45 protein-coding genes and 1 pseudogene (1 of these 46 only partly in view) are annotated in these 57,671 nt (G+C 60.3%); 21 read left to right on the forward strand and 25 right to left on the reverse strand.

All coding sequences use genetic code 11. The annotated features are described in order from the left end of the window. On the forward strand, positions 1-653 hold the 3' portion of the coding sequence (locus QRN38_RS22990) for a metal ABC transporter substrate-binding protein (RefSeq protein WP_054089741.1). Its footprint begins 277 nt before the window's first position; the window shows 653 of its 930 coding nt (coding positions 278-930); its start codon lies beyond the left edge, outside the window; it ends in the stop codon at positions 651-653. A 122-nt stretch (positions 654-775) separates the two neighbouring features. Here QRN38_RS22990 and QRN38_RS22995 read toward each other — a convergent pair whose 3' ends face one another. The 4 genes from QRN38_RS22995 to QRN38_RS23010 form a co-directional block, all read right to left on the reverse strand. Further along, on the reverse strand, positions 776-1,003 hold the full coding sequence (locus QRN38_RS22995; RefSeq protein WP_010204644.1) for an MbtH family protein: 228 nt from the start codon (positions 1,001-1,003) through the stop codon (positions 776-778). An 81-nt stretch (positions 1,004-1,084) separates the two neighbouring features. Next, entirely contained in the window at positions 1,085-2,497 is a 1,413-nt protein-coding gene (locus tag QRN38_RS23000; protein WP_005770701.1) for an aspartate aminotransferase family protein, read from the reverse strand. A 163-nt stretch (positions 2,498-2,660) separates the two neighbouring features. Beyond that, positions 2,661-15,671: a non-ribosomal peptide synthetase gene (locus tag QRN38_RS23005; RefSeq protein WP_057417980.1), complete on the reverse strand. Its 13,011-nt coding sequence runs from the start codon at positions 15,669-15,671 to the stop codon at positions 2,661-2,663. A gap of 102 nt (positions 15,672-15,773) precedes the next feature. After that, the gene (locus tag QRN38_RS23010; RefSeq protein WP_122247865.1) at positions 15,774-16,532 is read right to left on the reverse strand and encodes a thioesterase II family protein; all 759 of its coding nucleotides are present in this window, start codon (positions 16,530-16,532) and stop codon (positions 15,774-15,776) included. A gap of 320 nt (positions 16,533-16,852) precedes the next feature. Here QRN38_RS23010 and QRN38_RS23015 point away from each other — a divergent pair, with 320 nt between their 5' ends. Further along, positions 16,853-17,389, forward strand: coding sequence for an RNA polymerase factor sigma-70 (locus QRN38_RS23015; protein ID WP_007246342.1), 537 nt, complete (start codon positions 16,853-16,855; stop codon positions 17,387-17,389). A 74-nt stretch (positions 17,390-17,463) separates the two neighbouring features. On the opposite strand, the gene QRN38_RS23020 is transcribed toward QRN38_RS23015, so the two are convergent. Further along, a complete protein-coding gene (locus QRN38_RS23020) occupies positions 17,464-17,988 on the reverse strand; it encodes an SgcJ/EcaC family oxidoreductase (protein ID WP_005617103.1) in 525 nt (174 codons plus the stop codon). Positions 17,989-18,211: 223 nt separating this feature from the next. On the opposite strand from QRN38_RS23020, the gene QRN38_RS23025 reads away from it, so the two are divergent. From QRN38_RS23025 to QRN38_RS23040, 4 genes are read left to right on the forward strand one after another with little or no spacing between them, the layout of a single operon-like run. Next, complete coding sequence (locus QRN38_RS23025; RefSeq protein ID WP_057417636.1) at positions 18,212-19,396, forward strand: sensor histidine kinase; 1,185 nt, start codon at positions 18,212-18,214, stop codon at positions 19,394-19,396. Beyond that, positions 19,393-20,061: a response regulator gene (locus QRN38_RS23030; protein WP_005617102.1), complete on the forward strand. Its 669-nt coding sequence runs from the start codon at positions 19,393-19,395 to the stop codon at positions 20,059-20,061. The genes QRN38_RS23025 and QRN38_RS23030 overlap by 4 nt, the downstream gene beginning before the upstream one ends. Continuing rightward, positions 20,058-22,385 (forward strand): ATP-binding protein, encoded by a 2,328-nt coding sequence (locus tag QRN38_RS23035; RefSeq protein ID WP_057429443.1) that lies wholly within the window; start codon positions 20,058-20,060, stop codon positions 22,383-22,385. Before QRN38_RS23030 ends, QRN38_RS23035 begins: the two co-directional genes overlap by 4 nt. Continuing rightward, on the forward strand, positions 22,382-22,846 hold the full coding sequence (locus QRN38_RS23040; RefSeq protein ID WP_003382984.1) for a response regulator: 465 nt from the start codon (positions 22,382-22,384) through the stop codon (positions 22,844-22,846). The genes QRN38_RS23035 and QRN38_RS23040 overlap by 4 nt, the downstream gene beginning before the upstream one ends. Before the next feature lie 26 nt (positions 22,847-22,872). Here the strand turns inward: QRN38_RS23040 and QRN38_RS23045 are convergent, their stop codons facing one another. After that, the gene (locus tag QRN38_RS23045) at positions 22,873-23,304 is read right to left on the reverse strand and encodes a universal stress protein (protein WP_005770721.1); all 432 of its coding nucleotides are present in this window, start codon (positions 23,302-23,304) and stop codon (positions 22,873-22,875) included. Between the two features lie 114 nt (positions 23,305-23,418). Next, positions 23,419-24,438 (reverse strand): tRNA dihydrouridine(20/20a) synthase DusA, encoded by a 1,020-nt coding sequence (gene dusA, locus QRN38_RS23050; protein WP_057417634.1) that lies wholly within the window; start codon positions 24,436-24,438, stop codon positions 23,419-23,421. An 86-nt stretch (positions 24,439-24,524) separates the two neighbouring features. Between dusA and QRN38_RS23055 the strand changes: the two are divergent. From QRN38_RS23055 to QRN38_RS23070, 4 genes and pseudogenes are all read left to right on the forward strand, one after another. Continuing rightward, positions 24,525-24,824 (forward strand): annotated as a pseudogene (locus QRN38_RS23055) (site-specific integrase); the annotation flags it as partial. A 176-nt stretch (positions 24,825-25,000) separates the two neighbouring features. After that, complete coding sequence (locus QRN38_RS23060; protein ID WP_057417633.1) at positions 25,001-25,243, forward strand: AbrB/MazE/SpoVT family DNA-binding domain-containing protein; 243 nt, start codon at positions 25,001-25,003, stop codon at positions 25,241-25,243. Continuing rightward, positions 25,240-25,635 carry a type II toxin-antitoxin system VapC family toxin gene (locus QRN38_RS23065; protein ID WP_057417632.1) on the forward strand — a complete coding sequence of 132 codons (396 nt, stop codon included), beginning with the start codon at positions 25,240-25,242 and terminating at the stop codon, positions 25,633-25,635. Before QRN38_RS23060 ends, QRN38_RS23065 begins: the two co-directional genes overlap by 4 nt. Before the next feature lie 111 nt (positions 25,636-25,746). Further along, positions 25,747-26,076 (forward strand): DUF2388 domain-containing protein, encoded by a 330-nt coding sequence (locus QRN38_RS23070; protein WP_057417631.1) that lies wholly within the window; start codon positions 25,747-25,749, stop codon positions 26,074-26,076. A gap of 35 nt (positions 26,077-26,111) precedes the next feature. Here the strand turns inward: QRN38_RS23070 and QRN38_RS23075 are convergent, their stop codons facing one another. From QRN38_RS23075 to QRN38_RS23100, 6 genes are all read right to left on the reverse strand, one after another. Next, the gene (locus tag QRN38_RS23075; RefSeq protein ID WP_005617091.1) at positions 26,112-26,369 is read right to left on the reverse strand and encodes a DUF1652 domain-containing protein; all 258 of its coding nucleotides are present in this window, start codon (positions 26,367-26,369) and stop codon (positions 26,112-26,114) included. A gap of 236 nt (positions 26,370-26,605) precedes the next feature. Continuing rightward, positions 26,606-26,884: a hypothetical protein gene (locus QRN38_RS23080; protein WP_057417630.1), complete on the reverse strand. Its 279-nt coding sequence runs from the start codon at positions 26,882-26,884 to the stop codon at positions 26,606-26,608. Positions 26,885-27,001: 117 nt separating this feature from the next. Beyond that, the gene (locus QRN38_RS23085) at positions 27,002-28,129 is read right to left on the reverse strand and encodes a sensor histidine kinase (protein WP_005771356.1); all 1,128 of its coding nucleotides are present in this window, start codon (positions 28,127-28,129) and stop codon (positions 27,002-27,004) included. Positions 28,130-28,210: 81 nt separating this feature from the next. Beyond that, positions 28,211-28,462 (reverse strand): hypothetical protein, encoded by a 252-nt coding sequence (locus QRN38_RS23090; RefSeq protein ID WP_005771354.1) that lies wholly within the window; start codon positions 28,460-28,462, stop codon positions 28,211-28,213. Between the two features lie 75 nt (positions 28,463-28,537). Then, positions 28,538-28,981, reverse strand: coding sequence for a S24 family peptidase (locus QRN38_RS23095; protein ID WP_005771353.1), 444 nt, complete (start codon positions 28,979-28,981; stop codon positions 28,538-28,540). A 109-nt stretch (positions 28,982-29,090) separates the two neighbouring features. Beyond that, on the reverse strand, positions 29,091-30,338 hold the full coding sequence (locus QRN38_RS23100; protein ID WP_057417629.1) for a M20/M25/M40 family metallo-hydrolase: 1,248 nt from the start codon (positions 30,336-30,338) through the stop codon (positions 29,091-29,093). A 288-nt stretch (positions 30,339-30,626) separates the two neighbouring features. Here QRN38_RS23100 and tal point away from each other — a divergent pair, with 288 nt between their 5' ends. Continuing rightward, positions 30,627-31,556: a transaldolase gene (tal, locus tag QRN38_RS23105; protein ID WP_057417628.1), complete on the forward strand. Its 930-nt coding sequence runs from the start codon at positions 30,627-30,629 to the stop codon at positions 31,554-31,556. 74 nt (positions 31,557-31,630) lie between these two features. Here the strand turns inward: tal and rssC are convergent, their stop codons facing one another. Both rssC and rssB read right to left on the reverse strand, forming a co-directional pair. Next, positions 31,631-32,116, reverse strand: coding sequence for an anti-sigma factor antagonist RssC (gene rssC / locus QRN38_RS23110; RefSeq protein ID WP_003315067.1), 486 nt, complete (start codon positions 32,114-32,116; stop codon positions 31,631-31,633). Further along, positions 32,113-33,297 carry a two-component system response regulator RssB gene (gene rssB / locus QRN38_RS23115; protein ID WP_007244208.1) on the reverse strand — a complete coding sequence of 395 codons (1,185 nt, stop codon included), beginning with the start codon at positions 33,295-33,297 and terminating at the stop codon, positions 32,113-32,115. The genes rssC and rssB overlap by 4 nt, the downstream gene beginning before the upstream one ends. A 268-nt stretch (positions 33,298-33,565) precedes the next feature. Between rssB and QRN38_RS23120 the strand changes: the two genes are divergently transcribed. After that, positions 33,566-33,865: a PilZ domain-containing protein gene (locus QRN38_RS23120; protein WP_003382960.1), complete on the forward strand. Its 300-nt coding sequence runs from the start codon at positions 33,566-33,568 to the stop codon at positions 33,863-33,865. 87 nt (positions 33,866-33,952) lie between these two features. Here QRN38_RS23120 and QRN38_RS23125 read toward each other — a convergent pair whose 3' ends face one another. Next, the gene (locus QRN38_RS23125) at positions 33,953-34,654 is read right to left on the reverse strand and encodes an MlaA family lipoprotein (protein ID WP_003382959.1); all 702 of its coding nucleotides are present in this window, start codon (positions 34,652-34,654) and stop codon (positions 33,953-33,955) included. Between the two features lie 199 nt (positions 34,655-34,853). Here QRN38_RS23125 and pcrP point away from each other — a divergent pair, with 199 nt between their 5' ends. Continuing rightward, a complete protein-coding gene (pcrP, locus tag QRN38_RS23130) occupies positions 34,854-35,462 on the forward strand; it encodes an HAD superfamily inactivated hydrolase PcrP (protein WP_054089733.1) in 609 nt (202 codons plus the stop codon). Between the two features lie 101 nt (positions 35,463-35,563). Beyond that, positions 35,564-35,833, forward strand: a complete 270-nt coding sequence (locus tag QRN38_RS23135; protein ID WP_024667433.1) for a DUF4404 family protein — start codon at positions 35,564-35,566, stop codon at positions 35,831-35,833. A 339-nt stretch (positions 35,834-36,172) separates the two neighbouring features. Here QRN38_RS23135 and queF read toward each other — a convergent pair whose 3' ends face one another. The 4 genes from queF to QRN38_RS23155 form a co-directional block, all read right to left on the reverse strand. After that, positions 36,173-37,003 carry an NADPH-dependent 7-cyano-7-deazaguanine reductase QueF gene (gene queF / locus QRN38_RS23140; protein WP_057417627.1) on the reverse strand — a complete coding sequence of 277 codons (831 nt, stop codon included), beginning with the start codon at positions 37,001-37,003 and terminating at the stop codon, positions 36,173-36,175. Positions 37,004-37,112: 109 nt separating this feature from the next. Beyond that, positions 37,113-38,357, reverse strand: coding sequence for a lipoprotein-releasing ABC transporter permease subunit (locus tag QRN38_RS23145; RefSeq protein ID WP_057417626.1), 1,245 nt, complete (start codon positions 38,355-38,357; stop codon positions 37,113-37,115). Positions 38,358-38,431: 74 nt separating this feature from the next. Beyond that, positions 38,432-39,115: a lipoprotein-releasing ABC transporter ATP-binding protein LolD gene (lolD, locus tag QRN38_RS23150; protein ID WP_007244212.1), complete on the reverse strand. Its 684-nt coding sequence runs from the start codon at positions 39,113-39,115 to the stop codon at positions 38,432-38,434. Between the two features lie 7 nt (positions 39,116-39,122). After that, a complete protein-coding gene (locus tag QRN38_RS23155) occupies positions 39,123-40,373 on the reverse strand; it encodes a lipoprotein-releasing ABC transporter permease subunit (RefSeq protein ID WP_007244213.1) in 1,251 nt (416 codons plus the stop codon). 102 nt (positions 40,374-40,475) lie between these two features. Here QRN38_RS23155 and QRN38_RS23160 point away from each other — a divergent pair, with 102 nt between their 5' ends. Beyond that, a complete protein-coding gene (locus tag QRN38_RS23160) occupies positions 40,476-41,063 on the forward strand; it encodes a PilZ domain-containing protein (protein WP_005771334.1) in 588 nt (195 codons plus the stop codon). 59 nt (positions 41,064-41,122) lie between these two features. Beyond that, positions 41,123-41,845, forward strand: coding sequence for a glycerophosphodiester phosphodiesterase (locus QRN38_RS23165; protein WP_003383089.1), 723 nt, complete (start codon positions 41,123-41,125; stop codon positions 41,843-41,845). Between the two features lie 42 nt (positions 41,846-41,887). Here the strand turns inward: QRN38_RS23165 and sthA are convergent, their stop codons facing one another. Beyond that, positions 41,888-43,282, reverse strand: a complete 1,395-nt coding sequence (sthA, locus tag QRN38_RS23170; protein WP_005771330.1) for a Si-specific NAD(P)(+) transhydrogenase — start codon at positions 43,280-43,282, stop codon at positions 41,888-41,890. A gap of 142 nt (positions 43,283-43,424) precedes the next feature. Beyond that, positions 43,425-44,408, reverse strand: coding sequence for an FAD:protein FMN transferase (locus tag QRN38_RS23175; protein WP_005771329.1), 984 nt, complete (start codon positions 44,406-44,408; stop codon positions 43,425-43,427). 435 nt (positions 44,409-44,843) lie between these two features. On the opposite strand from QRN38_RS23175, the gene QRN38_RS23180 reads away from it, so the two are divergent. Further along, positions 44,844-46,142, forward strand: a complete 1,299-nt coding sequence (locus QRN38_RS23180; RefSeq protein WP_007244216.1) for an MFS transporter — start codon at positions 44,844-44,846, stop codon at positions 46,140-46,142. Positions 46,143-46,220: 78 nt separating this feature from the next. Here QRN38_RS23180 and QRN38_RS23185 read toward each other — a convergent pair whose 3' ends face one another. Further along, complete coding sequence (locus tag QRN38_RS23185; RefSeq protein ID WP_044390127.1) at positions 46,221-47,483, reverse strand: MFS transporter; 1,263 nt, start codon at positions 47,481-47,483, stop codon at positions 46,221-46,223. A gap of 159 nt (positions 47,484-47,642) precedes the next feature. Continuing rightward, a complete protein-coding gene (locus QRN38_RS23190) occupies positions 47,643-49,106 on the reverse strand; it encodes a glyceraldehyde-3-phosphate dehydrogenase (protein ID WP_007244218.1) in 1,464 nt (487 codons plus the stop codon). 189 nt (positions 49,107-49,295) lie between these two features. Between QRN38_RS23190 and mfd the strand changes: the two genes are divergently transcribed. The 3 genes from mfd to QRN38_RS23205 all read left to right on the forward strand — a co-directional run bounded on the left by mfd (position 49,296) and on the right by QRN38_RS23205 (position 56,115). Beyond that, positions 49,296-52,748 carry a transcription-repair coupling factor gene (mfd, locus tag QRN38_RS23195; RefSeq protein WP_011103850.1) on the forward strand — a complete coding sequence of 1,151 codons (3,453 nt, stop codon included), beginning with the start codon at positions 49,296-49,298 and terminating at the stop codon, positions 52,746-52,748. 11 nt (positions 52,749-52,759) lie between these two features. Then, on the forward strand, positions 52,760-53,284 hold the full coding sequence (locus QRN38_RS23200) for a CsiV family protein (protein ID WP_044390124.1): 525 nt from the start codon (positions 52,760-52,762) through the stop codon (positions 53,282-53,284). Between the two features lie 74 nt (positions 53,285-53,358). Then, positions 53,359-56,115: a DEAD/DEAH box helicase gene (locus QRN38_RS23205; protein WP_007244220.1), complete on the forward strand. Its 2,757-nt coding sequence runs from the start codon at positions 53,359-53,361 to the stop codon at positions 56,113-56,115. A gap of 7 nt (positions 56,116-56,122) precedes the next feature. On the opposite strand, the gene QRN38_RS23210 is transcribed toward QRN38_RS23205, so the two are convergent. Continuing rightward, positions 56,123-56,689 (reverse strand): cysteine hydrolase family protein, encoded by a 567-nt coding sequence (locus QRN38_RS23210; protein WP_057418473.1) that lies wholly within the window; start codon positions 56,687-56,689, stop codon positions 56,123-56,125. Positions 56,690-56,800: 111 nt separating this feature from the next. On the opposite strand from QRN38_RS23210, the gene QRN38_RS23215 reads away from it, so the two are divergent. Further along, positions 56,801-57,550: a 3-oxoacyl-ACP reductase family protein gene (locus tag QRN38_RS23215; RefSeq protein ID WP_057415646.1), complete on the forward strand. Its 750-nt coding sequence runs from the start codon at positions 56,801-56,803 to the stop codon at positions 57,548-57,550. Positions 57,551-57,671: the final 121 nt, after the last annotated feature.

A 57,671-nucleotide genomic window follows, 5' to 3' on the forward strand; every position in this document is an offset into this window, starting at 1 on the left:
TAATCGGCTTGCGTTCGATCTGGGCGGATGACCCGCTCTACCCCAACGCCCGGCGCAGCAATATTCGTATCGTCGAGATTGATGCGGCGCGGCCGGTGGACGGTGGTTTGCCGGGGATCGCCGTGCAGCCGGGGTCGGGCACTGACGGGCTGAACAGCCAGCCGTGGCTGGCGAGCAACAACATGGGGCGCATGGCGGACGTACTGGCGGCGGACCTGGTGCGTCTGGCACCGGCGGCCAAGCCGAAGATCGAGGCCAACCTGGCGGCGTTCAAGCAGCGGTTGCTCAAGCTGAGTGCCAGCAGTGAGGCGGCGCTGGCCGGTGCCGACAATTTAAGTGTGGTGAGTTTGTCGGACCGTTTTGGTTACTTGATCAGCGGGCTGAACCTGGAGCTGATCGACAGCCAGGTTCTGACTGATGAACAGTGGACGCCCGAGGCGTTGGGCAAGCTGAGCGCGACCCTCAAGGACAACGACGTGGCGCTGGTGCTCGATCATCGTCAGCCGCCAGAACCGGTGAAGGCTGCGATTGAAGCGGCAGGCAGCAGGTTGCTGGTGCTGGGGATTGATGGCGCTGATCCGCTGATTGAGTTGCAGGGGGATATTCAGGGGATTGTAAAGGCACTGGGTGAGAGCGGGAGCGTCGCACGATAGTTGGGTTATCGTTCCGCACGCTCCAGCGTAGGAATGCAGGTCACGACGCTCTGCGTCGCAAAGAGGACGCAGATAATGTCCGGAACGGCATGGCGACGCGGAGCGTCGCACGATAGGTCAAATCAGTGACTTAACGTCGTCTGCGCTTCCATTTTCTGGCGCAGGCTCAGGGGGCGCATGTCGGTCCAGACTTCTTCGATGTAAGCCAGGCATTCTTTCTTGAAGCCGCTTTTGCCGACCGTGCGCCAGCCGTTGGGGATGGCTTTGTAGTCGGGCCAGATCGAGTACTGTTCTTCGTGGTTGACTACAACTTGAAAGACGATGTCTTCCCGATCGAATACTGAAGTCATTGCTGCTCTCCGTGGTAGTTCAGTGCCGCCATGCCAATTCATGGCAGCTATAGGGATTGAACGTATCGCTACGTCGAAAAATTAAAGCTGTGCAACGGCGGCGTTAAGCGCGCGGCCAAAAATTTCTGCCACTTCGTCGATCTGCTCGGCGGTGATCACCAGTGGCGGCAGGAAACGCACCACGCTGCCATGCCGACCGCCCAGTTCCAGAATCAGCCCGCGCTTGAGGCATTCGCGCTGGATCAGCGGGGCCAGACGGGCAAACACCGGTGGATGACCTTGCGCATCGCGCGCACCCGCCGGGTCGACCAGTTCGACACCCAGCATCAGCCCGCGACCGCGAATGTCGCCCAACTGCGGGAAGTCGCGCTGCAGCGCTTGCAAATGACCGACCAGCCGCGCGCCCATCGCCGTCGCGTGCTCACAGACATTGTGTTCCTGGAGATAGCGCATCACCGCCGAACCGGTGGCCATCGCCATCTGATTGCCACGGAATGTCCCGGCATGCGCGCCCGGCAGCCAGGTGTCGAGCCAGGAACGGTAAACCACCACCGCCAGCGGCAGGCTGCCGCCGATGGCTTTGGACAGGACCACCACATCGGGAATGATCCCGGCGTGCTCAAAGGCAAACATTTTGCCGGTGCGCGCAAAGCCGCTCTGAATTTCGTCGACGATCAGCGCCACACCGGCCTTTTCCGTGATCCGTCGCACACCGCGCAGCCAGTCCAGATCAGCCGGGATCACCCCGCCCTCGCCCTGCACCACTTCAAGAATGACCGCGGCAGGCAATTGCACACCCGCTTCCGGGTCATTCAGCAGGTTTTCCAGGTAGTGCAGGTTGGCGCGCACGCCCTGTTCGCCACCCAGCCCGAACGGGCAGCGGTAATCGTACGGATACGGCAGAAACTGCACGCCGCTGCTGAGCAAGGCACCCAACGGCTTTTTCGGCCCAAGACTGCCCATCAGGCTCAACGCGCCCTGGCTCATGCCGTGATAACCGCCCTGAAACGACAACACGGTGCTGCGCCCGGTGGCAGTGCGCACCAGTTTCAACGCAGCTTCCACCGCATCGGTACCGGTCGGGCCGCAGAACTGGATCTTCGCCTCATTGGCCAGCGCTGGCGGCAGCAGGCCGAACAGGTCCTGCACGAACTGGTCTTTGACCGGCGTGGTGAGGTCCAGGGTGTGCAGCGGCAATTCATCGCTGATCACCTGCTGAATCGCGTCGATGATCACCGGATGGTTATGCCCCAGCGCCAGCGTGCCCGCGCCTGCCAGGCAATCGATGAAGCGCCGCCCTTCGACGTCCTCGACATGAATGCCCTTGGCGCGCTTGAGCGCCAGCGGGATGCGCCGTGGGTAACTGCGCGCGTTGGACTCCTGGCGACTCTGCCGGGCCAGCAATGGCGACTCGTCGAACTGGTAGAGCGTCTCGGCCGCTGCCGGAGTTATCCGGGTCAACTGATCATCGATAAACCTAGTAGCGACTGACATCTGTGCAACCCTCAATACGCTGGTTGAATGACCTGATGCATGACGGTGGGCCATGCCGGTTCAGGCGTTTATTCCATCCCTTGAAAACGCGCCAGCGCGCTGCGGATTTACACCCGGTAACGAGTTTTTTATCCGCAGCGCCGGCGCGCCGACCGAAGGCCGATCAGAACCCTTCCAGTTCCGCCATCAAGTCCGCCAGGCGGTCGAATTTCTGCTCGTCGACCTGCGCCCCGCCAAGGCTTTCAAGATGCTCGGCCAACGCCTGAACGGTGTTGAATTCGAACATCGCCCGCAACGGCACGTTACGTTGCAGCAGCTTCTGCGCACGGGTGACCACTTGCGTGGCCAACAGTGAATGCCCGCCCAGCTCGAAGAAGTTGTCAGTGATGCCCACCCGCTCGACCTTGAGCACATCGGCCCAGATGGTCGCCAGTTGTTGCTCCATTTCGGTCTGCGGCGCGAGGTATTCCTGCTGCGCCTGGCTGACGTCCGGCGCGGGCAGAGCCTTGCGGTCGAGTTTGCCGTTCGGCGTCAGTGGCATCGCGTCCAGAATCACCAGATGCGCAGGCACCATGTAGTCCGGCAGGCTGGCCTTGAGGTGGCTTTTCAGCGCGTCTCGCAGCGCATCGTGATCCTGCGTGGCAACGCTTGGCACCAGATACGCCGCCAGCACTTTGCCCAGCGGACCGTCGATGTCCAGCACCACCGATTCACGGATTGCCGGATGCTCCAGCAGACGGGTTTCGATTTCGCCCAGCTCGATGCGGTAGCCGCGAATCTTCACCTGATGATCGACCCGGCCGACGTACTCCAGCACGCCGTCCTTGCGCCGCCGCGCCAGGTCGCCGGTGCGGTACAGACGCTCGCCCGGCGCACCGAACGGATGCGGCACGAACACCGGCACCGTACGCGACGGATCCGCGACATAACCGCGACCGACCCCGGCCCCGGCGACGCACAACTCGCCCACTGCGCCCAGCGGCACAAGGTCCAGCGCGTCGTCGAGCAGGTACAGGCGATTGTTGTCAGTCGGCGAACCGATCGGCAGGTACGCGCTGCGTGTGGAGTCTGCGTCAACGCGGAAGAACGCCACGTCGTCGGAACATTCAGCCGGACCATAGGCATTCACCAGCCCGATAGCCGGGTAGCGTTGCAGCCACTGGCTGGCCAGCTCCGGCGGCATGGCTTCGCCGGTCGGCAGCAGCCAGCGCAGGCTGTCGAGGGTGGCGTGCTGTTCGGCAAGCAGGCCGGTAATCAGCGACGGCACGCTTTCCAGCACGCTGATGCGCTGCGCCTGCACATGCGCCAACAGGGCCTGCGGGTCGCGGGCGATATCGTTCGGCACGATGTCCACCCGCGCGCCAAACAGCGGCGCGGCGAGGAACTGCCAGACCGAGATGTCGAAACTTTGCGAAGCGGTCTGGGCGATCACATCGCTGTCGCGCAGGTTCAGGTAGGGCACCTTGCTCAACTGGTTATTGAGCATGCCGCGCTGCTCAACCATCACGCCCTTCGGCAGCCCGGTGGAGCCGGAAGTGAAAATCACGTAAGCCAGGTTATCCGCCGCGCTGTAGCGACCCGGATTGTGCTGCGCTGATTCGCTCTGCTGCACGTCTTCCCAGACCCTCAACTGCGGACGATGGGACTCAGGCAGCACCTCAAGCAGCGCCCTGCCCTGATCCAGACATTGCGCACTGCACACCAGCACCGGCGTGCGGCTCTGGGCGATGATGCCGCTCAGTCGCACATTCGGCAGCGCCGGGTCCAGCGGCAGGTAACCGGCACCGGCCTTGAAGCTGCCGATGATCATGCCGAGCAATTCAGGCCCGCGCTCGGCCAGCAAAGCCACCGGTTGATCGAAGCCAACCCCGGCCTCGATCAGCGCATGGCCCAGTCGATTGCTGGCGATATTCAGCTCGGCGTAGCCAAGCTGGCGATCCAGACAACTGACCGCAATACGCTCTGGATGCGCTTCAACCTGCGCTTCAAACAGTTCGACGTAGCTCTTATCCAGCGGGTAAGCGTGATCGCTCTGGTTGCAGCCCTCGATCAGGAACGTGCGCTCCTGCTCGCTGACCAGCGCCAGCCCGGCCATGTCGCCATGGAAACCTTCGATCAGCGCCAGCAGCAGGCGCTTGAACTCGTCGAGCATGCTCTGCACGGTGGACTCGTCGAAATAACGCTGGTCGTAGGACAGGTGCAGCCCCAGGTCATCGCCCGGATAGCAGACCGCCGTCAGCGGGTAATTGGTGTGGGTGCGGCCGGAATCCGAGGTGGCGTTGAGGTTTTGCGCACGGTCGAGCACCGAGACTTCCACCGGCGCGTTTTCAAACACGAACAGGCTGTCGAACAGCGGTTGACCCTTGGGCAGCTCGCTGTTTTCCTGAATGGTCACCAGCGGCAGGTATTCGTACTCGCGCAGTTGCATGTTGCTGTCCAGCAACTGGCTTAGCCAGTCACGAACCGTGCAGCGCTGTTCGTCGCCCGGCATGCCCACGCGCAGGGCGATGGTGTTGATGAACAGGCCGACGGTGCGATGCATCTGCGGTAATTCCACCGGCCGCCCGGCCACGGTAACGCCGAACACTACGTCGCGATCACCGCTCATGCGCCGCAAGGTCAAGGCCCACGCCGCCTGGGCGAAGGTGTTGACGGTCAGTTGATGCTGCTGGGCCAGTTCACGCAGTTGTGCGCCGTCGCGTTCATCAAGGCGGGTGTAGCAATCGCCCACCACCATGCCGCCGCTGTCACCGGCATGTTCACGCAGGAACGGACGGTCGCTGGGGATCGGCGTCGGCCGTTCAAAGCCGCGCAGGTTGTGCTGCCACCAGTCGCGCGCCTGCACCAGGCCACGGCGTTGCAGCCAGCCGATGTAATCGCGATAGCGCGGCGCAGGCGTCAGTTGTGCTTCACGCCCTTCACCCAACGCGGTGTAAATGTCGAAGAAGTCGTTCATCAGCAGCGAACGGCACCAGGCATCGATGAGGATGTGGTGGTTGCTCATCATGAACCAGTAGCGCGCTTCATCGACGCGGATCAGGCGCAGGTGGAACGGCGGCTGATTGAGCAGATCGAAACCAGCCTCGCGCTCGGACTTGAGCAAGGCCTGCAAGCGCGGTTCCTGTTCGTCCGAAGGCACATCACGCCAGTCCAGATAATCAATCGGCGTGCTGCCTGGCTTGTGAATGACCTGCAGCATGGTTTCGCCAATGTCCCAGCAGAACGAGGCACGCAGCGCTTCGTGACGGGCAATCACCGCCTGCCAGGCCTGGGCGAAACGCTCCGGGTCGAGCGCGCTGTTGATGCGGTAGCGGTCCTGCATGTAATACAGGCCGGTGCCGGGTTCCAGCAGGGTGTGCAGCAGCATGCCCTCCTGCATCGGCGTCAGCGGGTAGACGTCCTCAATGTGCGTCGCAGGGACCGGCAGCGCGTCGAGTTGCGTCTGATCCAGATCGGCCAGCGGGAAGTCCGAAGGCGTCAGACCACCGCTGCCATCGCTCAGGCAATGGGCAATCAGCGCCTGCAACTGATTCAGATAAGCCTGCGCCAACGCTTCGATGGCGGCGGGCTGATAACGCTCGGCGCTGAAGGTCCAGCGCAGCAACAGTTCGCCGCCATACACCTGGCTGTCGAAGCTCAGCTCATTGGGCAGCGGCGCGTGCGGATCATGGGCCTCACCCGCCGACTCTTCCAGCGGACGGAACAGCGCATCGTCGGCGAAGCTCTGGTCGAACTGGCCAAGGTAATTGAAGGTGATCGGCGCCACTGGCAGCGCCTGCATGGCGGCCTTGCTGGCAGCATCGGCCAGATAGCGCAGCACGCCATAGCCAAGGCCTTTGTGCGGCACCTGGCGCAGTTGCTCCTTGATCGCCTTGATCGAGTCGCCCGGCGCTGCGTCGGCAGCCAGTGCTGGCGTGAGGCGCAGCGGATAGGCGCTGGTGAACCAGCCCACGGTGCGGGTCAGGTCGATGTCGTCAAACAGGGTTTCGCGACCGTGCCCTTCCAGCTGGATCAGGGCCGATGGCTGCCCGCTCCAACGGCAGACCACTTGCGCCAGTGCCGTCAGCAGAAGGTCGTTGACCTGAGTGCGGTAGGCGCTGGGGGCCTGTTGCAGCAGTTGCCGGGTACGTTCGGCATCCAGCCGCACGCTGACCGTTTGCGCGTGACGATTCTGCTGGCCGCCCTGCGAGTTATGGCACGGCAGATTGGTCGCAGGACCGCCCAGTTGACGCTGCCAGACATGCAACTCTTCACGTAACGATTCATTACCCGCATAGGCCTGCAAGCGCGCGGCCCAGTCGCGGAACGCACTGGTCTTGGCGGCGAAACGCACTGGCGTAACGTCGCTCAACTGGCGATAAGCCGTTTGAAAATCGTCGAGCAGCACACGCCACGAAACGCCATCAACCACCAGGTGGTGAATAACCATCAACAGGCGTTGCTGGCCCTGCGCCCCGTCAACCAGCAAGGCACGCAGCAGCGGGCCGTTTTGCAGGTCGAGGCTGCGCTGGGTGTCGGCGTACAAGGCTGCACATTCGGCCATGTCGGCAACCCGCGCCTGGATCAGCAGGGTTTCAGCGGTGACGGCGCGGTGCTCGGCCTGCCACTTGCCGTTCTGCTCGGTGAAACTCAGGCGCAAGGCGTCGTGCTGTTCAAGCACGGCCCGTAACGCCTGCTCCAGAATACGTGGATCAAGGGCGCTGACCGGCTCCAGCACCAGCGACTGATTCCAGTGCTGGCGCTGCGGGATCGGCGTGTCGAAGAACCAGTGCTGAATCGGCGTCAGCGCGGACGCACCTTCAAGCAGCCCCTGTTCGGCCTGAATCAGTTCACGGGTGGTCGCCACCGCGGCCAGGGTCTGCACGGTCTGATGCTGAAACAGATCACGCGGGCTGAAATGAATACCCGCCTGACGCGCGCGGCTGACCACTTGAATCGACAGGATCGAATCACCGCCCAGCTCGAAGAAGTTGTCGTTGAGGCCGACTTTCTCGACGTTCAGCACCGCGCACCAGATCGCCGCCAGTTGCTGCTCCAGCTCGCTGGCGGGCGCGATGTAATGCTGACGATTGAGCTCCGGGTCCGGTGCAGGCAAGGCGCGGCGATCCAGCTTGCCGTTGGCGGTCAGCGGCATGCTGGCGAGCAGCATCAGGTGGGTTGGCACCATGTAATCCGGCAACTGCGCCTTGAGGTGCGCTTTCAGCGATTCACGCAGTTGCGCCTGCTGTTCATCGCCCTGACCGGCCATCTCACTGACCAGATAGCCTGCCAGTTGCTTGCCCGACGGCGTGTCCAGCGCCAGCACCACGGCTTCGCGAATCGACTCATGCTCAAGCAATCGGCTTTCGATTTCGCCCAGTTCGATGCGGAAACCACGAATCTTCACTTGATGGTCGATACGCCCCAGGTACTCCACCAGACCGTCAGTGCGCTGGCGCACCAGGTCGCCGGTGCGGTACAGACGCCCGCCATTGCTGGCGAACGGATCAGCCACGAAACGCTCGGCGGTCATGCCGGGGCGCTGATGATAGCCCTGAGCCAGACCGGCACCGCCGATGTACAACTCGCCACTGGCGCCCTGTGGCACCAGCGCCAGATCGGCGTCGAGAATATAGGCCACGCGCGCGCCGACGATGCGCCCAATCGGCACGCTGGCTTCGCCTTCCTCCAGTTGCTGCGGCGCCAGGCTGGCCAGCGGCATGACCACGGTTTCGGTCGGGCCGTAGGCATTGAAAAACAGCTCGGGCTGGAACACCGCGCGAATGCGCTGCAAGTGTTCGCCGGTCAGCGCTTCACCGCCGGTGATGCACATGCGCACCGGCAAAGTCTGCCCCTGAGTCGCCAGCCATTGCGCCAACTGGCTGCCGTAGCTGGGGGTGAAACCGAGAATATTGACCTGCTGCTCACGAATCAGCGTGCAGATTTCTTCGGCGTCCCACTGGCCTTGCGCGCGCAATACCACGCGTGCGCCGCTGAGCAACGGCACCAACAGACGCTCGGTGGCGGCATCGAAGTTGATCGAATAGAAATGCAGTTCGCAGTCGTCCGGCTGCATGTCGAAGCGACGCATCACCGCCTGGCAATGCATGGCGATTTCACCATGGGACACCACCACGCCCTTGGGCTTACCGGTCGAACCGGAGGTGTAAATCAGGTACGCCTGATGCTGCGGCAGGCTGATAAACGGCAGTTCATCGGACGAGAAAGACGCCAGCAGAGGCTGATCGTCTTCCAGGCACCAGCGGGCCACACCGGCAGGCAACTCGCCCAACGCGGCAAACAACGCTCGATCGCTCAACAACAGACCGACGCCGCTGTCTTCGATCATGTAGTGCAGGCGTTCCAGCGGGTATTCCGGGTCGAGCGGCACGTAGGCGCCACCGGCCTTGAGGATTGCCAGCAGGCCGACAACCATGTCCAGCGAGCGCGGCAGCGCCAGACCAACCCGCACCTGCGGGCCGACGCCGCGCTGGCGCAGCATTCCAGCCAGTTGGTTGGCACGGGCGTTCAGCTCGGCGTAACTCAGGGTTTCGCCGGCAAAGGTCAACGCCGCCGCCTGTGGGCGCAATCGGGCCTGTTCGGCAAACAGGCTGTGAATGCACTGATCGAGACGCTGCTCGCCCGCTTCAACACCGAGGCTGTCGAGCAACTGCTGGCGCTCGGCGTTCTGCAACAGCGGCAGCTCACTCAAACGCTGCTGCGGATCGACGAGCAACGCCTGCAGCAGGTTCAGCCAGTGTTCGGCCATCTGTGCGATGCGCGGTTCGTCGAACAGATCGGTGCTGTAGGTCAGGCAGCAACCCAGGCGGTGATCCAGCTCGGTGACTTCCAGGTTGAGGTCGAATTTGGTAGCCCGCGCATCGTTGACCAGGTAGTCGACAGTCATGCCCGCCAGATCGCGGCTTTGCTGGAATTCCCAGCGCTGCACGTTGCACATCACCTGGAACAGCGGGTTGTAGGCCGCGCTGCGTGGCGGTTGCAGGGCTTCGACCAGATGATCGAACGGCAAGTCCTGATGCGACTGACCTTCAATTACCGTGTGGCGCACCTGTTCAAATAACTGCGCGACGCTCATCTGCCCGTCGAGCTGCACGCGCAGCACCTGGGTGTTGAGGAACGCGCCGATCAACCCTTCGCTTTCCGGACGAATGCGGTTGGCCACCGGTGCACCGATGCGCAGGTCATTCTGGCCGCTGTAGCGATAGAGCAGCACCGCCAGCGTGGCGGTCATGGTCATGAACAGGGTCAAACCGTTGCGGGCATTGAAAGCGCGGACTTTGGCGGCCAGCTCGGGGTCCAGATCGAAGCGGTACAGCTCACCCTGATGGCTTTGCACGGGCGGACGCGGCCGGTCGCAAGGCAGTTCCAGCAGCGGATGCTCGTTGCCCAGTTGCGCGGTCCAGTAATCCAGTTGGCGCTGACGCTCGCCGGCTTCCATCCACTGACGCTGCCAGACGCTGTAATCGAGGTACTGCACCGCAAGCGGCTCCAGCGGCGACGGCTTGCCGTCCAGAAACGCTTCGTAAAGCAGGCCCAGTTCGCGGGCGAAGATATCCATCGCCCAGCCTTCGGTGACGATGTGGTGCAGGGTCAGGACGAAGTAATGTTCAAGCTCCGCCGCCCTGACCAGACAGGCACGCAGCAACGGCCCGGTTTCCAGATCGAAGGGTTGATGCGCCTCGCTGTCGGCCAGCGCCTGAATGCGCTGCTGACGAACCTCGGCAGGCAGCGCAGAGTAGTCCTGCCACTGCACGCTCAGGCCGGTCTGCCCGGAAACTTTCTGGCAGGCCACGCCGTTGACGCTCGGGAAGGTAGTACGCAGGGTTTCGTGGCGCAGGATCAAGGCTTGCAGCGCGGCCTCGAAACACTCGATATCAAACACGCCGTTCAAGCGTGCCATGCCGCCGACGTTGTACGCCGGGCTGTCGGGTTCCATCTGCCAGAGGAACCACATGCGCTGCTGCGAATAGGACAGCGGCACCGGTTGGCTGCGATCGACGCGAGCAATAGGTTGCAGGCTGTTGCGTGCGCCAGACTGCTGAAGGGTTTGAACCTGTTCAGCGAATGCGCCCAGCTCGCTGGCCTCGAACAACGCGCGCAACGGCAGGTCGATGTCGCAAGCCTGACGCACACGGGAAATGATCTGCGTGGCCAGCAACGAGTGCCCGCCCAGCTCGAAAAAGTCATCGCGCAGGCCGACACGCGGCACGCCCAGCACTTGTCGCCAGACAGCGGCGATCTGCTTTTGCAGGTCGCTGTGCGGCTCGACATGTTCGCGGGTTTGCCATTGCGGCTCGGGCAAGGCGCGGCGATCCAGCTTGCCGCTCGGGCTCAGCGGCATGCTGTCGAGGCGCACCAGTTGCGCCGGGACCATGTAGTCCGGCAGTTCCAGCGCCAGGGCCGACTTGATGCGTTCGGCCTGAACGTCCTGCCCGGCTTCAGCAGTGTAATAACCGATCAGTTGCGGGCCAGCGGCGGTTTCGCGCACCAGCACGGCGGCGTGACCAACGCCCGGTTGAGCCAACAGGCGGGCTTCGATTTCCTGCGGCTCGACGCGGAAGCCACGCAGTTTGACCTGCTGATCGAGACGCCCCAGATACTCCAGCGCACCATCAACCGCCCAGCGCACCAGGTCACCCGTGCGGTACAGGCGTTCGCCCGGCTGGCCCAGCGGATCGGCGATAAAGCGTTCGGCAGTCAGGCCCGGACGGTTCAGATAACCACGCGCCAGGCCGATGCCACCGACGCACAGCTCACCGGCGACTCCGCGTGGCAGCGGGTTCAGCTCGCTGTCCAGCACCCGGCACAGCACGTTACCCAGCGGACGACCGATGGGCGAACGCAGGCCATCGGCACGCAGGCACTGCCAATGAGTGACGTTGATCGCGGTTTCGGTCGGGCCATAACGGTTGTGCAACTGCACGTTCGGCAGTTGCTCCAGCACCCGGTTGCGCAGTTCACTCGGCAGCGCTTCGCCGCCGGAGAACAGGCGACGCAGGCTACTGCACTGCTGCGTCAGCGGTTCGTCGATGAACAGTTGCAGCAGAGGCGGCACGAAATGCAGCGTGGTCACGCCATATTCGTTGACCAGTTGCGCGATGCGGTGCGGGTCGCGGTGTTCGCCGGGGCCTGCCAGCAGCAGGCGGCTGCCGGTGATCAGCGGCCAGAAACATTCCCACACCGACACGTCGAAGCTGATCGGTGCCTTTTGCATCAGCACGTCGGTTTCGTCCAGCGCGTACGTGGCCTGCATCCATTGCAGGCGCTCGGCCAAGGCCGCGTGGGTGTTGCCGACGCCTTTGGGCTGACCGGTGGAACCCGAGGTGTAAATCACGTAGGCCAGATTGTCGCCGTGCAGGTGCAGGCCCGGCGCGCTGACCGGCCAGTTGTCCAGGTGCAGCATGTCCATCGCCAGCGTGCAAACGCCCTCGGCACTCGGCAGGTCGCCGAGCAGATGGCTCTGGGTCAGCAGCAGTTCGACGCCGCTGTCTTGCAGCATGTAGGCCAGTCGATCCGTCGGGTAATCCGGGTCCAGCGGCACGTAAGCGCCACCGGCCTTGATGATCGCCAACAGACCAATCAAGAGCTGTGGCGAACGCTCGGCGGCAATCGCCACCTTGATGTCCGGGCCGACGCCTTTGTCACGCAAGTAATGCGCCAGACGATTGGCCTGGGCATGCAGGCCGGCGAAATCGAGGCTGCCGCCCTCCCACACCAGCGCAATACGCTCAGGGGTTTGCAGCGCCTGACGCTCCAGTAATTCAGGCAACCAGTTTTGCGCAGGCGTGCAGGCCGCGGCGCTCCATTGCGCCTGTTCGGCCAGCTCGTCAGCGTTGAGTAATTGCAGGTCGCCCAGCGCGACCTGTGCCTGCTGGCTGACCTGGGTCAGTAACTGAACATAGTGCCGGGCCAGACGCACGATAGTGTCGCGCTCGAACAACTCGTCGGCGTAGTCGAAGGACAGGTTGAGGCGACCGTTACGGTCCTCTTCGCTGTGCAGTTGCAGGTCGAACTTGGCCTCGCGGCTGTGCCACGGCAGCTCTTCGGCGAGCAGCCCCGGCAGCCGGCGCAAGGCGCTGAGGTCGCGTTGCTGGTGGTTGAACATGACTTGAAACAAACCATGCTCACGCGCCTGCGGGAAGGCTTCGACCAGTTGCTCGAACGGCACGTCCTGATGCGCTTGGGCGTCGAGTGCGGCTTGGCGGGTCTGGCTCAGCAGGGTCGAAAACGGCAGGCGTGGGTCCAGTTGCGCACGCAGCACCAGGGTGTTGATGAAGAAGCCGATCAGGCCCTGAGTTTCATGGCGCGGGCGGTTGGCACCGGGCACGCCGATGCGAATATCGGTCTGCCCGCTGTAGCGATGCAACAGGGTCTGGAAGCCGGCCAGCAAGAGCATGAACGGTGTCGATTGCCAGGCCTGCGCCGTATTGCTCAGCGCCGCGCTCAGTTCGGCGCTCAGGCGCAGGCTGTAACGCGAAGCGCTGTGCTGCTTGCGCAGCGAACGCGGGTGATCGGTGCTCAGCGTCAGGGTTGGCTGCTCATCACCCAGTTGCTGCTTCCAGTAGTCGAGCTGGCGCTCGGCCTCGCCTTGCGCCAGCCATTCACGTTGCCATTGGCCGTAGTCGGCGTAGCGCAGCGGCAAAGGCGTCAGTTCCAGGGTCTGACCTTGAACAGCCGATGCATAGAGGCGCGAGAACTCGTCGATCAGCACATTCAGCGACCAGCCATCAGCAATGATGTGGTGCAGCGTGACCAGCAACTGATGCTCTTCTTCGTCCAGTTGCAGCAGCGTCACGCGCAGCAACGGGCCGTTTTGCAGATCGAACGGCAGACGCGCCTGCTCTTCACGGATCGCACGCGCACGCGCCTGGCGCTCCTCGCCGGGCAGCTCGCTGATGTCGATGCTGTGCAACTGAAATTCGCCCGCTGCGTCGATGCGTTGCAGGGCCACACCGTCCTGTTCGTAAAACCGCGTACGCAGTGATTCATGCCGTTCAATCAGGCGCTGGAAGCTGCTGCGCAATGCATTGATATCCAGCTCGCCACGCAGGTGCAGCCCACCAGGAATGTTGTAGGCGCTGCTTTGCGGATCAAGCTGCCAAAGGAACCACAAACGGTTCTGCGCCAGCGATTGCGGCAGATGCTCGTTGCCCGGCAGGCGAACGATAGCGTTCTGCGCCTGACTGTTGCCTTGCGATGCAGCGATCTGAAGCGCTTCTATCTGCGCAGCAAAGGCTGACAGCGTTGGCGCTTCAAACAGCAGCCGCAGGTTCAGGTCGATGCCCAGCGTCTCGCGCAACCTGGCCACCACCTGGGTCGCCACAATCGAGTTGCCGCCGAGCAGGAAAAAATGATCGTCGGCGCTGACCTGTTCGCACTGCAACTGCTCGCACCAGACGCTGGCGATCTGCGCTTGCAGTTCCGAGCCGGTGCTTGAAGTGTGGTTTTGAATGGTCGTACCGGATGCAGGAAATACGGCATAGCTGTCGAGGCTGCCATCGGCCAGACGGGTGCGGCAGGCCGAACGCTGCAATTTGCCGCTGGAAGTCTTGGGCAACGCGCCCGGATTGAGCAGCACCACAACACTCGGCGCTTCCTGAAAGGCCTCGGCCACGGTTTGCCGGATGAGTTTGATCAGCGCTTCGGGCGGCAGGATTTTCTGCACGCTGCGGCTGATTTCGGCGGCAATGCCGATGCCTTCACTGCCGTCCTGATTGACGGCAAATGCTGCAATGCGACCTTTGCGCACCACATCGACTTCGCGCTCGATCACTTTCTCGATGTCTTGCGGATACAGGTTGTGCCCGCGCACGATCAGCATGTCTTTCAAACGGCCGGTGATGTACAGCTCGCCGTGGCGCTGAAAGCCCAGATCGCCGGTGCGCAGCCAGGTCTGGCCGTCATGCTGGACGAAGGTTTTGGCGCTGGCTTCAGGGTTGCGCCAGTAACCGTGGGCGATGCTCGGCCCACTGGCCCAGACTTCGCCAATGCTGTTTTCAGCCAGCACGTGCAGGGTGACAGGGTCGGCAATCAACACGCCGTGCCCCGGCTGGCCGGTGCCGCAGCTCATGACCGGTTGACCGTCGCCCGGTTCGGCCACGTTGCGCGCCAGCGCCTGCGTATCCAGACGCAGCGAAGGAATGCCCTTGCCGCGCTTGCCGCCGGCCACATAAAGCGTGGCTTCGGCCAGGCCGTAGGACGCCATGAAGCTGTCCGGCGTGAAGCCACAACTGGCAAATTTCTCGGCGAACGCATTCAGGCTGTCTTCGCGGATCGGCTCGGAGCCGGAATACGCCACGCGCCAGCGACTCAGGTCCAGCCGCTCCAGCGCCGAATCGCTGACCCGTGCGCTGCACAGTTGGTAGGCAAAATCAGGCCCGCCGCTGATGGTGCCGCCGTATTCACTGATTGCCTCCAGCCAGCGTAACGGCCGCGTGAGGAAATAGGCCGGGGCCATGAGGATGCACGGCACGCCGCTGAAAATCGGTTGCAACAAGCCGCCGATCAGGCCCATGTCGTGGTACAGCGGCAGCCAGCTGACGATCACGTCGTCCGGGTTGACGTCGATGCCAAAGCCATGCCGAATCAACAGCTCGTTGGCGACCAGATTGCCATGACTGACCTGCACACCTTTTGGCAAGGCCGTCGAGCCCGAGGTGTATTGCAGAAACGCGATGTCGTCGGCTTGCAACTGCGGCCCCTGCCAACCATCGGCCAAAGCGCTGTCCAGCGTATCGACACACAGCAGTGGCGGCGCATCGGCAGCGGCCAGCTCTTCCATCTGCAATAGGGCAGGCTGCACGTCGGAAGCGGTCAGCACCAGACGTGGCTCGGCATCAGCAATGATCGACAGCAGCCGCTCCTGATGATGACGGCGGTTGGATTCCGGCGGGTAAGCCGGCACCGCGATCACACCGGCGTACAGGCAGCCGAAAAACGCAGCGACATAATCCGGCCCGCTGTGGAACAGCAGAATCGCCCGATCCCCCGGTACGGTCTGACGCTGAAGCGCGGCGGCGATGGTGCGTGCGCGCAGGTCCAGATCACGGTAGGTCAACACCAGCCCTTGGGTTTTCTCGTCGGTGAGAAAACGCAGGGCCAGCCGATCCGGCGTCTGCGAGGCGCGACGCTGAAGGGCCTGAGCCAGGGTGTCGGGGAGTTCAAACGCATCCATGATGGGGTTCCTGCTAGATTCGGCGTGCCAGATAAGATCTGAATGTCAAGAAAAACGCGCGCCCTGGGGTGGGGCCGCGCGAGGCAAAAGAGCCAGAAACGCTTAACCGGCGGCCCGGCTCAACTGCCGTGAAACGCTATTGCGCCAACGGGCCAGGTGCTGCTCGCAGTACCGCCGCAGATGGCGAAGCAATTGCGCTTGCTCATCGACCAGATAGAAGTGGTGCCCTTCGAACATGTCCAGCGAAAAGCCAGTGCAGGTTTCCTCCTGCCAGTCGAGCAGTTGCTCGACGCTAACGCTGTCCTGCTTGCCGCCAAACACGTGAATCGGCACGCTCAACGGCTCGCGCCGGCCGTACACAAAGCTGCCGCAGAGCAAAAAGTCGGCGCGCAGGATCGGCAGCATCAACTGCATCAGCTCTTGGTTGGCGATGACGTTTTCGCTGGTGCCCTTAAGCGTGCGCAGTCGCGCGATCAGTTGCTCGTCGGTCTTGGCGACCGCGTATTCGCTGACGTCGCGGCGCACCGGGCCCGCAGTGGCCGAGGCAAACAACGCCAGCGGCGCGGGCAGACCTCGCTCACGCAATGCATGCGCCAGTTCGAAGGCCAGCAGCCCGCCCAGGCTGTGACCAAACAGCGCATAGGGTTTGTCCAGTTCGGCGCTGATCTCGTCAGCCAGGTGGTTGGCCAGTCGCACGATGTCGGCCTGCAACGGTTCGTCCATACGCATCCCGCGACCGGGAAGCTCCAGCGGGCGCACGTTCAGCCACTCGGGCAATTTGCGCCGCCAGGGGCTGTAGAACATCGCGCTGGCGCCAGAGAACGGCAGGCAGAACAGCGTCAGGCTCACAGGCGTGCTCATATCGAAACCGTCCGGTGGTGGGCGCGGGTGTAAAAGCGGCGAGGCGCGTGATCGAAACGCATGGGGTTCTCCTGAGGTATTCCCTGGCCGCAACCGTGGTCGGGCCTGTCACCAATGAGAACGGATGGCGTCTGCAAATAATTAGGCGTGAATGCCCGCCGCGAGCGCGTGGCCAACCGAGTCGCACTTTTAAAGTGCGCTGATTGGCTTTCGCATTTGACAATAATTATCATTAAGGCTAATTTGTTGCCCCATGTGACGGCGCTGCTTCTCGTGCAGCCCTCCCCCCCCCCCATTGGCTTTGCAGCAAGGTGAATTCCATGACGGAACACGTAATCACAAGTAAGTGCGAGTCACCGCTACTCCAGGCATTCGTTGACAACTATCTGCTGCTGGTCAAGATTGCCGCGCGAATCGTGGGCTGCCGGTCTCGCGCCGAGGACGTTGTGCAGGATGCGTTCTTCAGGTTGCGCTCCGCGCCTCAGGCCACGCTGACCTTCAAGGCACAGCTCAGCTATCTCTTTCAGATCGTGCGCAATCTGGCCATTGATCACTACCGCAAGCAGGCACTGGAACAGAAATACACCGGCCCTGAGGCCGAGGGGCTGAATGTGGTGATTCAGGGTGCATCGCCAGAAATCTCGCACATCAATTTCACAAGCCTGGAGAAAATCGCCGACGCCCTGAGCGAGTTGCCGCCCCGCACCCGTTACGCGTTCGAGATGTATCGCCTGCACGGCGTGCCGCAGAAGGACATCGCCAAGGAACTGGGCGTATCGCCGACGCTGGTCAATTTCATGATCCGCGATGCGCTGATTCATTGCCGCAAGGTCAACGGCACCACTGCCGAAGCCTGACCCTTCAGACAGACGAAAAAAATCCGGGGCCATGGCTCCGGATTTTTTTGTTTCAGCTGACTATCGGTTGTCGATCAGCGGCTGACCTGGTACTCAGGCTGTATTTCCGGCATGGCCGAAGAGTGGTGGTTGAGAATCTTCCACTCGTTGCCGATGCGGTGGTAAAGGAACGAATAACGTGCCTGCACCTTGGTTTTTTTGCCGTCTGCCGCTGTCAGGGTGAAGGTGTAGACACCGTTGTCCGCTGCTGCATCAGGCCCCAGGCGACGGATCTCCCGGTAGTTGATCTCGCCAACCGGCTTGAGCACCAGAAAGTGATCAAAGTAGTCGGTGATCTCCGCCGGGGTAGCACGTACCTTGTTGGAGACCGTAGGCTGCAAGACTGCATCCTGTGCATACAACGAGGCGACTGTCTTCGGGTTACCGGTCTGCAAGGCTTTGTTCCAGCGATCAAACAGACCGGCAATTTCCTTGTCATTCACGCTGCTTGGCGCCTCGGCGACCATGCGGTAGGTGTAGCCGGACGGCTCGGCAGCAGCCTGAACCATCGGTGCACTCACAGCCAGCAACAGGGCCAGGGCGGTCAATTTCGTTTTCATCGCTATTCTCCTACGGGGATCTGTTCAGGGATTCAGTGAGAGCTACTTTGCCTTCCCCGCCCCGGCTAGCCATCGGCCAACCGGGGTTATCTTTGTATGCCGATCGGCAGATGGGCTTTACCTCCTGTTACAGTTCTAATAGCGTCACTTCTCTATATGCCAACGCTGGCGTGGCGTCTCGCCGACGCAGCCCTCGTTGACATAGCCCTTCGCTGGAGACCCCATGCAAAGCCCACCCCACGACCCGGCAAGCGCGCTGGCCATCCGCAACCATTATCGCCAGTCGCAAAGCCGTGCCGCACGCCTTCGTCTGCTGGTCGATACGGGTCAGGAACTGATCCAGTTGCCCCCCGACGCCATGCGCAAATGCGTGTTGCAGCGCGCGTGCGCGTTTGTGGCGATGGACCACGGCCTGCTGCTGGAATGGGGCGCCGACAACGGCGTGCAGACCACCGCCCGTCATGGCAGCAAAGAACGCCTGAGCACCCTCGAAACGGCTGCCGACCCACTGGCCATCGGTCCGCAATGGCTGGAGCGGCCGGGCACTCACCTGCCCTGCGTACTGCTACTGCCTTTGCGCGGCGCCGATGAGGGCTCTTTCGGTACGCTGGTGCTGGCCAACAGCGTCGCCATCAGCGCACCCGATGGTGAAGACATCGAGTCTCTGCAACTGCTCGCCACCCTGCTCGCGGCGCATCTGGAGAACAATCGCCTGCTCGAAGCGCTGGTTGCACGCGACCGAACCATGTCACAACTGGTTCGTCAGCTGTTCACAGCGCAGGAAGACGAACGCAAACGCGTGGCCTACGACCTGCATGACGGGCTGGCCCAGACTCTGGCTGGCCTGCACCAGCGCTTGCAGGGGTTTGCCGGTCGCTGCCCGGAACTGCCAGCGCAACTGGACGCCGATCTGCAGGCCATCCTGAAACTGGCGCAGCATTGCGTTGGTGAGGGTCGGCAATTGATCAGCGGCCTGCGACCGGCCGTGCTGGACGATTTCGGGCTGTGGCAGGCCGTCGACAAGGAAGCCGATCGGCTGCGTGAAGCGGGCATCATCGTGCAGTGGACGTCGCAGTCTCTGGAGCGCCTGCCCAGCCACCTGGAAATCGCACTGTTCCGCATCGCTCAGGAAGGCATCAATAACGTGCTCAAGCACGCCAATGCCAGTTGCGTGGAACTGGCGCTGGAACTGAGTGACGGCAACGTTTCACTAAGGCTGCAGGACAACGGCCGTGGTTTCATCACCGAAAAACCAATCAACGGCACGGGCGTGCAGAAGCTGGGCCTGGTGGCCATGCAGGAACGCGCCAGCCTGCTGGGTGGCCGACTGACCTGCGTCAGCCGCCCCGGGCGTGGCACCCGGCTACGCACCATCGTCCCTTTTACTGCAGACAAGGCAATAACATGACTGACACTGTGCGACTGGTTCTGGCGGACGATCATGAGGTGACCCGCACCGGGTTCGTCTCGTTACTGGCGGGCCATCCGGAATTCGAAGTGGTTGGCCAGGCTGCCGACGGCCAGCAGGCGATCGACCTGTGCCAGGCGCTGCAACCGGACATCGCGATTCTCGATATCCGCATGCCGGTGCTCAACGGGCTGGGAGCGGCGCGTATTCTTCAACAACGCATGCCCGGTCTGAAAGTGGTGATTTTCACCATGGACGATAGCACCGACCATCTGGAAGCAGCCATCAGCGCGGGCGCGGTGGGCTATCTGCTCAAGGATGCCAGCCGCGACGAAGTGATCGACGGCCTGCAACGCGTGGCACGTGGCGAAGAGGCATTGAACAGCGCCGTCAGTGCGCGCCTGCTGCGACGCATGACCGAACGCAACACCAGTGGCGCGAGCGTGCCGGAAGCGCTGACGCCCCGTGAACGCCAGGTGCTGGGGCTGGTTGCAGGCGGCTTCAGCAATCGGGAGATCGGCGAAAAACTCGGCATCACCACCGGCACCGCCAAGGCGCACGTGGAAAAGGTCATTGGCAAGCTGGGCGCTTCGGATCGCACCCAGGCGGCGGTACGCGGCGTGGCACTGGGGCTGGTGAGCCAGTCGGCGAGCGACTGGCGATGACGGCAACCGGCAGCAGCCGCTGGGAAGACCTGCCGTTACGCGGCAAGGCGCTGGTTGCGATTTCCCTGCCGCTGGCAATGCTCATGTTTTCGCTGGTGCTCATCTACATCGCCGAACGCCAGACCGCGCAAGCCGAGGAAGATGTGCGCCGGGTGCTGCTGGTACAGGGCGACATTCAGACGCTTCATACCCAAATCGCAGAAGGTGCGGCCAGTGTGCGTGGCTATCTGCTCACCCATCAGGAAGACTTCCTGCCCGGCTACATCAATGCGCAACCGCTGATCAACGCGGCGCTGGTGCGGCTCGATGCCAATATCCGTGATCAGCAGATGCGCGAGCACCTCAAATCCATCGAACCGCTGATCCGCACCAAGGTGGACGGCCTGGAAAGGCTGCGTTCGATGGGCAGGGAAGACCACGAAAACGTTGCCTCTATTCTGGTCGAAAACAAGTACGTTCTCGACCAGTTGCGCGAACGGATCGGCGTGATGCGCGAGCGCGAGGACGCCCTGCTGGCGGAGCGTACAGAAGCGGCGGCGGCGACCCGTGAGCGCTTGTTGTGGTCTACCCTGCTGGCGGCGGCCTGCGGGATTTTCGGTGCCATTCTTGCGGTACTGATGCTGTCCAAGGGCATCGTCGCCAGGGTGCATCAGGTGCAACGCAATGCTCAGCGTCTGGCGCTCGGGCACCCGTTGCTGCCCCAGCCACCCGAAAAAGACGAGATCGGTCAACTCGGCACGCGCCTGGTCGAAGCTGGCCAGTTGCTGGCCGAACGCGAACGGGCGCTGCGCGACAACGAGGAGCGCTTGCGGCTGATTATCGAAGGCGTGAAGGATTACGGCATTTTTGCGCTGGACCGCAATGGCTATGTCACCACCTGGAACGCAGGCGCCGAACGCATCAAGGGCTACACCGAGCAGGAAATCATCGGCCAGCATTTCTCGGTTTTCTATCTGCCGCAAGAGTGCCCGCAACACCCTGACATGGCGCTGCACGAAGCCACCGTCAACGGACGCTACACAGAAGAGAGCTGGCGACGGCGCAAGGATGGCAGCCGTTTCTGGGCCAGCGTGGTGATCACCGCGCAATACGACAGCAACGATGAGCTACGTGGTTTTTCCAAGATCACCCGCGACATCAGCGATCGTCGCGTTGCCGAAATTGCCCTGGGTACTGCGCGTGAAGAAGCCGAGCGCGCCAGCCGGGCGAAGAGTGAATTTCTCTCGCGCATGAGCCATGAACTGCGCACGCCCCTGAACTCCATTCTGGGCTTCGCCCAGTTGCTGGACATGGATTCGCCCGCCAGCCAGAGGCCGCAAGTAGGCCATATCCTGCGCGCGGGTCAGCATTTGCTGAAGTTGATCAATGAAGTGCTCGACATCGCCAGAATCGAAGCCGGGCATGTGTCCCTGAGCCTCGAACCGGTCTCGCTGTCGAGCGTCCTCAAGGAAACGCTGGTGCTGGTTTCGCCGATGGCTGCGGATGGCAACATCGAGCTCAAGGAGTTGCCGCACCTGCCTGACGAACTCGGCGTTATCGCTGACCGCCAGCGTCTGGTTCAGGTGCTGCTGAACCTGCTGTCCAACGCCATCAAGTACAACCGCCCCGACGGTCAGGTGCGCATTGAGGTCGACAGGTCGGCTGAGCACGTCACCGTGAGCGTGGTAGACACCGGCTATGGCATTGCGCCGGAGCGCCTCGGTCAGTTGTTCAAGCCGTTTGAGCGGCTGGATGCCAACCCGAGCGTCGAAGGCACAGGGCTGGGGCTGGCGCTGAGCAAGAGCATGCTGGAGATGATGAAAGGCACGCTGTCAGTGCAAACCACACAGAACGAAGGTTGCCGTTTCACCCTTGCACTGCCTTTTGTTGCCGTGCACGCGCCGACCGTTGCGACGCCGCGTCCGGCCGATGCCGTACCAATACCCCGCCCCGCTGCTCGTCCGGCTTATCATGGCAAGCTGCTGTGTATCGAAGACAACCTGTCGAGCATGGCGCTGATCGAAACGCTGTTGCAGCGCAGGCCCGGCATCCAGTTGTTGTCGAGCATGCAGGGGCAGCTGGGGCTGGACCTGGCACGCCAACACGCGCCCCAGCTGATTCTGCTGGACCTCAACCTGCCGGACATCAAAGGGCTGGAGGTGCTGCAACGCCTGAGGCGCCTGCCCGCAACCGCCAACACGCCGGTGCTGATGATTACCGCCGACGCCAGCGTCAACGCCCAACGCGAACTGAAAGAGGCCGGAGCAACGGCCATTCTGATCAAACCCATCCAGGTGCCGGTGTTCCTCGCCCTCCTGGACCAGTACTTGCCGGAGCCCGTATGAGCGGAGACTTTCGTATCCTGATCATTGACGACCAGCGGCCCAACCTCGATCTGATGGAGCAGTTGCTTGCCCGCGAGGGGTTGACCAATGTGCTGAGCAGCACCGAACCCTTGCGCACGCTGGACCTGTTCAACAGCTTCGAGCCCGACCTTGTGGTGCTGGATCTGCACATGCCCGATTTTGATGGCTTCGCGGTGCTGGAACAGCTAAACCGACGCATCCCGGCCAATGACTACCTGCCGATCATGGTGCTGACTGCCGACGCGACACGGGATACGCGTCTGCGCGCACTTGCATTGGGCGCGCGGGACTTCATCAGCAAACCGCTGGATGCACTGGAAACCATGTTGCGCATCTGGAACCTGCTGGAAACCCGTGCGCTGTATAAATCGCTGCGCAAGCTGGTGCCGCCGGAAAACATCGAGTTGCTGCGCCAGACACGTGTGCCCGCGCAGCCGTGAGGCGCAGTTTTTAGCGGATAAACGTGCTACTTGATGAGCGTCACGGGCACCGACACTTCATGGATCACTCGCGTGGCCACCGAGCCCAGCAACAGACCGCCAAAGTTGCCAAGCCCGCGAGTGCCCATGACCACGGCATCGCAACCCAGCCGCTGAACTTCGGCCTCAACCTGCTCGGCAACGTTGCCCAGATCGACGTGGGCCTGGAACGGCACGCCCGCGGCCGCCAGCAGCGCAATCGCATCATCGAGCACCCGCTTGCCTTCATTTTTCAGCCCGGCCTTCACGCCATCAATCATGTCCGGGGCCAGATAAAGGCTGTAATCGATAGGGCTGGCCTGCACGTTCAGCACATGCACTTCCAGCGGCTTGTTGAGGTCGCCAGACAGCTCGATGACATAGCCCAGGGCACGCATGGCGTGCTCGGAGCCGTCGAAAGGAACCAGGACTTTGTGCATGTGCGTTTTCCTTGTTGGGGTATGCCGACAACATAGCCCGAGCCCGGCAACGCCGCCACTGGAATAAGCGCCTCTTTTGACCCGGAACAACCAGATTGCACGGTGCGCGCGAGATCAATGCCCTTCGAGAAACTTCGCCGCCTGATCCAGCAACAGCAGCGGATTTTCCGCTTTGTGGATATCCACCGACAACAACTGCCGAAAACGCCGCGCGCCGGGGAACCCCAGGCCAAGCCCGAGCATATGCCGGGTCACGTGGTGCATGTTGCCGCCGCTGGCAATGTGCGCGGCGATATAAGGCCGCATCGACTCCAGTGCCGCGTGACGACTTATGACCGGCGCAACACTGCCGAACAATTGCTGATCCACCTGCGCCAGCAGATACGGGTTGTGATACGCCTCACGACCCAGCATGACGCCATCAAACGTCTGCAGATGCTCACTGCACTGCTCCAGCGTCTTGATGCCGCCGTTAAGGACGATCTCCAGTTCAGGAAAATCAGTCTTCAGTTGCGCAACCACGTCATAACGCAGTGGCGGAATATCGCGGTTCTCCTTGGGAGACAGCCCCTCAAGAATCGCGATGCGCGCATGAACCGTAAAACTCTGGCAACCCGCCTCATGAACAGTGCCGACGAAATCGCACAACTCGGCATAACTGTCGCGGCCGTTGATGCCGATGCGATGCTTTACCGTGACCGGAATGCCCACCGCATCGCGCATGGCCTTCACGCAATCAGCCACCAACTGCGGGTGCGCCATCAGGCACGCGCCGATCATGTTGTTCTGCACCCGATCACTCGGACACCCGACGTTCAGATTGACCTCGTCATACCCCGCCTCCTCGGCTAGCCGCGCACACGCCGCCAGGTCCGCCGCCGTGCTACCGCCCAGTTGCAATGCCAACGGGTGCTCGGTTTCGTCGTGACGCAGGAAACGCTCACGGTCGCCATGGAGCAAGGCACCGGTAGTGACCATCTCGGTGTAGAGCAACGCCTGGCTGGAGAGCAGCCGCATGAAATAGCGACAATGGTGATCGGTCCAGTCCATCATCGGCGCAACGGAGAAGCGGCGGGATAGCGCCGGGCATGATTCCCCGGTATTTGCTGGGCTTTGTGTTTTTTCGATACTCATCAGCACTGATCTTTTATACAGCAGTTTATGGCCATTTTTGCTTGTTTCCCGAGAGCGGTTGGTACATTTACCAACTCAAATCAGCGATGTACCAACTCGAAACGGATACGATCAGACCACGCTAGCGCAGGGACAGCACTACTGGGCACTGCACACAGATATGGGTCTATCGAGACGGTCAGAGAGTTTATCAGGAAACGTAAACCTTCGACCGCAAGCAGGTAGCTCAAGCGTGGATGAAACGACGTGAGGCGGAGCTAGCCGTACCAGGAGCGATTGAGCGCATGAACCGCAAGACCGTCAGCGTCAAACAGATGATTGATCGACACCTTCACGAGTACGAGAAGGTTCGCCTTCTGGGCAAGACCAAGCGGGCAACTGTTTCAGTACGGGTTTGCTCATGCATTTCATACCAGGAACGCTCAAATCAGGCCACCGAACAGCAAGGGATTCGGGCATCAAGCATCCATACGTACAAAATATGTCCGGAAGGCGAAAGGATTGATTAACGTCACTCCTTACATTAAGGTAAGGATAACCCATTGATAGAGGAGCGAAGCTCATGGCCACTGCCACACTCACATCCAAAGGGCAGGTAACAATCCCTGCCCAAGTCCGCGTATCACTTGGCCTGGATACGGGTGACCGGATCGAGTTCGTCGAGCTGCCAGACGGCAAGTTCGCTATCATGGCGGCCACCCATTCGGTCCGGGACCTGAGAGGTCTGGTTCGTAAACCAGCCAAAAAAGTCAGTATCGAGAACATGAATAACGCCATCGCTGCACAAGGATCCAAAGCCATATGATCGGTCTGGATACCAATGTGCTGGTGCGTTACGTTGCTCAGGATGATCCGAAGCAATCGCCGAAAGCGTCAGCACTGATCGAGTCGTTTTCGATAAGCAGCCCGGGGTTTATAACCGCCGTGTCCGTGGTTGAACTGGTGTGGGTGCTCCAGTCCTGCTACGAATGTGCCAAGGGCGAAATCATACTGGTGCTGGAAACGTTGCTGCGGACCCGCGAACTCAAGATCGAGAACGCAGATGTGGTCTGGCAGGCGCTTCGCCTATTTTCGGATTCCAAAGCCGACTTCGCCGACTGCCTGATAGAGCGGAGCGCCATAGCTGCCGGATGCGACCATGTGGTGTCATTCGATAGCAAAGCGATCAAGACGACTGGCATGCGAGCAGTAGGCTGATGAGCGCATCGGGCCTTCATCAGTAAGCCCACTCCAGCCCCCCGACTAATACACCAACCACCCAACTCTGCTACCGTGCCCGCTCGCAACATGCACTGGACGTATCGAACAATGAACTCACGGAAGACACTGGCTATCGCGCTGACAGCCTGCATCAGCATTCAGCTGGCGCCTGATGGTTTTGCAAACGAACGCAACGGTTATGGGCCAAACACAGTTGTTTTGAGCATAGTAGCATCGGGTTTGTTAACCACGATGGCTGCCGACAAAGTTGCCGATTTTTTCCGGCCCGCGCGGGACGATGCGTTGGCGTTCATAGGCTCGGATGGCGAGATACGTGGCGCACAATTTGAGCAGGCTGTTCAGCACTATCGTTCTATTTCCGCAAAACCCCGGATGTCCGAGCTGCAACTGGCTCAGGCCATCGCAGCGATTTACTGACGGCGCTGGACAAACACCGGGCTGTTCATCCAGTCCTACGCCAGTCGCCTCATGGACAAATCCATCTGCCCCATCAGGTCTCTCTGCTCTTTCAGGGAGAGCACCAGCCGTGCGATGGATCGGCTGGTGGATAGCTCAGACAGAGGCATACCCGCCACAGATAGCTGGATATCACCAGATACGGGGTCGAAAAGCTTCACGGAGAAGCTTTCGTTGGCCGCGATGACGCACTCGCACCTGGAGGGCAAAAAAGCCGTTTCAAGAACTCGCTGAAGATCGGGTTTTGAATACATGGTGCGTCCTCTGCTGGTCTAATTGTTTGACCCAGTGTAGACAAGTTTCACACACATTTGTTGCAGACCTGCGCCAGGCGCTGCGCAGCGCTTTTGCGCTCCTGCTCCCCTTCCAAACGCCTGGCTTGCGTACGATGCGAAGGCCTGCGGCGGTCGCCACCAGCTTGCCAAGGCTTTGACCATCGATCATGGCGACCTCGGCGCTGGGCGTTGACTGAGGAATATCACGCCGTCAACTACCGAAAAAAGACGATTATCAAGCCAAACAGAACAACGGTAGATATCGCTTCTTTTCTGGAAAAAAAGAACGCTATGACAACCTGCAAGATCACGGCAACAAAAACAAGCAGGCCTCGAAATTCTTCTCGATTACCGGAATTTTCAGCGGATATTGCGGGCCTGTACTGAGGTTCCATCCAGTCATATTCCGAGCCTTGAAACAACGCGAAAAGTAACAAGCACCAAAAATACGCAGAATACAAAGCAAGCCGAAAAAGGATCTTTGCTACTTTCATACTTTTCACATAATCAAATTATCAAGACGACGCCACCCATCCAAAATAAAATCCCGGCACCTGGCATCTTTTCATCTCATTAAGGAACAGTTCGTACCGCGACTATAACCAGCACCCTCACCCTGCCTTCAACGGAATAAACACCGCAAACGTAGTGCCCTGCTCTGCTTTCGATGTTACCTCGATGCGCCCACCATGAGCGTCCACTATCCTCGCAACGATAAACAAGCCAAGCCCGAGGCTGGAATACGGGCCGTTGTCGGTCATCTGTTCGGGCGAGTAGCGTCCCATCGGATTGAAAATGAATGGCAGTACGTCTGCCGGGATTGGAGTACCGGTGTTGTGGACGGTGAATTGGAGTGTGCCGTCGGAGGCTGCCAAGGTGACTTCGACAGGATCGCGGCTGTTGCCGTGCTGGACGGCGTTGCCGATGAGGTTTGAAAAGACCTGCTCCAGCCGGTCACCATCGAAATCACCGACTACCGGTTCGCTCGACGTCAGGCGAATGTCTGCCTCGGGGTTGACTGTGCGCGACTCGTCGACGATACGGGCGCAAACGGGCTGAATGTCTATTTCGGTCTTTTTCATCGGTATGCCGGGGCCGATCTGTGAGCGAGTGAAGTCCAGAAGATCACCGACGATCTGGCTGGCTCGTTTCACGCTGGAATAGATTCTCGAGGCAACCTTGGTAGATCTCGGCCCCAGATCACTGGTGCGCAAAAGTACGTCTGCACCCAGCAAGATGGCGCTTAGCGGGGTTCGCAAGTCATGCCCGAGGATGCCCAGGAAGATATTGCGCGAGGCCTGAACCGCGCCGGTATAGCTGGAAATGGACTCTGCGAGCGCCTGATCGATTGCTTCGTTGAAGCGGATCATGTCGCCCAGTTGCGACTGCGTGTTGCCTATTTCCTGAGCCATCCACAGCTTGATGACGCTGGCCCGCAAGGCGCGAAATTCCGAGACCACCTGGTCGATGGTAAAGCCCGACATGAGCCGCGTCATGGCATGGGTTTTCGCCGCGGTTTTTTCTTCCGACACAACTTGCCCCTGCGACTTGTCAACCTGCTCCTGCGAAGATTGCCTGGTCAGAAGATCTGCAGCAATGACTTGAAGCATTTGCTCGGCATGATCTCTGAGCGCAGTGATGTCGAGAGGCTCGCCGGGCGTGGCCATGGTGTGCGCAAAATCTGCCCACTCTGTCACGATCGGTTCGATGTTCTCAAGAATGAAGCCCGATAACCGCATAGCAATTCATACCCGAAATAAACCGCGCAAATTGCTGGTTCAGGGGCGCAGTTAAGCATCAATACAGAGTAAAGACGCGGTTTATCCGGCGAGCGCCTGCAACCGCGCCTGAACGGCGTCGTCAAAAATGATGTAAAGCTTCTCGGCATCGGCAGGGCGAAGTTTTCCGCCTTTGCCCTTGGTGGTTTCCAGGCGATGGATGTATTCGATTTGCAGCGCGCCCTCGGCTTCTACATCGGCGCGGGTGCTGGCGGCGTCAAGCGCTCTCACCAGATCACTTATTTCTGCCTGAATGGCCTTGGGCAGCCGTAACTGGTCAATTTGTTCCTGCATGCTCGATGTCCGGTTCAGTACTGTAGGGCGGCAGGAGATCACGCGATGCTGTGCAATGCAAGGCCGTGAGGCTGCTCATCGAGCGGAAGAGCATGCCGCGCGCCCTTCAAGAAGGCTTTTGAGGCTATAGGTCACGACCCCCAGAATGATCAGGTCGTCGTTGTCGGTCACGTGCAGCGGCGGGTAGTCTGCGTTTTCGGACTGCAGAATCACGACGTGACCACGCATGTGCAACCGTCGGCATATCTGCCGGGTATTAAGCGAAGCGACGACGATATCACCGTGCTCTGCGTACTGACTGCGATCGACTACCAGCATGTCGCCGCGGGACATGCCGCACCCTTGCATGCCCTCATCCTCGACCCTGGCCAGGTAGACATGCGGCTCGCGAACGCCACACAACTCCGCAATCGAGACGTGCCTCTCGATCACGGGTGACTGGGAGCCAACCGCTGACATGGATATGAACGGGAGCTTGATGCCCCCTGCCGAAAGCGGGCCGAGGAATGTGACACTCATGAGGTGAGCCTTTTTTGATTAACTGTATGCATATACAGTTAATCGTTTATCGCGCGCCAGGTCAATCTCGAATGCCCGGTGCGTCGACGAAAGGCCTTGGCTCAAGCTGTCAGGGCGCGGCAACAGCCTGCGACAATTGCGTGATCAACGCGACCGTCAAATAAAGCCTTGGCGCAATGCTCGACAGCTCGATGTATTCATCATCCGCGTGCAAACCGGCCCCGACCACGCCCATGGTTTCCAGCACCGCTGGCTTGGCGCTGTCCGGCACATAGGCGTAGCCCGCATCCGTGCCGAAACGCATGGCAATCGGCTCGATGCTGCGACCGATTTTGGCGTAAAGCGTCTGCGCAGTTTTTGCCAGTTGCTCGGAGCCAGGGTTTTTGGCCAGCGGTGGACGGCCTTTTTCCATGCGCAAGGTCACTTCGGTGCCATCCACGAGGGTTTTCCTGACAAGACGCTGGCCGTCAGCCATTACCCGGTCGCTCTCGCTTGGATCGGAGTAGCGCATGTCCGCTTCGGCCGAGGCGCTGGAGGGAATGATGTTGCGCTTCTCCCCGCCCTTGATCAGCGTCCAGTTAACAGTGGTGCCTTTGCCTGGGTCGCCAAGGTCCTTGAGTTGCAGCATCTGATGCGCCAGCTCAATGGCTGCATTGCGCCCGGCTTCGGGGGCGGAACCTGCGTGCGAAGACTTGCCCTTGACGTCGAGCAGCAGGCCATTGATGCCATTGGTGGCTACCGTCACAGCGTCCTTGTCCGGCGGCTCGTAAGAGAAAACGTAATCGTTCTGGCGAGCCAGTTCAGCGATGACTTTTTTCGAACCGCTGGAACCGGTTTCTTCGTCAGGGTTAAACAGCACGGTCAGTGTGCCGAAGTCTTTGAACTGCTGGTCCTGCAACAGTTTCAGCGAATGCAGGATCATCGCTACACCGCCTTTGGCGTCTGCAACTCCCGGGCCGTAGGCACGCTCGCTGTCGAGCCGAAACGGACGCCTGGCGGCGGTGCCAGGGCCGAACACGGTGTCGTAATGGACCATCAGCAAAAAGGATCGGGGGCCGTTGCCCTTGAACGTGCCGACAATGTTGTCACCGGCGGAGGGGTTCGCAGGCGTCGTTGTGACCTCGGCGCCCAGCGCCTTGAGGCGTTCGACCAGTAGCGCGCTGACGGTTTTCAGGCCCGGTGCCTGGCCGGTGCCCGTGTCGACGTCCACCAGCTCCTTGACCGTGGCCAGATAGGCTTTTTGTTCAGCCTGGGCTTTGTTCAGCAGTTGATCAGGTGACAGATCGGCGGCCAATGCGCCCAGAGACAGCAGGGAAAAACCGAGGGCGGCGACAGTAGGGAAAGATCGTGAGTGCATGCTGGTTCCTTCAGATCAGTGCAGTGAGATGCAACATCTTTAACCCAACACAGCGCTCAACACCAGACTGCCTGTAATGAACGCTTCTGGCGGCCGGCTTATTGGGGTTAAATTCAGAATGAGGGAACAAGCAGTCTGTGGGAGGCTCAAAAACAGTCTCGACACGGTATTCACGGCAGTGCCGCTTCTTAACGTCCACCCTCCATCCGCAAGCGATATGCCCTGCGGCCTTGAGTGGGCGGCATTGCTCGGGTAATGTCATCCAACCGCACAGGACAGAGCACGCTCATGACTTCCAAGCTGGATCAACTCAAGAAATTCACCACTGTTGTTGCCGATACCGGCGATTTCGGCGCCATCAAAAGCCTCAAGCCTCAGGACGCCACGACCAACCCTTCCCTACTGCTCAAGGCCGCTTCGAGCGAAAGCAACGATCAGATGCTTGCCGACGCGTTCAGCGGTGCCAAGGACGACATCGGTCTGGCCTGCGACCGCTTTGCAGTTGCCATCGGCCAGGAGATTCTCAAGGTTGTACCGGGTCGCGTGTCTACTGAAGTAGACGCACGCCTGTCGTTCGACACCGACGCGCTGATCGAGCGCAGTGAGCGCATTATCGGCCTCTACGATACTGCGGGCATCAGTAGTGATCGGGTACTGATCAAGCTGGCGGCGACCTGGGAAGGTATTCGTGCTGCCGAGAAGCTCGAGAAGGACGGTATTCAGACCAACCTGACGTTGCTGTTTTCCTTCGCCCAGGCCGTTGCTTGCGCTGAAGCGGGCGTGTTTCTGATCTCGCCGTTCGTGGGCCGCATTTACGACTGGTACAAGAAGTCGTCGGGCACCGATTATGTCGGCGCAGACGATCCCGGCGTGCAGTCCGTGACGCGCATCTACAACTACTACAAGGCCAATGACTTCAAGACCGTGGTGATGGGTGCCAGCTTCCGCAATCTGAACCAGATCGAACAACTGGCGGGCTGTGATCGCCTGACCATCAGCACCGAGTTGCTCAAGCAACTGGCTGAAGACACTGGCACGCTGGAGCAGAAACTTGCGCCGGGCAATGCAGGTGAAGCGCGTCAGAGCCTGACCGAGAGCCAGTTCCGCTGGGCGTCCAACGAAGATGCCATGGCCACTGAAAAACTGGCTGAAGGTATTCGTCAGTTCGCCCTCGATCAGGAAAAACTGGAAGCGTTGCTGTCTGCCAAAAAGTCCTGACAATATAAAAGGGCGGCACCCTCGCGGGTGTCGCCCTTTTTATCGCCTGCCATTCGAGCCCGTAAGTGAATTGCCTAGCGCTGACCTTCCAGCGCGTTGACCAGATCGTGGAATGCTTCACGATTCGAGTCGTTCAGGCCCATCAGTATCTTGTGCGCTTCAAGCACCTTGGCTTTGACCACTTCTTCGCACTGATCCTGTGACGGCAGGTCAGTCAGGCACTCAGGACGCGGCAGAGGCCGGTCAACGATATTGAACACCTGATCGAAGCCCATCGACTGCAACAGGCGCGTGATGTCTTCGTGAGTGGTGACCAGCGTCGGCAGCAGGCCTACCTTCTGGCGCGACAGAATCGACAGCTTGGCCAGCAAGCCAAGCGTGGTGCTGTCGATGCTGCGCGTCTCGGTGAGGTCGATCACCACTGCGGAAAAATTCAACGCAGTGAAGATACGCTCGATGGTCGCATCCAGGGCCGAACACAGCGTCAACCGCACTTCACCCACGAACTTGAGAACGAAGGTGCCTTCCTGCTCGGCGAACTGGATTCTACCGGTACTCATTCAAGATTCCTGCTTAACACTAACAAGGCGATATCATCCGGCATCTCCCCAAGTGTTGCCAATTCAAAAACCCGCTGCAAGCCATCCAGGCTGCCGCCAGCCTTCTTCACCAACTCCGGAAGAATGGCTTCTTTCTCTTTGAGTGTATCACCGGGCAACAGATCCAGTATGCCATCAGACAACATGGTCAGACTGAAGGACGCTGGCAGGTCGATTTCATGATCCTGATACGTCGCTTCATTGAACAGCCCGACCGGAAGCCCACGGCCGTCCAGATAACGCGCCTGCCCCTCGGAATACAAGACCGGCAGCGGCAAGTGGCCGCCGACGGCATACGTCAGTTTACCCGACTCTTCGTCAATGACACCGCCGACCATCGTCACATGCTTGCCCAGCTTGCAACTGATGAGCCCGCGATTGATGTGCCCCAGTACGTCCGACGGCTTGAATTCGGGCAACGTGCCACCGCGCTTGGACTCGAACAGCAAACGCGTGGTCATGAATTTCAGCAGCACGGTAATGAACGCCGAAGATGCACCATGGCCAGAAACATCCGCCAGATAGAACGCTACACGCCGTTCGTCGACCCGGAAGTAGTCCACGAAGTCGCCGGACAGGTACAGGGACGGGATGATCTGATGCGCAAACTTGAACTCGGCAATTGACCAAGGGGTGATGGGCAGCATGTTGATCTGTACTTGCCGGCCTGCGTCCTGGTCTTCCTGCAAAAGATGAAGGCTGGCTTCGAGCTCGCGATTGGCCTTCTCCAGCTGTTCACGATAGACCTGATTTTCATTGAGCAGGCGTGACCGATCCAGTGCGCGGCGCACCGAATGCTCGAGGACCGCGAGGTCTTCAAGCGGCTTGATCAGATAATCGGCGGCGCCCAGGCGCAGGGCTTCAACCGCATCGCTCATCACGCCCGCACCGGAAACCACGATGACAGGGGTCTGAGGCGCGATAGCGGTGACCTGACGGATCAGCTCAAGACCGCCCATCTGTGGCATGCGCAGATCGCAGACCACAAGATCGGGGTTCTCTTGCTCGAATATCTGAATTCCCTGCAAGCCGTTGCTGGCCTGCAGAACGCTGAAGCCACTGTCTTCCAGGTAGGCGGCAAGGCTTGCGCGCACTACGTCGTCGTCATCGATAATCAGCAGCTTGGCACTGGTTTTTGGCATGGGGGCAAACGGCGCCAGATCAGGTTGGCGTAGGCGGTCCGGTATTACCGGAACCCGCTTACTGGATTCGCTTCTAGCCTCTCCGTAATAACACGCGCACAACTGGATGTGCCTTTCGTGTTTCAGAGGTGCCCTTCAAGGCGCAGACGGTACTCCCATCCGACGGGTGTTTCAAGCATGCTCCTGCCCTCACTTTGCGCTCTTTACATCGCAAATCACCCAGAGTTATAAGAACTGACACATCAGCAACTAAATCGAAGGACTGTACATGAGTCGAAATGATCGAGACTACGAGGAAAAGCGGGATTACATCCGTATGCGCGTCGATGCAGACGTCAACCTGATTCACGCGGGTCAGGTGATTCCCGCCGTGTGCATTGACCTTTCCAGCTCGGGCATGCAGGTACAGGCGCCCCGCGCATTCCAGATCGGCGACAAGCTCAGCGTGCGCATCGACTCCGATCATGCTGCGCTCAAGGGGCTTGAGGCAGAAACCGAGGTGGTGTGGGTCAACGATGAAGAAGGCGGCGGACAGAAACTGGGGCTTTCAATCGTGTCCATGAGCTGACTGCGAGCGGAACCGGTTCACACTTTCAAAAAAAACAAAGGCGACCCGAGGTCGCCTTTATTGATTTACGCAGATACAAATTGACGATTAAAAATCGTCTTCGACCTGCCCGTCCTTGACCTTGAATTCGCGGTTCTGCAAGTAAGCGTTGCGGATGAAGGTGTAGCGATCACCACTGACCAGGCGCTCGGCGGACAGCAGGCTGGCACGCGTGTCGACCAGATTGACGCCCAACGCCGTGTTGCGGGTGGGTACGTGATCAATATAGCGGTACGGGGAGGTGTAGGTGTCCGGGTACTTGGCAATGGCGTCACGCACCGTGCTTGGGCCCAGCAGCGGAATCACCACGAACGGGCCGCTTGGCACACCCCAGTAGCCCAGTGTCTGGCCGAAGTCTTCATCACTGCGTTGCAGGCCCATGCGGGTGCCAACGTCAATGAAGCCCAGCAGACCGAACGTGGTGTTGACGATAAGGCGTGCGGTATCTACACCGGCCGCTTCAGGTTTGGCCTGCAAGACGTTGTTCGCCAGATTGCCAACATCGCCGATATTGCTGAAGAAATTATGAATACCGTCTTCGACAAACTGCGGAGCGATGTACTGATACCCCTTTGCCAACGGCTTGAGCGTGTAAGCGTCAAGGGTATCGTTGAAGCTGAAAATGGAACGGTTGATGCCTTCCCAAGGATCGCTTTCGGCTGCCTGTACGGCCACCGGGACCAGCGCCATGCCGGCGCAGAGGGACAATTGCGTCAAACGCTTGATAAAGCCTGCACCAGTGACGGGCATAGCTGACACTCCTGATCGAGATATCGAAATAATGACGCGGGTGCTACGCCCCACACGCTAAGGTGAGGGAGTATAAAGCCTTCTGTCATGAATAAGGCAGGTCTGTCAGTCATGAGGGACGGATAAACTTCGTCATCGCAGATTCATTGAAGTGTCACAAAAGGTCGGTAGCGTTTTTGAATATTTCAGAGAGACATTCATGCTCGCGCCGCGCCTTACGCCTTTACCAACCTTTCCCGCCCTGCTGTTCGGCCTTAGTGGCTGCCTGGTGGACTTCGGTGCGCAGGCCGCGACGTCAGACACGCCCGACGATGAGCACGCGCAGCTTACGCCTGGCGCGCATAACGCATTGAAGGCATTGCGTGATCAGGGAATGCCTTGCGCGTGGATCGACGAGCTGCCTGAAGCCCTCAGCACTCCTCTTGCAGCCCCCGTGAACGACTGGATGATTGCTGCACCACGCCCGACTGCCGGCTGGCCTCAGCCTGATGCCTGCTGGATGGCCCTGATGGCATTGAACGTCAGCCAGTTGGAGGGTTGCGTGCTGATCAGCGGCGACCCGCGTCTGCTGCAATCCGGCCTGAACGCCGGGTTGTGGACGATCGGCCTGGCGTCGTGCGGCCCACTGTGCGGGCTGTCTCCGTCGCAATGGCAGGCGCTGAACAACGCCGAGCGAGAGCAGCGGCGTGCGCAGGCCACGCTCAAGCTTTATTCGCTGGGCGTGCATTCGGTCATCGACCACCTCGGTGAGCTGGAGTCATGCCTGGCCGACATTGCGCTGCGACGTAGCAAAGGTGAAAAACCCTGATACGTGCACAGGCGAGCTTACTGGATTAGTCTTGAGTCACTACGGACCTTTAGCCGTTCGGCGAAGTCCATGAGACAGACTTATCAATCAAGGAGCACGTCATGCCCGCCCGCGAACTTCAAGAACAACTCGATACCCTGCGCGAGCAACTTGAGTACAATCCGCCGATGTCAGAATCCGAGCGGGACAACCTGAACGAGCTGATGCAACAAATTGAAATGAAAATTCAGCTGGAACAAGCAACTCATGAGCAGGACAGCAGCCTGGCAGATGGCGTGAACCTGGCCGTGGAGCGTTTTGAGCTGGAGCATCCGACCATTGCCGGAACGCTGCGCAATATTGTGCAGACATTGGGCAATATCGGGGTTTGATTGAGTTGGGTTAGTACGTTGGTTCGTTCCGCGCATTAAAGTCCTATGAGCGCGGAAAACGAGCTTCTGCCCGGAGGGCGTAGGAGTGGACTTGTCCACGAAGGGTTGCGAAGCGGCCCTGAAACCGGTGACCTCGGTTGTGTCCGATGTACCGTATGTATAGATTTTGCTGCCGGTTCCCGGCAGTTCGCGGACAAGTCCGCTCCTACAAAACCGAGATATAGCGAACGAGCGAAGCGTAGCCCGGTCCGATCCCACAAGGGGAGCGCCCAGCTCTGCGTCATACAGCGGTTTTGCGATGTCAGTGGTGTTTGTTTACGGTTCAAGGCACGGACGAAGCTACTGCCGAGCCAGCCTGCGATTGGCCACGTCGAGCACTTCGGTGCTGCGGTAAGGGTTGATGTCCAGGCCGCCGCGGCGCACGTAGCGGGCGTAGACGGTAAGCTTTTCCGGTTTGAGCAGACGCTGCAGGTCGAGAAAGATTCTTTCCACGCACTGCTCGTGAAAATCCGAATGCTGGCGGAAGCTGACGATGTAGGCCAGCAGGCTCGCATGATCCAGCGCTGCGCCACGGTATTCGACCACCACGCTGCCCCAGTCGGGCTGGCTGGTGACCGGGCAGTTGGATTTGAGCAGGTGGCTGTGTACGGCTTCCTCGATGACCTGCGAATCATCACAGCGCAACAGCTCGGGCTGCGGCTGGTCGTAGCTGCTGACGGTGATGTCCAGTTCGTCGATGCACATACCCGGCAATACCGCGACACCCTCCTCTTCGATTTCCGCCAGGTTGCGAATGCGCACACCGACCGGCTTGCCAGCAGCGGCTGACAGGTCTTTTTCGAGCGTTGCCTGTACCCGTGCAGCGCCATCGAACGCAGTCTGGTTCAGCGAGTTGAGGTACAGCTTGAAGGACTTCGACTCAATGATATTCGGCGAATCGGCCGGAATGCTGAACTCGGCAATCGCAACCACGGGCTTACCGGATGGCAACAGCCAGGACAGCTCGTAGCAGTTCCAGAAATCGACGCCCTTGTACGGCAGCGTCTGCGCGGTCAGCCCCAGCTCGGCCCATTTTGCGGCACGCGGGATGGGGAACAGCAGGGACGGCGTGTAAGTGGCGATGTATTCACTGGATTTGCCCAGCGGCGAGTGTTCGGCTGCGGGATGCATGACGATACCTGGATCGAGAATTAACGCGGCGAGTTTATAGGGTTTGCAGCGGGCTTTCAGCGGAAATCCGCTTCAACCCGCAATCCGTCGCTATGAGCAATACGCTTGATCACTCATAACGCAGCGCATGCGCCGGCTCGATCTGCGCGGCACGCCATGCCGGGTAGACCGTGGCCAGAAAGCTCAGGATGAAACCGGCGCTGCAGATTAGCAACACATCGCCGCCTTGCAGCTCGGAAGGCAGGTTGCTGATGAAGTACACATCGGAACTGAAGATGTGCTGGCCGCTGACCCGTTCGATCCAGCCCACCAGGCTGCTGACGTTCAAGGCGGCAATGATGCCGAGAACGCCCCCGATCAACGTGCCGACAATACCGATCACGGTGCCCTGAACCATGAAGATCGCCATGATCTGCCGCGGCGTCGCGCCGATGGTGCGCAGGATGGCGATGTCCGCGCCCTTGTCATTGACCACCATGATCAGCGTGGCAATGATGTTGAACGCTGCAACGGCGACAATCATCAGCAGTAACAGGCCGATCATGGTCTTTTCCATTTTCATCGCGCTGAACAGGCTGCCTTGTGTGTGAGTCCAGTCATCGGCGTGATAGCCCTCACCCAGCCCCGAAGCGATCGCCGTAGACACCTGCGGCGCCTTGTACAGATCTTTGAGCGCCAGACGCACGCCCTGCACCTGATCAGGCTGCCAGCGCTGCATCTGCGCGGCGTCGGCGATGTTGATCAGTCCCATCGAGCCGTCCAGCTCTGCGCCGACCTTGAAGATACCCACCACCGTCAGGCGTTGCAGGCGCGGCGTGATGCCGCCCGGCGCGCTGCTGACTTCGGGCACGATCAAGGTCAGTTTGTCGCCGATGGTCAGGCGAAAGCGCCGCGCAGTGAGATCACCCAGCACCACTCCGAACTCGCCCGGTTTCAGGCCTGCGAGGCTGCCGCGGGTGATGTGCTGAGTGACGATGGAAACTTCGTGTTCCAGCGCAGGATCGACGCCGCTGATCTGGATCGGTTGCATTGAACCTTTGTAGGAGAGCATGCCTTCCATGTCGGTAAACGGCACGGCAGCAGTGACTTCCGGGTTTTTCAGGGCGGCTTCGGCCAGCGGCTTCCAGTCATCCACCGGCTTGGCGCCCGCGATCACCGCATGCGGCACCATGCCCAGAATCCGCGAGCTCATTTCCCGCTGGAAACCGTTCATCACCGACAAGACCACGATCATCGCCAGCACACCAAGTGCCAGACCGATCATCGAGGTCATTGAAATGAACGAAATGAAGCTTTTGCGGCGTTTGGCGCGGGTATAGCGCATGCCGATAAAGAGGGGTAACGGTCTGAACATTGGCGAAACACCGTGGAAAATAGCGTCGTGAAAATGCAAAAACCCGGCGCGATGGATTGCGCCGGGCCAGTGAATCAGGCTTCGACCAGACGCCCGCCTTCCAGACGCAGGATGCGGTCCATCTGTCTGGCAAGGCTCATGTCGTGAGTCACGATCAGAAATGCCGTACGCGACGAGGTGCTCAATTCACGCATCAGGTCCTGGATGCCCTGCGCGGTATGGTGATCGAGGTTGCCGGTGGGCTCGTCGAGCATCACCAGACCCGGCTGATTGATCAGTGCACGAGCAATGGCGACACGCTGACGCTCACCGCCGGACAACTCGGAAGGCTTGTGCGCCAGACGATGACCGAGGCCGACACGCTCCAGCAACGCCGTGGCACGCTGGCGCGCTTCGGGGATGGCGGTGCGGCCGATCAACAGGGGCATGCAGACGTTTTCAAGTGCGGTGAACTCGGGCAGCAAGTGGTGAAACTGATAGACGAAACCCAGCGCCCGGTTGCGCAGCAGGCCACGGGCCTTTTCGCCCAGTGCCGACAACTCTTCGCCCGCCAGCCAGACACTGCCTTCGGACGGCGTGTCCAGCCCGCCCAGCAGGTTCAGCAAGGTGCTTTTACCCGACCCGGAAGTACCGACAATCGCAACCCGCTCACCCGGATGCAGCTCCAGTTGCAGGCCGGACAACACCACCACAGACTCCGGGCCTTCCTCGTAGGACTTACCCAGATTGCGGCAACTCAATACTGCTTTATCAGACATGCCCGACTCACTCATAACGTAACGCCTCCGCCGGCTGGGTGCGCGCAGCACGCCAGGCCGGATACAGGGTGGCGAGGAAACTCAGGACCAACGCCGCACCGCAGACCTGGAACACGTCCTGGGCCATCAGTTGCGAAGGCAGGTAATCAATGAAATAGACATCGGCATTGAGAAACTTGTGGCCGATCAGCCCTTCGAGCATCGAGATGGCCGCACTGACATTGAGCGCCGCCAGAATGCCCAGCGCCGCACCGATCAGCGTGCCGACCACGCCGATCACCGTGCCCTGCACCATGAAAATCGCCATGATCTGCCGTGGTGTAGCACCCAGCGTGCGCAGAATGGCGATATCGCCTTTCTTGTCGTTGACCACCATCACCAGCGTGGAAATGATGTTGAACGCCGCGACGGCAACAATCAGCAGCAACAACAGGCCGATCATGGCTTTTTCCATGCGGATGGCCTGATAGAGGTTGCCGTGGGTACGCGTCCAGTCACGGGAATAGAAATTGTTTTCGCCCAGCTTCTGCGCGATTTCCCACGAAGTGCGCGGCGCAGCGAACAGGTCATCGAACTTCAAGCGCAGGCCCTGCACCTGATCGGGTTTCCAGCGATGCAGGCGGGCCAGGTCGTCAAGATTGGTCAACCCCAGAAACCCGTCGATCTCGCCAGCGCCGACGTGAAAAATGCCGGTCACTTCAAAACGTTTCATGCGCGGGAACATGCCGGCAGGCGTAACCGTGACTTCGGGCGCGACAAAGGTCAGCTTGTCGCCCACCACGACACCCAGTTTGGCCGCAGCCTTGTCGCCGATCATGATGCCGAAGCTGCCCGCAGACAGGCTGTCGAGCTGACCCTGCTGGATGAAGTGGTCGATGATCGACACCTTGCGCTCTTCGGCCGGGTTGATGCCGTTGAGCAGCACCTTCTGCACCTTGCCGTCATGGGTCAGCAAACCCTGCATTTGCGTGAACGGCGCAACCGCCAGCACCTGCGGGTTTTCCTGAACCTTTGCGGCCAGGCCACGCCAGTCGGTGATGGGGTCAGCGGATTCGATGGTCGCGTGGGGCACCATGCCCAGCACGCGGGTACGCATCTCGTGATCGAAACCGTTCATGACCGATAACACGACTATCATCACCACAACGCCGAGGGCGAGGCCGATCATGGACGTCAGGGAAATGAAGGAAACAAAATGATTGCGTCGCTTCGCACGGGTGTAGCGCGTGCCGATGAATACAAATAGAGGTCTGAACATGTAGGATTTTGTTCGCAGGAATGAGGACGTCCATGTGGCGGGCCTTGCCGTGCAGCTTTACACTCGAAACTCTCTGACCACCGCCGCTAGCTTGGGTTCGCCATGTCGACATTAGATGAAGCAGGACGCCGCGAATACTACCGTATCGATGACAGCGTCGCACTGGAAATTAACCCTTTGTCCTCCGCCGATCAGGCGAGCCAGGACGCCATGCATGACACGTCGACCCTGTTCGACCTGCTCAGCGAACTGCACGTCAGCGAGTTCGAATCACAGCATCTGATGCGCCAGCTCGACGAGCGCGACCGGGTGCTGAACAGCTTTCTCAAGTCCCTGAGCAAGCGCATCGACCTGCTTGGCGAAGTGGTTGCCCACACTGCACTGGGCAAGCTGGGGGCGCCTCAGCCGGTCAAATTGTCCGAAGGCGGCATTCAATTCAATTCGCAACAAGGTTTTGCAGTGGGCGAGCAGCTGTCGATCAAGATGGTGCTGATGCCCCAGGCTGCCGGTCTGATGCTGCGCGCCCGAGTCTCGCAGTGCGATGCGCTGGCCGACGGCAATTTCGACATCAGCACCGACTTCATCAATCTGCCGGACGCCCAGCGTCAGTTGCTCGCGCGCCACGTGCTGCAACGCCAGGCTCAGCATCGACGGCAGGCTCTGGAACAAGGCCAGCCCTCCGGCAACTGAGCCTCCCCTGACTTTCTCATCTCATACAGCAGTTGGCGCCTTACAGGCCAGGAGTAAACGTGACGCTTATCTACGGCCACCGCGGCGCCAAGGGCGAAGCACCGGAAAACACCCTGGTCAGCTTCCAGGAATGCCTCAAACACGGCGTGCGCCGCTGTGAACTGGACCTGCATCTGTCACTGGACGGCGAGTTGATGGTCATTCACGACACGACCCTCAAGCGCACCACCGACCGGCGCGGCAAGGTCAATGAGCATGCCGCCGCAGACCTTGTGACCTACGACGCGCGCAAGGGTGGCCCCGGCTGGGTCTCGCCCTGCCCGATTCCGCGCCTTGAAGAACTGTTCGAGCAGTGTGACTTCGAGCACTGGCAGCTGGAAGTCAAAAGCGCCTCACGCACCCGCGCAGCCAATACCGTTCTGGCGATTCGCGAAATGGTTCAGCGGCATGGCCTGCTCGACAAGGTCACCATCACCTCCAGCTCCCGCGAAGTGCTGCGCGCCGCCCAGGACCTGACCCCGGACATCTCGCGCGGGCTGGTGGCCGAATACGCCTGGCTTGATCCGTTGAAGGTCGCACAGAGCTACGGCTGTGAAATTCTGGCATTGAACTGGACACTGTGTACCCCGGAGCGCCTGCAGAAAGCACAGCGTCAGGGCCTGCATGTGTCGGTGTGGACAGTCAACGAGCCTGCACTGATGCGCAGGCTCGCTGATTTCGGCGTCGACAGCCTGATTACAGACTTTCCCGGTTTGGCCACTGCCACGCTCGGGAATCGCTGAAATCGGTCTCCCCGGCCGGCTCAGGCCGCCGGCCGGAGTTGCTCAAAAAAGCCGGTTGAGGCCGTCGTAGGCCGCAACCCGGTAGGCTTCGGCCATGGTCGGGTAGTTGAACGTGGTGTTGACGAAATACTTGATCGTGTTGGCTTCGCCCGGCTGGCTCATGATCGCCTGGCCGATGTGCACGATCTCGGACGCCTGGTCACCGAAGCAATGCACGCCGAGCACTTCCAGCGTCTCGCGGTGGAACAGAATCTTCAGCATGCCGACCCGTTCACCGGAGATCTGCGCACGGGCCATGCCCTTGAAGAACGCCTTGCCGACTTCGTAGGGCACCTTGGCCTGAGTCAGTTCGTGCTCGTTCTTGCCGATCGAACTGATCTCGGGGATGGTATAGATCCCGGTCGGCACGTCGTTGACATAGCGCCAGCTGCCGTTGTCGACCATGCTGCCAGCCGCTGAACGACCCTGATCGTAAGCAGCGCTGGCCAGGCTAGGCCAGCCGATCACATCACCTGCGCCATAGACGTTGGAAACACTGGTGCGGTAAGCCTCGTCCACTTCGATCTGACCGCGGCCGTTGGCCTTGAGACCGATGTTTTCCAGCCCCAGCTTATCGGTATTGCCGGTACGACCGTTGCACCACAGCAAGGCGTCCGCCTTGATCTTCTTGCCGGACTTGAGATGCAGAACCACACCATTGTCCAGGCCTTCGACCCGCTCGTATTCCTCGTTGTGACGAACCATCACGTTGTTGTTGCTGAAGTGATAGCTCAACGCCTGGGAGATTTCCGAATCGAGGAAGCTCAGCAGTTGATCGCGGTTATCCACCAGCTCGACCAGAACACCCAGACCGCTGAAGATCGAGGCGTATTCGCAGCCGATCACGCCCGCGCCATAGATGATCAGTTTGCGTGGGGTGTGGCCGAGGCTGAGGATGGTGTCGCTGTCGTAGATACGCTTGTGGCTGAAATCGATATCGGCCGGGCGATAAGGGCGTGAGCCGGTGGCGATGATGATCTGGTTGGCGACCAGTTTTTCCACCACACCGTTGGCACAGACCACATTGACGCTGGTCTCGTCGGCAAAGCTGCCGGTGCCGAAGAAAACATCAACGCGGTTGCGGGCGTAGTAGCTGGTGCGCGAGGCCACCTGCTTGGAGATGACCATCTCCGCGTTCTTCAACACATCCGGAAACGAAAACCAGCGCGGCTCGCCGATGGCCCGGAACATGGGATTGGTGTTGAACTGGATAATCTGTTTGACCGAGTGACGCAGGGCCTTGGACGGAATGGTGCCCAAATGGGTGCAGTTGCCGCCCACTTCCCGACGGCTGTCGACCATGGCGACTTTGCGCCCCGCCTTGGCGGCGTTCATTGCCGCGCCTTCTCCGGCAGGGCCGGAACCCAGTACTACCACGTCGTAGTTGTAGACAGCCATGCGTACTCCTTTAAACAGACCGAGGCGCCACTCTGGCATCTCTGGCTAAATCACGCGGCGCAGTCTAGCGCCGCACCGAGGCGGCGAACATTAACCCTTGGTCGCGTCGAAGGCCAATTTTTGTCTGTATGCAGCGCAAGACTTACTGCGACGACCTCACAGCCAGGCGATCAAACGACGCGTTGCTGCGAATGATAAAGCGCTTATCGGCACGAATCACAAAAAAAGCAGGGATTTTGTGTTCTTGCGCATAATTCCAGCCCCGCTCCGGGCCGAGAATCAACAGCAGCGAAGAGAGACCGTCAGCCATCAGCGCCGAGGGATGAAGCACTGTCACCGAGGCCAGACCATGATTGACCGGACTGCCGGTCAACGCGTCGAGCGTGTCGGAAATATGCCGCCCGTTGCCGCCCCTGTAACGACGATAATCGCCCGAGGTCGACATGGCATGGCCAGTGAGCGGGAACAATTTTGGTGCGTCGTACCCGTCATCGCTCGGTGCATCAAGGTTTACACGCCAGGGCGAGCCATCGGGTTTGAGCCCGCTGACTTTCAGTTCGCCAGTGGCCTGGACCATGTAGTCGTGCACGCCAAGCGCGTCCATCCGCTCAGTGATACGGTCTACTGCGTAACCGGCGGCGATGCTGTTGAGGTCCACTTGCACGGCAGCGTTCTTGCACAACTGCTGCCCGACGATGCGCAGGTTGCGATAACCCACCAGCGTACGGGTCCGGGCCAGCTGCCGCACCAGCGGCATCTGTTCAAACAGCGCATGAGCGCCCAGCCCCCACAAGTCCATCAGCGGCTTGACGGTCAGGTCGAAAGCACCGTCGCTTTCACGGGACAGCTGCTCGCCAACGCGGATAAGGTGCAAAACCGACGTGGACATGATCTGGCAGCTGTTGGCTGGCAGCGCATTGAAACGCTCAATGTCCGAGTCACTGCGCCACAGCGACATCTGTTGATCGACGTCAGCCAGAATGGCTTCGACCTCCGGGCGCATTACCACCGGGTCAGGCTGCCCGGCACCGCGGACATACACCACTGAATAGTGACTGCCCATGGTTGGCCCGCCAAAGCTCTCCAGCTTGCGCTCCTGGCCACAGCCACCACACAGCAGCAACACAAGGCACGCTGCAATCCTGTAAAACCCTCGCAAATCCATGCCCCACATTATCAAAAACACCCAAAGTGGCTCGCCGTCAGTGGCAGATGAAACAGAAAACTGTCCGTGAAGACTTGCTGGAAATGCACAGCACCGACCCGACACAAGGCCGGGCTGAACACTGAGTGGTCAATGACCTGCGCAGGGTTCCCACACGGCCTGTTTGTCTGCCTGCGTGCACCCGAAAAGTAATGGCTCGACGTATTGGACATTCTCAAAAATCAAAACCTGTCAAGCGTCTGTTAAGTGATAGCAAATCGCCGAAACGGTTGTTTTTGAGCCCTGTAACACATACTGTTACAAATGTGCATCGCCAGTCGCACACACGTAATGGCGATGCAAACGGGATAACAACGACAACGGACTCCAAGCCGATGAGCCTGAGCGAGTAACTAAATGGCCTCCACAACAAGCACAAGCAAGGGCAAAGCGATCTTTCGCGTTGTCAGCGGTAACTTCCTCGAGATGTTCGACTTCATGGTCTATGGCTTTTACGCCACGGCCATTGCCAAGACCTTCTTCCCGTCCGACAGCGCATTCGCATCGTTGATGCTGTCGCTGGCGACGTTCGGCGCAGGCTTTTTGATGCGTCCGCTGGGTGCGATATTTCTCGGTGCCTACATCGACCGTCACGGACGCCGCAAGGGGCTGATTATCACCCTTGCCATGATGGCAATGGGCACTCTGTTGATCGCCTGCGTGCCGGGTTACGCCACTCTGGGCGTGATTGCACCGCTGCTGGTGCTGCTCGGCCGACTGCTGCAAGGCTTTTCGGCGGGTGTGGAACTGGGTGGTGTTTCGGTCTATCTGGCCGAAATATCGACACCGGGCCGTAAAGGCTTTTTTGTAAGCTGGCAGTCCGCCAGCCAGCAAGCCGCCGTGGTATTCGCCGGTTTACTGGGCGTTGGTCTGAACCATTGGCTGAGCCCCGAGCAGATGGGCGAATGGGGCTGGCGCGTGCCGTTTCTGATCGGCTGCCTGATCGTGCCGGCGATCTTCATCATCCGCCGCTCGCTGGAGGAGTCCCCGGAGTTCGAAGCCCGTACGCATCGCCCCACCTTGCGTGAAGTGGTGCGCTCCATCGGCCAGAACTTCGGCCTGGTGATCGGCGGCATGGCGCTGGTGGTCATGACCACCGTGACGTTCTACCTGATCACGGCGTACACCCCGACCTTCGGCAAGAACGAGCTGAACCTGACCGACCTTGAAAGCCTGCTGGTCACGGTCTGCGTCGGCGTGTCCAACTTCATCTGGCTACCGATCATGGGGTCGTTCTCGGACCGTATCGGCCGCAAACCACTGCTGATTGCAGCAACCGTGCTGGCCATCGCCACCGCCTACCCTGCCCTGTCGTGGCTGGTAGCGCACCCAAGCTTCGGCAACCTGCTGATGGTCGAGTTGTGGCTGTCGTTCCTGTATGGCTCCTACAACGGGGCGATGGTCGTGGCGCTGACCGAGATCATGCCGGTCGACGTTCGCACCACCGGCTTCTCGCTGGCTTACAGCCTGGCAACGGCGACCTTCGGTGGCTTTACGCCTGCGGCCTGCACCTACCTGATCCACGAACTGGGCAACAAGGCAGCCCCAGGCATCTGGCTGACCGGCGCCGCCGTGCTGGGTCTGGTTGCGACGCTGGTGCTGTTCCGCAAGGGCGGGCAAAAGCTTGAGGCCCCCGGAGCCGCTGCCAACGCTTGATTCAGGGCGGCATCGGTAATCTGTTACAGGTGAACGAAAACCCCGGAACGAGTTGAACTCGGCCGGGGTTTTGCTTTTTCAGACAGCGCGTTTCCAGGGGCGGAAGCTGAGCCAGAGCAACACGCCGGGCAATTGCAACGCCACCATCAGGCCCAGCGACCACTGATAGGCCTCAAGCGGATGACCGGCACCCTGCGCCGCTGGCCACAGATTGAGCACCACACCCATCAGCCACTGAAGAAAAAACGCCAGTACGAACACCACCAGATTGAACGACGAACTGACCCTGCCCGCCAGTTCTGGCGACACCGATTGCGCCACGATGGCGTAGTTCATGGTCGTCGAGGTGCCGAAGAAGCTGAAGCCCATGGCAATCAGATAAGGCGATACCGGCAAGCCGCTGGCCATCAACACCTGGAAGCCGATGAAAATGACCATCCCGGTGCCACAGATCATGATCGGCTGTACGCCGAACCTGCGCAGGTAATCGGTGATCGCGCCGAACGTCAGAGACCCCGCCACCATCGCGATGGCCCCGAACAACAGCACACTGGCCATAGCGGAATCACTCAAACCCGCCATGTCGCGCAACCACGGCCCCATCCACAATGACAGCACCGACATGTAGATGGCGTGTGCGAACACCGAGTACAACGCCAGACGCCAGAACGTCCACGACGAGTACAGTTTGCCGACCGCAGCAAACATATCGCTGTATCGAGTATTTCTGCTCTCGTAGGCTTTGGGAACGCTGAAATGTATGACCACAACCACACAAAAGGTCAGCAGCGCCAGAACCAGAAACGCTTCTCGCCAGGTCAACCAGCTCAGCAACGCATGCAATGGTGTGGTCGACGCCATCGCGCCCAGCCCGCCAATCGACAGCAGGCACGCGGTGCTCAGCGGCAAACGCTCGACCGGCAACCAGATGGCACACGCCTTGATCGCACTCATCAGTGAACCCGCCACCCCCAGGCCGATCAGGCCACGTCCGATCAACAGCCCGGTCTCGGTACTGGAGACACTGAAAATGACCGAACCGGCAACCGCGAACAGCAGCATCGGCGCCTGCACGCTGCGCGGGCCATAACGGTCGAGCATCACGCCAAGCGGAATCTGCGCTGCGGCGAAGGTCAGAAAGTACACGCCGGTCAGCAAACCCAGACTGCTGGCGGGCAAGCTCAGGTCGGTTTGCAGATCGACGTAGATCACCGCATTGACGGTACGAAACAGGTAGGAAACGAAATGCCCCAGGCCAAAGGGAATGAAAATTGTCAGAAACAGCAGCAAGAAGCTGCTCTTGAGCTTTTGCTGCGAAGCGTCCATGGCAGAACCGCTCATCCTTTCTCCACCTCATTATCCATAAGGGCCACAAGAAACATCGCCTTACAGATTCTCATGGCACGCCACAAAACAAAACGGGCCGAACCCTGTTTGCACAGGATTCCGCCCGTTTTTTATCGCTGCCCGGTCACACCGGGCAACTCATACGCTTGATGCTTACTGCGGGAACGCTGGCGGATTGACGTCTGCCATGTCTTCCATCACGCGAACAACCTGGTGGCTGTAACCGAATTCGTTGTCGTACCAGACGTACAGCACAACGCGGTTATCGTTGACGATGGTGGCTTCGGCATCCACCACACCGGCGTGACGCGAGCCGACGAAGTCGGTGGACACCACTTCCTGCGAGTTCACGAAGTCGATCTGCTTGTGCAGGTCCGAGTGCAGCGCCATGTAGCGCAGGTACTCGTTCATTTCTTCACGGGTGGTCGGCTTCTCGAGGTTGAGATTGAGAATGGCCATGGACACGTTCGGCGTCGGAACGCGGATTGCGTTGCCGGTCAGCTTGCCGGCCAGCTCAGGCAATGCCTTGGCAGCTGCGGTCGCTGCACCGGTCTCGGTGATGACCATGTTCAGCGCGGCGCTGCGGCCACGGCGATCGCCCTTGTGGAAGTTGTCGATCAGGTTCTGGTCGTTGGTGTACGAGTGAACCGTTTCAACGTGACCGTTGGTGATGCCGAACTTGTCGTTGACCGCCTTGAGCACCGGCACGATGGCGTTGGTGGTGCAGGATGCCGCCGAAACGATCTTGTCGTCGGCGGTGATTTCACCGTGGTTGATGCCGTGCACGATGTTCTTCAGCTTGCCTTTGCCCGGCGCTGTCAAGACCACGCGGTCGATGCCAGGGCACGCCAGATGCTGGCCCAGGCCTTCGGCATCACGCCATACACCGGTGTTGTCTACCAGTAGCGCATCTTTGATACCGTACTGGGTGTAATCCACCTCGGTCGGGTTCTTGGCGTAGATCACCTGAATCAGGTTGCCGTTGGCGGTGATGGTGCTGTTGGCTTCGTCGATGGTGATGGTGCCATCGAACGGGCCGTGCACCGAGTCACGACGCAGCAGGCTGGCACGCTTGACCAGGTCGTTTTCCGCACCTTTGCGGACCACGATGGCGCGCAGACGCAGGCCCTCGCCACCCCCGGTCTTCTCGATCAGGATCCGCGCCAGCAGGCGACCGATACGACCGAAACCATACAGCACAACATCAGTACCCTTGCGGCGGCTGGTGCTCTGCTGACCCACTACACTGGCAAGTTCTTCGCGCACGAACTGCTCAGGCGTGCGGCCATTGCCTTCGGTCTTGAACTTCACGGCCAGCTTGCCCAGGTCCACCGAAGCGGCACCCAGTTTGAGCTCGCTCATCGCTTTGATAAGCGGGAACGTTTCATGTACGGACAACTCAACCGCATCGGACTGACGATGACGCGCAAAGCGGTGGGCTTTGAGAATCGCGATGACTGAACGGTTGATCAGGCTGCGGCCATAGATCGAACTCACCACATTATTATTGCGGTAGAGCTGACCGATGAGAGGGATCATCGCTTCGGCGAGTGCTTCACGATCAATCCATTCACCAAGACACTGGTCGGGCTTCTGAGTCACGGGAACCTTCCACATGTAGGGGCTGAAAAAAGGGGCTACATTATGACCGCGCCAGTGTTTATGAGCAATGCGCGGCTGTCAGTTCATCCGGCACTACATAATTTTTGCCCGTAAATACGTGGTAACACTGCGGAAAACTGACAGCCACCACCTTCCCCCGTTACAATCGCCGCCCCTGTCGCAACGCCTGGAGCCTGACCTTCCGTGCCAGTTCTGCGTCTACCGCTTCTTTCTGCCGCTGCAGGCAAACAACACTGGGGCAATCTTCCCGGTGCTGCACTGAGCCTGGCCATTGCCGAGGCCGCCAGCGCGGCCAAGCGCTTCACCCTGCTTTTGACCGCCGACAGCCAGAGCGCCGAGCGGCTTGAGCAAGAGCTGAAGTTTTTTGCGCCCACGCTGCCGGTTCTGCACTTCCCGGACTGGGAAACCCTGCCCTACGATCTGTTTTCACCGCACCAGGACATCATTTCCCAGCGCATCGCCAGCCTTTATCGCCTGCCGGAGCTGGAGCATGGCGTTTTGGTAGTACCGATCACCACCGCCCTACACAGACTCGCGCCGACCAAATTTCTGCTCGGCAGCAGCCTGGTGCTGGACGTCGGCCAGAAGCTCGACGTGAACGCCATGCGCACACGTCTGGAAGCCAGCGGTTATCGTTATGTGGATACGGTTTACGAGCACGGCGAGTTCACCGTACGTGGTGCGCTGATCGACCTGTTCCCGATGGGCAGCAAGCTGCCGTTTCGCATCGATCTGTTCGACGATGAAATCGAAACCCTGCGCACCTTCGACCCGGACACCCAGCGCTCCATCGACAAGGTCGAGTCGGTACGCCTGCTGCCGGCCCGTGAATTCCCGTTACAGAAAGAAGAAGTCACCCGCTTCAAGGCCCGCTTCCGCGAACGCTTCGACGTGGACTTCCGGCGCAGCCCGATCTTCCAGGACTTGAGCAGCGGCATCACGCCAGCCGGTATCGAGTACTACATTCCGCTGTTCTTCGAAGAAACCTCGACCCTGTTCGATTACCTGCCGCAGGACACTCAGGTGTTTTCCTTGCCGGGCATCGAGCAGGCCGCCGAAAATTTCTGGAACGACGTGCGCAACCGCTACGAAGAACGCCGCGTCGATCCAGCCCGGCCGCTGCTCCCCCCGGCCGAGCTGTTCCTGCCGGTGGAAGACTGCTTTGCGCGCCTGAAAAACTGGCCGCGCGTAGTGGCCAGCCAGCAGGATGTCGACGCCGGAGCCGGGCGCGAGCGCTTCCCGGCCCAGGCCCTGCCGGACCTTTCGATTGAAGCCAAGGCCACTCAGCCGTTGGCTGCGCTGGCAAAGTTTCTGGATGATTTTCCCGGTCGCGTGCTGTTCACTGCCGAGTCCGCAGGACGCCGGGAAGTGCTGCTGGAACTGCTCGAACGTCTGAAACTGCGACCGAAAACCGTCGACGGCTGGCTGGACTTCGTCGAGGGCGAGGATCGCCTGGCAATCACCATTGCGCCGCTGGACGAAGGCCTGCTGCTGGACCAGCCGGCACTGGCACTGGTCGCGGAAAGCCCGCTGTTCGGCCAGCGCGTCATGCAGCGCCGCCGTCGCGAAAAACGCACCGATGGCGGTAATAACGACGCCGTCATCAAGAACCTGACCGAACTGCGCGAAGGCGCGCCGGTGGTGCACATCGATCACGGTGTCGGACGCTACCTGGGCCTGGCCACGCTTGAGGTCGAAAATCAGGTCGCCGAATTCCTGATGCTGGCCTACGCCGAGGACGCCAAGCTGTACGTTCCGGTCGCCAACCTGCACCTGATCGCCCGCTACACCGGCAGCGACGACGAAATGGCGCCGCTGCATCGCCTGGGCTCGGAAACCTGGCAGAAGGCCAAACGCAAGGCCGCCGAACAGGTTCGCGACGTGGCAGCCGAACTGCTCGACATCTACGCTCGCCGTGCAGCCCGCGAAGGCTATGCGTTTGCCGACCCGAAAGCCGATTACGCCACGTTCAGCGCAGGCTTTCCATTTGAGGAAACCCCGGATCAGCAGACCACCATCGAAGCCGTGCGCGCCGACATGCTCGCGCCCCGGCCGATGGACCGCCTGGTGTGCGGTGACGTGGGTTTCGGCAAGACCGAAGTGGCCATGCGCGCTGCATTCATTGCCGTGCACGGCGGGCGTCAGGTGGCGATTCTGGTGCCGACCACCCTGCTCGCCCAGCAGCACTACAACAGCTTCCGCGACCGCTTTGCCGACTGGCCGGTGACGGTCGAAGTCATGAGCCGCTTCAAGTCGGCCAAGGAAGTCAGCGCAGCCGTCGCCAATCTGGCCGAAGGCAAGATCGACATCGTCATCGGCACGCACAAGCTGCTGCAGGATGACGTGAAGATCAAAAACCTCGGCCTGGTGATCATCGACGAAGAACACCGTTTCGGTGTTCGCCAGAAAGAACAGCTCAAGGCGTTGCGCAGCGAGGTCGACATTCTGACCCTGACGGCAACGCCGATCCCGCGCACCCTGAACATGGCCGTGTCGGGCATGCGTGATCTGTCGATCATCGCCACGCCACCGGCGCGCAGGCTGTCGGTGCGCACCTTCGTCATGGAGCAGAACAAGCCGACGATCAAAGAAGCCCTGTTGCGCGAGTTGCTGCGCGGCGGGCAGGTCTACTACCTGCACAACGACGTCAAGACCATCGAAAAATGCGCGGCGGACCTGGCCGAACTGGTGCCGGAAGCCCGCATCGGCATTGGCCACGGCCAGATGCGTGAACGCGACCTCGAGCAGGTGATGAGCGATTTCTACCACAAACGCTTCAACGTACTGATCGCCTCGACCATCATCGAGACCGGCATCGACGTGCCGAGCGCCAACACCATCATCATCGAGCGTGCCGACAAGTTCGGCCTGGCGCAATTGCACCAACTGCGCGGGCGCGTCGGGCGCAGTCACCACCAGGCTTATGCCTACCTGCTGACACCGCCACGCAAACAGATTACCTCCGACGCCGAAAAGCGTCTGGAGGCGATTGCCAACACTCAGGACCTCGGCGCGGGCTTCGTGCTCGCCACCAACGACCTGGAAATACGCGGTGCTGGCGAACTGCTCGGCGACGGCCAGAGCGGCCAGATCCAGGCCGTGGGCTTCACGCTGTACATGGAAATGCTCGAGCGCGCGGTCAAGTCGATCCGCAAGGGCGAACAGCCCAACCTTGATCAACCCCTGGGCGGCGGACCGGAAATCAACCTGCGCGTACCGGCGCTGATCCCGGAAGCTTATCTGCCGGATGTGCACACGCGACTGATTCTCTACAAGCGCATTGCCAACGCCGCTGACGAGGACGCCTTGAAAGACCTGCAAGTCGAGATGATCGACCGTTTCGGTTTGCTGCCGGAGCCGACCAAGAATCTGGTGCGCATTACCCTGCTCAAGCTGCAAGCCGAGCAACTGGGTATCAAGAAAGTCGACGGCGGGCCGCAGGGTGGGCGTATCGAGTTCGCGACCGAAACTCCGGTCGATCCGTTGACCCTGATCAAACTGATCCAGAGCCAGCCCAACCGCTACAAGTTCGAAGGTGCCACGCTGTTCAAATTCATGGTGCCCATGGAGCGCCCTGAAGAGCGCTTCAACACGATCGAAGCGCTGTTTGAGCGCCTGACCCCGAAAACTGCCTGAAGGATTCACGCATGCGTCTGTTTCGTTCATTGATCCTGCTGCTGACGCTGGTCGCGCCGACCGCGTTCGCCGACGGCTCGTATCAGGTCGAAATACTGCTGTTTCGTCAGAACGGCGAGCCTGCCTCGACTCGCCAGCTTGCCCCGGAAAACTGGGACAAGGGTGCGCAGCGGATCGATTCGAGCAGTGAGCGCAGCCCTGCACTGAATGATCTGGCGAACAAACTGCAAGGCAGTGGCAACTATCAGGTGCTCATGCAGCGCGCATGGCAACAGACCATCAGCACCGAGCCAGGCAAAATGGCGATCAGCAGCGGCGAAGAGAAGCTTGGGCATTTCCCCATCGAGGGCACCGTGAGTCTGGCGATGGCACGTTTTACCGATATTGATGCACAATTCTGGGTCAACCAGCTGGACCCACATGGCGTGGTCATCAGCAGTGAACGATTGAAGCAGACCGCCAGAGTAAAAAACGGCGAACTGACCTATCTGGACAATGGCAACCTCGCGTTGCTGATCAAAGTTTCTCCTCTTTGATCTTTACGTACGCAAGGGGCGCTACAGCGCTCCCTTTCTTTTGAGCATCGCTGCGGCGTAGGGCCTTTTAAAACTTGTCGTCCATTCTCGAAAAAGTCCTGGCTTCGGCCTGGACAGACTTATTCAACGATCGAACGCTTGAGCGGGGGCGCGACTACGCCCGGCAAAAACGCATCGTGCTGGAAGACTCCAGCCCGCAGATCATCCGCACCGCGTGCAGGGGCTCGGGCCTTGAAATCTATACCCAGACTCTGCTGTTCAAGGACCCGGATCGCTACAAGAATTACCTGACCTGCAAATGCACCTGCCCGGTACGCAACGATTGCAAGCACTGCGTGGCCGCGCTGCTGTTTCTCAAGGACCCGCAAAACCGGCCACTGCTGCAAGCCGCGCTGAGTTCGCACCAGCGGGAAACAGAGCAGCACGTCGAGCAGCAGATCGCGCAAAAACCCCGGCTGCCGGAACGCCTGATCGATGATCTGCAACCGCGCCCCAGGCTGATTCTGGCCAGTATCGAGTTCAGCGCCTACGAGCCACGTAACGGGCGCATGCAGCGGCATATTCAACATCGCGCCGCGCTCGCCTTCGCCTACGGCAAGCATTACGCCGTTGGCACCACCAACGTGAGCATTCTGGTCAGTTCGCTGGGCAGTGATCTGGTCAACCAGAAAAGCGATATCATCGAACACACCGAAACCGAGACGCTGCGCATACGTCGTCAGGGCGAAAAAGAGCGGCAGCTGCGTCAGGAGCTGGCCGACCTGGGTTTCAAGGTCGCCACCCGGCAGAGCAAGGCGTTGCCTGACAGCGCGGGCGACATGTACGAGCTGCCCAACGACAAGGCCTGGCTGCATTTCGTGCTTGATGACCTGCCACGGTTGCGCGAACAGGGTTGGGAAATCGAGATTCAGGAAGAATTCGGCTTTGACGTCACACCGGTCGATGACTGGTATGCAGTCATCGACGAAGAGACCGAACGCGACTGGTTCGACCTGGAGCTGGGCATCATCGTCAACGGTGAACGCCTGAGCCTGCTGCCGATCCTGATCAACCTGATCCGCAGCCACCCCGAACTGATGAGCCCGTCGGCGGTGGCCAAGCGCGGCGACGAAGAACAACTGCTGGTGCAGCTCAACCACTTTACCCAGAGCGGTGGCAGCCCGGTGCAGATTGCCCTGCCGTACGGTCGGCTCAAGCCGGTACTGGCGACATTGGGTGACTTCTACTGGCGGCAGGACGGCAACAACGCGCTGCGCATGAGCAAGGCCGATGCGGCGCGCCTGACCCAGCTCGAAGACCTGCCGCTGACCTGGCAGGGCGGCGACCGTCTGCGCCATTTCGCAGAGCGCCTGATCAACATCAAGGACGCGCCGGTCAACCTGCCCGACGGCCTGAATGCCACACTGCGTCCGTATCAGCTGGAAGGCCTGAGCTGGATGCAGTCATTGCGCGAGCTGGAAGTCGGCGGCGTGCTGGCCGATGACATGGGCCTGGGCAAGACCCTGCAGACCCTGGCTCACCTGCTGATGGAAAAACAGGCCGGACGCCTTGACCGCCCTGCGCTGGCCGTCATGCCGACCAGCCTGATTCCCAACTGGCTGGATGAAGCCGAGCACTTCACCCCGGACCTCAAGGTGCTGGCGCTGTATGGCGCCAATCGCCATCAGGACGCGGGCAATCTACAGGATTACGATCTGATCCTGACCACTTACGCACTGCTGCCCCGGGACATGGAGATGCTCGAAAAGCAGCCGCTGCATGTGCTGATTCTCGATGAAGCGCAGTACATCAAGAACCCCAACAGCAAGGCCGCGCAGGCCGCGCGCAACCTCACTGCCCGTCAGCGCCTGTGCCTGAGCGGTACGCCGCTGGAAAACCACTTGGGCGAGCTGTGGTCGCTGTTCCACTTCCTGATGCCCGGCTGGCTGGGCAACAGCAAGGAATTCAACAGCAACTACCGCACGGCCATTGAAAAGCACGGCAATCAGGACCGCCTGCATCACCTCAATGCGCGCATCAAGCCGTTCCTGCTGCGCCGTACCAAGGAACAGGTCGCCACCGAACTGCCGCCCAAGACCGAGATCATTCACTGGGTCGACCTCAACGACGCCCAGCGCGATGTGTACGAAACCGTGCGCCTGGCGATGGACAAGAAAGTCAGAGACGAGATCACCCGCAAGGGCGTGGCGCGCAGCCAGATCATTATTCTCGAGGCGCTGCTCAAGCTGCGTCAGGTGTGCTGCGACCTGCGGCTGGTCAACCACGACATGCCGGTCAACAGCAAACAAGGCACGTCAGGCAAGCTCAACAGCCTGATGGAAATGTTCGAAGAACTGCTGGCCGAGGGTCGCAAGATCCTGCTGTTCTCGCAGTTCACCTCGATGCTGAGCCTGATCGAAGAAGAATTGAAACAGCGCGGCATTGCCTACGCACTGCTGACCGGCTCGACCCGCGACCGACGCACGCCGATTCACGACTTCCAGAGCGGCAAGCTGCCGATCTTCCTGATCAGCCTGAAAGCCGGCGGCACCGGCCTCAACCTGACCGCCGCCGACACCGTGATCCACTACGATCCATGGTGGAACCCGGCAGCGGAAAACCAGGCGACCGACCGCGCTTACCGCATCGGCCAGGACAAGCCGGTGTTTGTCTACAAGATGATCGCGCGCGGCACCGTGGAAGAGAAAATCCAGCGCCTGCAGCGGGAAAAGTCAGCGCTGGCAGCCGGCGTGCTGGATGGCCGTACCACCGGCGACTGGAAGCTGCGCGATGAAGACCTGCAGGCGCTGTTCGCGCCGTTGCCTGCCGCGCCAAAGAAGACCCGCAAGTGATCTGAGTTTATTGGGCGGCAGCGTGCTGGAGAACCTGCGCGGTGGACAGGACCGTGGCGTATTCGCCGTGCAGATTGGCCAGCGACATCGCATGCACGTCTTCGGCACTACGCGGCGTGCCGAAGAAATCCTTCTGGTCGAAGGTAAAACAGGCGTCATGCGCCACCACCACCTCAAAGCCGAGATTGCCGCCGCTGCGCGCGGTGGACTCGATTGAGTTGTTGGTCACCACCCCGACAATCACTATCTGCCTGATCCCGTCAGACCGCAGCCACATTTCCAGAAATGACCCGCAAAACGCGTCAGGCACCTGTTTGCTCAGCTCCCGTTCATCGGCGTGCGGCACGAACGCAGGTTGATACTCGACACCCGACTGCTCGGGCCAGAACACCGATTGGGGCGCGGTCGAGAAATGCCGGACGTGAATCACCGGACGCCCGGACTGCCGCCAGGCGCTCAGCAGCGCGCCTATATTCGCCTCGGCCTGCGGGTTGTTACGCCGGCCCAGTTTGGGGTGATTGATGCCCTGCTGCATGTCGATCAGGATCAACGCGCTGTTGTCATGAATATCCATAATGAATCAGTCCGAACGTTTGGTTCAGGAAGACTATCGCAATCAGGGTCTATTCTGGTCGCAATCGTCGACGGCTTCTGGCTGTCCGAGACCTGCCCAACGGAGAACATCATGATCGAACACCTCAAACTCGCCGGCAAAGTCGCTTTGGTGCAAGGCGGCTCGCGCGGCATTGGTGCCGCCATCGTCAACCGCCTGGCCAAGGAAGGCGCGGCCGTCGCGTTCACCTACATCAACTCTGAAGTCAACGCACTGGAGATTCAGGACAGCATCAATGCCAATGGCGGACGGGCACTGGCCATTCGCGCAGACAGCGCCGATGAGAAAGCCATCCGCCAGGCCGTGCAGACCACCGCCGAAACCCTGGGCAGGCTGGACATCCTGGTCAACAACGCCGGCGTGCTGGCCATCGCACCGCTCAACGAGTTCAGCATGCAGGACTTCGACAAAACCCTGGCCATCAACGTGCGCAGCGTGTTCATCGCCAGCCAGGAAGCCGCCCGGCATATGGAAGAAGGCGGTCGCATCATCAACATCGGCAGCACCAACGCCGAGCGCATGCCGTTTGCGGGTGGCGCGACTTACGCCATGAGCAAGTCGGCACTGATTGGCCTCACCAAAGGCATGGCCCGCGACCTCGGCCCACAGGGCATAACCGTCAACAACGTCCAGCCCGGCCCGGTCGACACCGACATGAACCCGGCACAGGGCGAATTCGCCGAAAGCCTGAAAGCGCTGATGGCCATCCCCCGCTACGGCAAAAGCGAAGAAATCGCCAGCTTCGTCGCCTACCTCGCAGGCCCGGAAGCTGGCTACATCACCGGCGCCAGCCTGACCATCGACGGCGGCTTCAGCGCCTGAACCACCTATGGCAAGCGGCCCTGCACACAAGGGCCGCATCGCCTGCCAGGGCTTTTTGCTGGCGAATAAGCATTTATTTGCTTAACCACATGAAAAATCTGAAAAAAAGTTTTGCGTTAGG

It is taken from the genome of Pseudomonas sp. CFBP2511, assembly GCF_030209255.1.
In the GTDB taxonomy this organism is placed as follows: domain Bacteria; phylum Pseudomonadota; class Gammaproteobacteria; order Pseudomonadales; family Pseudomonadaceae; genus Aquipseudomonas; species Aquipseudomonas avellanae.

Coding starts and splice junctions, on each gene's coding strand:
- QRN38_RS22995 (WP_010204644.1), bottom strand. CDS start 1,003: ATGACTTCAGTATTCGATCGGGAAGACATCGTCTTTCAAGTTGTAGTC.
- QRN38_RS23000 (WP_005770701.1), bottom strand. CDS start 2,497: ATGTCAGTCGCTACTAGGTTTATCGATGATCAGTTGACCCGGATAACT.
- QRN38_RS23005 (WP_057417980.1), bottom strand. CDS start 15,671: ATGGATGCGTTTGAACTCCCCGACACCCTGGCTCAGGCCCTTCAGCGT.
- QRN38_RS23010 (WP_122247865.1), bottom strand. CDS start 16,532: ATGAGCACGCCTGTGAGCCTGACGCTGTTCTGCCTGCCGTTCTCTGGC.
- QRN38_RS23015 (WP_007246342.1), top strand. CDS start 16,853: ATGACGGAACACGTAATCACAAGTAAGTGCGAGTCACCGCTACTCCAG.
- QRN38_RS23020 (WP_005617103.1), bottom strand. CDS start 17,988: ATGAAAACGAAATTGACCGCCCTGGCCCTGTTGCTGGCTGTGAGTGCA.
- QRN38_RS23025 (WP_057417636.1), top strand. CDS start 18,212: ATGCAAAGCCCACCCCACGACCCGGCAAGCGCGCTGGCCATCCGCAAC.
- QRN38_RS23030 (WP_005617102.1), top strand. CDS start 19,393: ATGACTGACACTGTGCGACTGGTTCTGGCGGACGATCATGAGGTGACC.
- QRN38_RS23035 (WP_057429443.1), top strand. CDS start 20,058: ATGACGGCAACCGGCAGCAGCCGCTGGGAAGACCTGCCGTTACGCGGC.
- QRN38_RS23040 (WP_003382984.1), top strand. CDS start 22,382: ATGAGCGGAGACTTTCGTATCCTGATCATTGACGACCAGCGGCCCAAC.
- QRN38_RS23045 (WP_005770721.1), bottom strand. CDS start 23,304: ATGCACAAAGTCCTGGTTCCTTTCGACGGCTCCGAGCACGCCATGCGT.
- dusA (WP_057417634.1), bottom strand. CDS start 24,438: ATGAGTATCGAAAAAACACAAAGCCCAGCAAATACCGGGGAATCATGC.
- QRN38_RS23060 (WP_057417633.1), top strand. CDS start 25,001: ATGGCCACTGCCACACTCACATCCAAAGGGCAGGTAACAATCCCTGCC.
- QRN38_RS23065 (WP_057417632.1), top strand. CDS start 25,240: ATGATCGGTCTGGATACCAATGTGCTGGTGCGTTACGTTGCTCAGGAT.
- QRN38_RS23070 (WP_057417631.1), top strand. CDS start 25,747: ATGAACTCACGGAAGACACTGGCTATCGCGCTGACAGCCTGCATCAGC.
- QRN38_RS23075 (WP_005617091.1), bottom strand. CDS start 26,369: ATGTATTCAAAACCCGATCTTCAGCGAGTTCTTGAAACGGCTTTTTTG.
- QRN38_RS23080 (WP_057417630.1), bottom strand. CDS start 26,884: ATGAAAGTAGCAAAGATCCTTTTTCGGCTTGCTTTGTATTCTGCGTAT.
- QRN38_RS23085 (WP_005771356.1), bottom strand. CDS start 28,129: ATGCGGTTATCGGGCTTCATTCTTGAGAACATCGAACCGATCGTGACA.
- QRN38_RS23090 (WP_005771354.1), bottom strand. CDS start 28,462: ATGCAGGAACAAATTGACCAGTTACGGCTGCCCAAGGCCATTCAGGCA.
- QRN38_RS23095 (WP_005771353.1), bottom strand. CDS start 28,981: ATGAGTGTCACATTCCTCGGCCCGCTTTCGGCAGGGGGCATCAAGCTC.
- QRN38_RS23100 (WP_057417629.1), bottom strand. CDS start 30,338: ATGCACTCACGATCTTTCCCTACTGTCGCCGCCCTCGGTTTTTCCCTG.
- tal (WP_057417628.1), top strand. CDS start 30,627: ATGACTTCCAAGCTGGATCAACTCAAGAAATTCACCACTGTTGTTGCC.
- rssC (WP_003315067.1), bottom strand. CDS start 32,116: ATGAGTACCGGTAGAATCCAGTTCGCCGAGCAGGAAGGCACCTTCGTT.
- rssB (WP_007244208.1), bottom strand. CDS start 33,297: ATGCCAAAAACCAGTGCCAAGCTGCTGATTATCGATGACGACGACGTA.
- QRN38_RS23120 (WP_003382960.1), top strand. CDS start 33,566: ATGAGTCGAAATGATCGAGACTACGAGGAAAAGCGGGATTACATCCGT.
- QRN38_RS23125 (WP_003382959.1), bottom strand. CDS start 34,654: ATGCCCGTCACTGGTGCAGGCTTTATCAAGCGTTTGACGCAATTGTCC.
- pcrP (WP_054089733.1), top strand. CDS start 34,854: ATGCTCGCGCCGCGCCTTACGCCTTTACCAACCTTTCCCGCCCTGCTG.
- QRN38_RS23135 (WP_024667433.1), top strand. CDS start 35,564: ATGCCCGCCCGCGAACTTCAAGAACAACTCGATACCCTGCGCGAGCAA.
- queF (WP_057417627.1), bottom strand. CDS start 37,003: ATGCATCCCGCAGCCGAACACTCGCCGCTGGGCAAATCCAGTGAATAC.
- QRN38_RS23145 (WP_057417626.1), bottom strand. CDS start 38,357: ATGTTCAGACCGTTACCCCTCTTTATCGGCATGCGCTATACCCGCGCC.
- lolD (WP_007244212.1), bottom strand. CDS start 39,115: ATGTCTGATAAAGCAGTATTGAGTTGCCGCAATCTGGGTAAGTCCTAC.
- QRN38_RS23155 (WP_007244213.1), bottom strand. CDS start 40,373: ATGTTCAGACCTCTATTTGTATTCATCGGCACGCGCTACACCCGTGCG.
- QRN38_RS23160 (WP_005771334.1), top strand. CDS start 40,476: ATGTCGACATTAGATGAAGCAGGACGCCGCGAATACTACCGTATCGAT.
- sthA (WP_005771330.1), bottom strand. CDS start 43,282: ATGGCTGTCTACAACTACGACGTGGTAGTACTGGGTTCCGGCCCTGCC.
- QRN38_RS23180 (WP_007244216.1), top strand. CDS start 44,844: ATGGCCTCCACAACAAGCACAAGCAAGGGCAAAGCGATCTTTCGCGTT.
- QRN38_RS23185 (WP_044390127.1), bottom strand. CDS start 47,483: ATGAGCGGTTCTGCCATGGACGCTTCGCAGCAAAAGCTCAAGAGCAGC.
- QRN38_RS23190 (WP_007244218.1), bottom strand. CDS start 49,106: ATGTGGAAGGTTCCCGTGACTCAGAAGCCCGACCAGTGTCTTGGTGAA.
- QRN38_RS23200 (WP_044390124.1), top strand. CDS start 52,760: ATGCGTCTGTTTCGTTCATTGATCCTGCTGCTGACGCTGGTCGCGCCG.
- QRN38_RS23210 (WP_057418473.1), bottom strand. CDS start 56,689: ATGGATATTCATGACAACAGCGCGTTGATCCTGATCGACATGCAGCAG.
- QRN38_RS23215 (WP_057415646.1), top strand. CDS start 56,801: ATGATCGAACACCTCAAACTCGCCGGCAAAGTCGCTTTGGTGCAAGGC.